Genomic DNA, 57,671 nt, shown 5'->3' with positions numbered 1-57,671 from the left:
GCCGGTCCGCGCTCATCCGCGGGTCGCTGAGCACCTGCTTGACGTCGGCGTACCGGGACACCACCCAGGCCGTGTTGCCGCCGAGCATGGGCAGCCGGGCGACCGGCTGTTCGGTCCGCAGCCGGGCGTACTCGGCCGGCGGGCCGAACGGGCACCGGCGGGGCAGCGGAAACGCGTCGATCCCGGCCGCGCTCCCGGCTCCGGCCGGCCCGGCCGCCACAGCCGGCCCGGCCGCCGCCTGCTCGGACGTGACCGCCTGCTCGGACGTGACCGCCTGCTTGGGCGTGACCGGCGGCCCAGGTGGGACCGGCCGGCCGCCGTCGGGCCGGTCGTCGCGCCCGGTCACCGCAGCGCCCGCAGGCAGAGCAGGAGGCTGCGGGCCTCGATGTTGACCTGGTAGCTGAAGGCCGCCACGGCGGCCAGCTGGCGCAGGGTCAGCCAGGTGTAGTCCGGCGGTGTCGCGGTGGGGAAGTCAGTTCCCACCTCCACCACCATGTGCCGGGTCACCGCGTGGTGGAACCGCCCGCCCTCCTCCGACTGCAGCACGTCGTAGTGCACGCGCACCTCGTCGGAGAGGACCAGGTCGAGGTACTCCGGGCGGCCGTCCCGGGCCGGGCCGGCGAAGTTGTCCGGGGTGCACTGCACCGTCGGCCCCAGCTCGACGGTGTCCCGGTAGCCGGGCCGCAGGTCCGCGTGGGCGAGCACGTGCAGCACGCCGTCGATGCGTCGGACGACGAACGCCACCAGACCCGTCCCGCACGGCGCCAGCAACGGCTGGCACCACTGCGCCACCTCCCGGTTGCTGGCCCGCACCCGCCGGCCGACGATGCGGAAGAACCGGCCGGAGCGGTGGCGGATCTCGTCGTCGGTGCGGTACCAGTCCCGCACCTCGCGCAGCGGGACCTGCCGGGCGGCCAGGGTGGGACCGGCCTTGTTGGCGGTCAGCCAGTTGCGGACCTCGAGCAGCGGTCGCCACGCGCCGTCGTCGGCGAGCGAGGACTCCGCCACCGCGTGGCCGATCGTCCCGGCGTCCCCGTCCCCGTCTTCGTCGGCGACCGCGTGGCCGGGCAGGCAGGACAGCACGGTACGGGCGTCCATGTTGACCAGGTTCGGCCGGTGCAGCAGGTCGTGGATCTGGCCGAGGGTCAGCCACACGAAGTCCTCGTGCGGTGCCACCTCGTCGGCGACCTCGACGATGATGTTCCGGTTGCGCTTGCCCCGGAACCAGGAGCCCTGCTCCGACTGGAGCACGTCCACGAGGACCCGGCCGCGCCCCGGTTCCAGGAAGTACTCCACGTAGCGGGACCGGGCGCCGCGGTGCGTGCGCTGGTAGTTGCTCGGGGTGGACTGCACGGTGGGGGAGAACTGGACGCCGTTGACGTTGCCCGGCTCCATCTTGGCCTGCATGAGGAAGTGCAGCACCCCGTCGATCTCCCGGGCCAGGATGCCGAGGATCGCCCGGTCGGGCTGGTGGATGATCGGCTGCCACCACTCGCCGACCGGCCCGCGGTCGGTCCGCACGTGCAGGCCCTCGACGCTGAAGAACCGGCCGCTCTCGTGCACCAGGTCGCCGGAGCCGGGCGCGAAGTGCCAGCCGGTCAGGTCGGCGAACGGCACCCCGGTGACCTCGAACGGGTTCGCCCGCTGTCGCTGCGCGAGCCAGGCCGCCAGCCGGCCGGCCGAGCGGGGGCGGTGCCGGGCCGACCGGGCCAGCCGGCGAGCGAGGTCGTCACGGTCGACCCGCCCGGGGCCGGGTCGGGCGTCGGTGTGCGGCAGGAGCATGCTTCCTCCCTGACGGGGACGCGCTCGGCGGGACGCCGGTGGTCGGACGCCGGCCGGGTCGGGACCCGGGCGTCCGACCGGTGGGTCAGCCCCCGGCCAGCGGCGGGACGATGGCGACCGTGCTGTCGGCCCGGGCGGTCACCCGGGACCGGTCCGCCTTCTCGACGAGGTCCCCGTCGAGGTAGACGTTGTAGTAGGTCAGCGGCTCGCCCGTGTCGTCGAGCAGCCGGCGGCGGTAGACGGGGTACGTCTCGACGAACTCCCTGATGACGTCCCGCACGGTGCCCTCGCGGCACTCGAAACTCTTCTGTCCCCGGTGGGCCCAGCCGGCCGACAGCAACACCGTGACCATCGCTACCTCCCGTTGTCGTCGACGTCGGGGACCGCCGTGACGTCACGCGCACAACGGAAGCCGAGAGCGAAGTTGGACCATCCGGTCGGGTCCCCGTACAACCGTTCCGCGCACCGCACCTGGTAGCGGAAGTTCATCCAGGACCCGCCCCGGACCACCCGGAACCGCCCCATCACCAGGTGGATCGTCGGGTCGCACCGGGTGGTGGGCGAGTACAGGTGCGCCACCGTGGACGTCCACTCGTAGACGTTGCCGGTCATGTCGGCGCACCCGTCGACGCTGTCGCCGCGCGGCGAGAACGCGCCGACCGGCGTGGTCTGCGGCATCGGCCCCTGTGCGGCGTGGATGGCCCCCCACCAGGTCCGCCAGGCGTCCAGGTCGCCGAGGGCCCCGGCCGTGCGCTCCGCGGTGTTGGCGTTCCGGCTGTCCCAGGTGTCGCCCCAGGGCCAGAGCCGGTACGACGGACCGGTGGCGGCCCGCTCCCACTCCGACTCGGTGGGCAACCGCCGGCCCGCCCAGCGCGCGTACGCCTCGGCGTCGGCGAAGGAGATGTGCACGACGGGGTGGTCGTCGCGGTTGCGGACGCCGCTGCCGTACCCGGCCGGGCGGTGCCAGCAGGCGCCCTCGAGGACCTCCCAGTACTGCTCGCCGTAGACCATGCTGCCCCCGGCCCGCTCGGCGGACGTGACGTAGCCGGTGCGGGAGACGAAGGCGGCGAACTGGGCGACGGTCACCTGGTGCCGGTCGATGAGGTAGTCGGGCAGCGTGACCGGAGTCTGCGGCGTCTCGTCGGTGAACCAGTCGCGGGGGAACGCCTGGCCCTCGCTGTCCAGCCAGTCCAGCGTCCGCTCGGGCGAGCCCTGCAGGAACGTCCCGCCCGGGATGCGGACCATGTCCTCGGGGGGCGCCTCCGGCGCGGGCCGGGCGGCGTCGAGGTCGCCGATGCGCGCCATCGTGTCAGCTCCCGTCCGGCCCGGTGACCGGGGTCGGCGTGGCCTCCAGGATGCCGACGACGCTCGGCGCCGGGCAGGGCGTGACGGACTCCAGCCGGAAGCCCGCCGCCCGCAGCAGCTCGCGGAACTCCGCCACGGTGCGCTCCCGGCCGCCGTGGCAGACCATCATGTTCAGGTCGTTCATGACCACCTGCGCGACGCTCGGCGCGGTCGTGACGGTCGTCGGCATCAGCGACTCGACGAGCACCACCCGGCTGTCGGGCCGGACCGCGCGGCGGACGGTCCGCAACACCCGCACGCACTCCTCGTCGTCCCAGTCGTGCAGGATGCTCTTGAGCACGTAGGCGTCCGCGCCCGGCGGCACGGACACGAAGAAGTCACCGGCCTCCACCCCGCACCGGTCGGCGACGCCCTGCTCGGCGACGGTGCGCGCCGCGTCGGCCACGCCGTCGGGGGTGTCGAAGACCGTGCCGCGCAGGTGCGGGTGCGCCGCGAGCACCCCGGCGAGCAGGGCGCCGCTGCCGCCGCCCACGTCCACCACCGTGCGCAGGTCGCCGAAGTCGTACGCCGACAGCAGCGTGGGCACGAAGGCCCGTGAGCCCTCGGCCATGGCCGCGTTGAACGCCGCCTGCCGCTGCGGGTCCGCCATCAGGTGGTCGAAGCAGCTCCGGCCGTGCACGTGCTCCCACGCCACCTCGCCGGTGCGCACGCTGTGTTCCAGCTGCCCCCACGCGGCCCAGCTCTCCGGCCCGGACAGCAGCAGCACCAGCTCCCGCATCGACCCGGTCACGTCCGCCCGCAGCACCTCGCCCTGTTCGGTGAGGGCGAAGGTGCCCGGCGCGGGCTCGTCGAGCACCTCCAGGAAGACCAGCGCCCGCAGCAGCCGGCGCAGCGACGGGGCGTCCGCGCCGGTGGCCGCCGCGAGGTCGCCGACGTCCCGCGCGCCGTCGGCGAGCAGGTCCGGTATCCGCAGCCGGACCGCCACGTGCAGCGTCTGCGCCGTGAAGAACCCGTAGATCAGCTGTTGCATCCGGTGCCGCAGCCCGGGCCGGGCGGCGGTCGTGGTGAGTTCCATGCGTTCCTCCGGGTCGACGCGTCCGGTGGGTCAGCGGGCCGCGGCGCCGGCGACGGCTCCGTCCGGCGACGGGGCGGCGATCAGCTCGGCCAGGTGCACCGCGATCGCCGTGACGGTGGGCTGCTGCCAGAACAGCGAGGCGGGCAGCACCTGGCGGTAGGTCTTCTCCAGCCGCCGGCGCACGATGACCGTCATGACCGAGTCCATGCCCTGCTGCACCAGCGGCAGGCGCGGGTCGAGCGCTTCGGCGGCCAGCTTCATCTCGGCGGCGACCACCGCGCGCACCTCCTCGATCAGGCGCTCGCGCAGCTCCTCCGGGTCGAGGTCGGCCAGGGACTGCCGGGCCGGGCCGGTCCCGTCGGTGTCGGCGGCCGGGGCGTCGGGGACCACCGGGTAGCGCAGGCCCGTGAGTCGGGCGGCGACCGTGCCGCCCGCCCCGGAGACCGTCACGTCGACGGTGTCCTCCCGCCCACCGTCGGGGACGACGTCGACGATGGCGACGGCCGGCGGCGCGCCGGTCGTCCAGATCCGCTCGATCGCGTCGACCAGGCGCAGCCGGGGCTCGCCGGGGAACGCGGCCGGCGCGATGGACACCGCCGCGTCGATGACGGCAGCCCAGTCCTCGGCCGGCTCGGGGAAGCGGACCCGGGCCCGCAGCCCGCCGCCGCCGGTGGTGAGGCGGTCGACCCGCCACGGGAAGCCCGTCTCGGGCACGCCGACCCGGGCCAGCCGGTCCCGGACGAGCCCCGGGTCGGCGACCACTCCGCCCGGCCCCCGGGCGTCGGCGGCCCGTGCCGGCGGGGCGGCGTCGTCCCGCGTCACGCGCGCGGTGGCGTGGGTCAGCCACGGCGCGGCGTCCGCGCCGGCCGGGCGGGAGGCGAGCAGCAGCTCCCCGCCGTCGTCCACCACCTGGATCTCCTGGCGCCCGGCCGTGGCCAGCGGCACCCGCATCGACAGGTCGTGCAGGGCCACCGGCGCGCCGTCACGGGCGCCGGCGGCGAGGAAGGTGGCGGCGAGCACCGCGGCCGGCACGAGCTCCGCGCCCTGCACGGTGTGGCTGCCCGGGTACGGACGGCTGGCGTCGCTGAGCACCGTGTGCCACAGCCGCAGCTCGCTGCCGGCGACGGTGGTCGCCGTGCCGAGCAGGGTGTGCGAGCCGATGTCGTGCCCGCCGGCGGCCACCGGGGGGGTGGGCTCGCGCCACAGCTCCTGGTGCCGCCAGGCGTACCGGGGCAGGTCGGTGAGCCCGCCGCCGGGCCGCAGCGCGGCCCAGTCGACCTCGACGCCGTGGCAGTGCGCCTCCGCCACGGCGGCGAGGGCCGTACGGTGCCCGGGGGCGTGGCGGCGCAGCGTGGTCCCGACGTACCCGTCCTCGATGCCGGCGTGGTCGAGGGTCTCGCGCAGCGAGTGGGCGACGACCGGATGGGCGGAGATCTCGACGAACGTGCGGTGCCCGTCGGCCAGGGCGGCGCCGACCGCGTCGACCAGGCGGACCGGCCGGCGCAGGTTCGCCGCCCAGTACGCCCCGTCGCAGGCGGCCGTGGCGCGCGGGTCGTCGAGCACCGTCGAGTACATCGGCACGGTTCCCGCCGAGGTGCGCAGGTCGGCCGCGGCGGCCCGTAGCTCGTCGGCGAGGGCGTCCATGTGCGGGCTGTGGAAGGCCACGTCGGACTGCACCCGGCGGACCGCGATCCGGTCTGCCGGCCACTGCTCGATCACGGCGTCCACGGCGGCGATGTCGCCGGAGACCACGGTGGACGCGGGGGCGGAGGCGATCGCCGCGACCAGGTCGGCGCGGCCGGCGAGCCGCTCGGCGACGTCGGCGAACGGCAGGGTGACCATGGCCATCGCGCCCCGGCCGGCGGCCCGCCGCAGCAGGGCGGACCGGCGGCAGATCAGCCGGGCCCCGTCGGCCGGGGTCAGGATGCCCGCGGTCACGGCGGCGGCGACCTCGCCGACCGAGTGCCCGATGACGGCGGCCGGGCGGACCCCGTACGCCCGCCAGACCGCGGCCAGGCCGACGTGCATGGCGAAGGTCAGCGTCTGGATGCGGTCCACCCCGGCCAGTTCGGGGTCGGCGAGCGCCTGGCGCAGCGAGAAGCCGGCCTCCTCGGCGACGACCGGCTCGATCTCGTCGATCGCGGCGGCGAAGGCCGGTTCGTGGGCCAGCAGGTCGCGGCCCATGCCGGCCCAGTGCGAGCCGTGCCCGGAGAAGACCCAGACGGGCCGGGCGGGCCGGCCGGCCGGCGCCACTCCCGAGACCGTGTCGGGGTCCGGTTGGCCGGCGGCGAGCCGGCGCAGGGCGGCGACCACCTCGTCGCGGTCCTGCCCGGTGACCACCGCCCGGTGGGTCAGGTGGGCCCGGCGGCGCGCGAGCGTGTGGCCGACGTCGGCCAGGCCCGGCCGGTCGTCCCCGTCGAGCCGGTCGGCGAGCCGGGCGGCCTGCTGGCGCAGGGCGGCGTCGGCCCGGGCCGACACCGGGAACAGCGGCCGGGCGGCGTCGTCGGCCGCCAGCGCGTCGGTGCCGGCGGGAACGGGCGGCGCCTCCTCCAGGACGATGTGGGCGATGGTGCCGCCGTAGCCGAACCCGGAGACCGCGGCGCGGCGCGGACCGTCCCGCTCGGGCCAGGGCAGCGTGCCGGTCACCAGGCGCAGCCCGGTGCCGTCGCCGACGGCGTCGATCGGCTCGCCGCGCAGCGGGGTGCCCGGGATCTGGCCGTGGTGCAGCGCGAGGACAGCCTTCATCAGCCCGGCGACACCGGCGGCGCCCTCCAGGTGGCCGACGTTGGACTTGATCGAGCCGATGAGGCAGGGCCGGTCGCCGGGGCGGCCGGCGCCGTAGACGGCGGCCAGCGCGGTCGCCTCGACGGGGTCGCCGAGCTGGGTGCCGGTGCCGTGCGCCTCCACGTAGTCCACGCTGGCCGGGGCGACGCCCGCCCGGTCGCAGGCGCGGCGGACGACGTGCTGCTGCGCGGGGCCGGACGGGGCCATGATGCCGTCGGTGTGACCGTCCTGGTTGACCGCGCTGCCGCAGATCACCGCCAGGATCCGGTCGCCGTCTCGTTCGGCCTCGTCGAGCCGCTTGAGCACCAGCACGCCGCACCCCTCGCCGCGGCCGTACCCGTCGGCGTCGCGGTCGAAAGACTTGCTCACGCCGTCGGGGGCGAGGGTGCCGGCGGCCTGGAGGGAGGCGTTCTGCCCGGGGGCGAGCACCAGGTTCACGCCGCCGGCCAGGGCCACCGTGCTCTCCCGCAGCAGCAGGCTCTGGCAGGCCAGGTGCACCGCGACCAGCGACGCCGAGCAGGCCGTGTCGACGGCGACGCTCGGGCCGCGCAGGTCCAGCGCGTAGGAGATGCGGTTGGCCAGGGCGCAGGTGGCCGCGCCGATCCCGGTGTACGCCTCGACGGTCGGCAGGTCCTCCAGCAGCCGGTCGCCGTAGTCGGTGGTGCTGACTCCGACGAAGACGCCCGTGTCGGTGCCGGCCAGCCGGGTGGGTGGCAGGCCGGCGTGCTCCAGGGCCTCCCAGCCGACCTCGAGCAGGATCCGCTGCTGCGGGTCCATCTCGGCCGCCTCCCGGGGCGAGAGGCCGAAGAACTCCGGGTCGAAGCCCGCGACGTCGCGCAGGTAGCTGCCGGCGGTGACGGTGTCGCGCAGCACCGCCTCGTACTCGGGGCCGCGCTCCCGGTAGGCGCGCCAGCGCTGCGCCGGGATCTCCCCGGCCGTCTGGCCGCCCTTGAGCAGCAGCTCCCAGAGGGCGTCCGGGGTGTCGACGTCGCCGGGCAGCCGGCAACCGATGCCGATGACGGCCACCTGGTACGGGTTGTCGGCGGGATCGTCCCGGGTCATCGTCGTACCTCCGTTGGTCGGTTCGCGGCGCGGGCGGGGGGTCGGTCAGCGGTCGCCGTAGGGGTTGTCCAGCACGCGCAGGACGGCGGTGGTGAACTCCACGCCGGGGCCCATCGCGAGCCAGAGCACGTGGTCGCCGGCGGTGACCTCGCCGGCCCGCAGCGAGTGGTGCAGGGCGAGCAGGTGGTCGCTGGCCCCGCAGTGCCCGATCATGCGCCCGAAGTCGAAGGTGGACTTCTCCATCCCCAGCCCCAGGGGCGCCATGCAGCGCTGCTCGACCACCTCGCGGGAGTAGTTCATGAAGGAGACCTTGGCCAGGTCGGTGGTGCCGATGCCGGCCTCGGCGAGCGCCTGCTCGGCGACGGTGGTCATCGTCTCCTGCGCCTCGCCGAGCACGGCGAGCACGGGGGTCTGCTCGGTGATGTGGTAGAAGAGCCGGGCGCCGAAGTCGAGCTCCCGGCCGACGGTCATGCCGGGCGGGAACATCGGCTCGCCGCCGCGGTGCACCTCCTCGGCCTCCGGCACGGTGATGGAGCAGACCGACAGCAGCTCGGCGAAGCCGCTCTCGGTGCTCAGCACCACCGCCGAGGCGGCGTCGCCGAGGATGAAGCCGAGGTTGGTGCGCCAGCGGTCCAGCAGCGGGGTGCCGTAGTTGTCGGCGGCGACGAGCATCGCGGCCTTGCGTTCCGGCGCGGCCTTGAGGTAGCTGGCCGCGATCTCGAGCATGGTGAACATGCCGTTGCAGCCCTGCCGGATCTCGGTCGCCCGGGGCACCCCGCCGAGGAGGTAGTGCTGGAGGTAGGCGTGCGGCAGCCAGCCCTCGGGGCCCTGGTGCCAGGTGGCCGCGTAGAGCAGCAGGTCGATGTCGCCGCGGCCCAGCTCGCTCTCCTTGAGGGCGTCCTGGGCGGCGCGCAGCGCCATGTCCGGCGCGGGCAGCTCGCCGGCGATCGCGGCGCCGCCCAGCCCGTGCGTCTCGATGTCCTCCTGCGGGTACAGGCCCTGGGCGACGGCGTCCTCGACGGTGACGGTCTCAGGAAGGTAGGCCCCGATCCCACGGATGTACGTTCCGGCGGTGCGCATCGGCTTCTCTCCTCGGCGTTGGATGTAATCGAGGCAATTCGCTTTAAGATTATATAGCGCCTGACGGCCGGTCAATGGCCGTCCGTGGGGCGATGTCGAGCGTCTCGTCGCCCCGCGCCAGCCCGGACAGCAGGGAGACGAACGAGATCTTCGGGGGCATCAGCCGGTCCGGGTCCACGATGGTCTGGGCGCGCAGGTGCAGCTCGTCGCGGCCGTGCGCGCCGTCGTAGAAGAACCGGATCAGGTCGATCAGGGCGGCGAGGAAGTCCCGGTAGCGGTCCTCGTACACCTGCATGAGGTGGCGCTCCTTCTCCGGCGCGGCCAGCGCCTCGTGCACCGCCCGGGACAGGCTGAGCGCGCCGCGCATCGCCAGCGTCACGCCGGAGGACAGCAGGGGGTCGATGAAGGCGGCCGCGTCACCGACCAGCACCCAGCCCGGCCCGGAGAACTGGGTGCACGCGTACGACCAGTCCCGCGCGGTGCGGTAGACGTCGACCCGCCGCGCGCCGGCGGTGAGCCAGGAGACCTCGTTCGACTCCGCGATCTGTTTCTCCAGCAACTGCTCCGGGGGCAGGCCGGACTCGACGAACCGGTCCGACGGGGTGACGTACCCGATTCCGGTCAGGGTGGGGCTCAGCGGCGCGTACCAGAGCCAGCCGTGGGAGCTGCTCTCGACGAGCAGGTCGCCCTCGTGGTCGTCGGGGTAGCGCAGCGCCCCGGCGTAGTAGCTCCACGTCGCCATGTTGCGCAGGTCGTCGTGCCAGGAGACCAGCCCGAAGTGCCGGCCGAGCCAGCGCTGCTGCCCCGACGCGTCGACCACGATCGCGGCGCGGGCGTCGATCGGGTCGGCCTCTCCCCGGAACTGGTAGCTGACGCCGGCGATCCGGTCGCCGTCGGTCAGCGGCCCCCGGACGGTGGCTCCCTCGACCACCACCACGCCCAGTTCCCGCGCCCGGTCCAGCAGCATCGCGTCGAACTCGGCGCGCCGGACCTGCCACGAGTAGTCGAACCGGGCGTCGCGGATCTCCCGGAACCGGAACGACCACGGGGCGGTCTGGTCGGCCCCCCACAGCAGGCTGCCGCCGTGCTTGATCTGGAAGCGCAGCTCCGCCATCCGCTCGCGCACCCCGAGCGCGTCCAGGGTGAGGGTGACGCCGCTGATCAGGGACTCGCCGATGTGGTAGCGGGGGAACTTCTCGCGCTCCAGCAGCAGGACCCGGTGGCCCTCCTGGGCGAGCAGACCGGCCGTGCTCGATCCGGCCGGGCCCCCGCCCACGACGATCACGTCGTACTCGGGTTCGGGATGGCTCATGGTCGACAATTCCTCCTGCTCGGACAGGGACGACGCGGCGCTCAACCGCCCGGCGTGAACGCGATCGGCAGGCTGGCCAGGCCCCGGAACATGGTGCGCGGCTGATAGGTCAGGCCGCCCGCGGCGCAGCCCAGCCGCAGGCCCGGCAGCCGGGTCAGGGCGCCGACCGCGGCGCGCAGCTGCGTACGGGCGAGGTAGGACCCGAGGCAGTAGCGCATCCCCGCGCCGAAGGACAGCGACGGGACCGGGTCCCGCCGGATGTCGAACTCGTCGGGCCGGTCGTACCGCCGCGGGTCCCGGTTCGCCGCGCCGGCCAGGACGACCACGACGTCGTCGCGGCGCAACTGCCGGCCGTGCAGCTCCACGTCGACGTCGAGCTGCCGGGTGTTGGACTGCACCGACGGGTCGTACCGCAGGCATTCCTCGACGGCCTGGGCCAGCAGGTCCGGCCGACGCCGGAGCAGGTCGAGCTGGTCGGGGTGGGCCAGCAGGCTCAGCACGGCGTTGCCCACCTGGCTGGCCACCGTCTCGTGGCCGGTGAAGATGAACGTGACCACCGTGCTGACGATCTCGTTGCGGCTCATCAGGCCCCGGTCGTGGGCGTCGAGCATCAGCGCCAGCAGGTCCTCGCCGCCCTCGCGCCGCCGCCTCGCGAGGGCCCGCTCCACGTAGTCGGCGAACTCGGCGATCGCCGCGTGGCCGCGATGCATGTCCTCGGCGCTGGCGCCCCGGTCCAGGGTCCGCCCCACGTCGCGCGACCACCGCCCGACCGGCTCCCAGTCGGCGGCGGGCAGGCCGAGCAGGCCGAGGACCGCACGCAGCGCCAGCGGGTACGCCAGCTCGTCGACCACGTCCATCGCGCCCCGGGCCAGGGCGGGCCGCAGCAGGTCGTCGACGGTACCGGCGATGACCGGTTCCAGCCGGCGCAGCGCGGACGGCGAGAAGGCCGGGCCGACCACCCCGCGCAGCCGGCCGTGGTCGGGCTCGTCCTGGAACAGGATGATGTCGCCGACGATCTCGGCGAGCAGCCCGGGCCCGACGAGGTCGGTCCAGAACCGGCGGATGCCGGTCCGGGCGAAGCGCTCGTCGCCGAGCACGCCGCGCACGTCGGCGAAGCGGGAGACGTACCAGACCCGGTGGGCGCCGAGGTGCACCGGGTCGTGCCGCAGCAGCCAGTGGTAGGACGGGTACGGGTCACGCCGGACGTCGGCGTCGGTGGGATCGAACGCGGTCACGGCATCGACCAGCACGAGGTGCCCCTTCCAGTGGCTCCCTCGCGCCGCCCGCCGCTGACGATGGCGGCGGGCGGCGCGACCGGCTCAACCCGAGACGCGCTCGACGATGCGCCGCACCGTCTCCGCGGGCGTGGGCAGCGCGACCATCTCCTCGCGTACCTCCCGGGCCGCGGTGCGCAGCGACTCGTCCCCGATGAGCCGGCGCAGCAGGTCCGCGTCGACCTTGTCCGACGTGCTGACCAGGCCGAGGCCGCGCCGGCTGACGGCCTCCCGGGCGGTGTGCTGGAACTGGTCGCGCGGGTCCGGGGCGAGCAGCTGCGGGATGCCGGCGTCGATGGCGGTCATCACCGTGCCGCCGCCGCCGTGGTGGACCACCGCGGTGCACGTACGCAGCAGGGTGTGCAGCGGTGTCCAGCCGACCGATCGGACGTTGCGCGGCAGCGTGCCCAGCGGGCTGATGTCGAGGTCGCCGAGGGCGAGCACGAAGTCGGCGTCCACCTCGCCGGCGGCGGCGATGATGGGCTCCACGGCGCCGATGCCGAACGCCTGGAGTTCGATGGTGCCCATGGTGATCGCCACCTCGGGCCGGGCGGGCACCGGCGGCAGCCGGTCGCCGAGGACGGCGCCGCCGCCGTACGGCACCCAGCGCATGAACCAGCCCTCGGGCTCCGCCTCCAGCAGCAGGCTCGGCGGGAACGACTCGATCGTCGCCACCGGCTCGGGAAGGCTGACCTGGTGCTTGTCCATGAGGTCGGTCAGGAAGGAGGCGATCGAGCGGTGCATGCCGCGGGTCCGCCAGGCGCTCTGGTTGCGCTGCACGGCCGGCACGCCGGCGCGGTCGGCGGCCAGCAGCCCGACGGTGGCCCCCTGCTCGTAGACCACCAGGTCGGGCCGGAAGTCGTCGGTCAGGGCGATGGTCCCGTCGACCAACGGGCGGTTCACCGCCGCGATCTGCACCCCCCACTCCTCCAGGTCGATCGCGGGACGCGTGGCGACGGTCTCGGCGAAGCGCGGGTTGTCCTTCGCCACCTGCTCGAAGACCTTGACCGCGCTGAAGTCGGGCGCCACGTCGACCACCTCCAGGCCGGCGGCGGCGGCCCGGTCGGCGTGCTCGGCGACCGCGATCAGCACGTCGTGGCCGGCCGTGCGGAAGCCCCAGGCGAGCTGGATCAGCGGGAAGAGGTGGCCGATACCGGGGGAGGAGACGAACAGCACGCGCATGTCGGAGCCCTTCTGTTCGGGGTTGCGGCGGGGGTCACCAGCCGGACTTGATCGTTTCGACGACGTGGGACCGGTCGTCCTCGGTGAGCCACCAGCCCACCGGGATGTGGACCACGCGGCCCGCCACCCGGTCCAGCCCGGGCAGGGTGGTACGGGCCGACGCGACGCAGCTGTGGGCGTCGTTGCGGCGCGACACGACGCTGGTGGCGATGCCGGCGTCGCGCAGTCGGCGCATGAAGGCGGGACGGTCGCGGACCTTCAGCGGGTACATCCAGAAGGCGGGCTCCCGGTCGTCGGCGCGCTCGGTCTGCTCGACGCCGTCGATGCCGGCCAGTTCCTTGTCGTAGAACGCGGCGTTCTCCCGGTGCCGGCGCAGCAACTCGTCGACCCGTTCCAAGTTGGACAGGCCGATCGCCCCGCCGATCTCGTTGAGGATGAACCGGTAGCCCCACTCGGCGACGTCGTAGTCGCCGGTGATCCGGTCCGACGCCCGCTCGATGCCGAGCCAGCGGCGCAGCCGGAGCCGGTCGTACAGGTCGTCGTCGGGCAGCACGACGAAGCCGCCACTGCCGGTCGTCAGGATCTTGATCGCGCCGGTGCTGTACACGCAGACGTTGCCGTGCGTGCCCAGTGGCGTGCCCCGGTAGGTGGCGCCCCACGCCTGCGCGCAGTCCTCGACGACCAGCGGGCGGCGGTCGTACCCCGCCGTGGCCCGGTCCACGACGGAGCGCAGCCGGTTGAGGTCCACCGGGTAGCCGAGCCAGTGGACCACCACGATGGCCCGGGTGGCGGGCGAGATCTTCGCGGCCAGGTCGTCGAGGTCCATGTTGAGGGTGGCCGGGTCGACGTCCACCCACCGGATGCGCAGCCCGTTGGCGAGGATGGGCCAGTTCGTGCCCTCGAAGGTCAGCGGCGTGGTGAGCACCTCCCCCGGGCCGTCGTGCTCCGGCTCGCCGGCCCCCGGCCGCGCGGCGAGGCTCAGGGCCAGGTGGAGCCCGGCCGTCCCGCAGTTGACCGAGACCACCCGGGGGTTGCCGATGCGGCTGCCCACGGCCGCCTCGTACTCGGCGACGGTCGGCCCGTGCTCCAGCCGGCCACTGCTCAGGACGGCGGAGACGCGGGTGCCGACGTCCGGAGACATGGCGACCTTGGACAGCGGGATCATGACGCCCCTCTCGCTAGTTGCCACATGATTCTCAAGTCCTCTCGGAGGGTCGTCAAGGGAGCCCTGTCGATATCGCCCGACAGGCGTTCTTCCTGATTGCGGAACTTGCAACCGGCGAGGTGAAGGGGTTGAGAAATGTATATCTTCAACGGGTCGCCGGACGTCGCGTCCGGCACCGGGTGCACGGGAGGTCCGGGGTGTCGTCGCTGCATGTCCGGCTCGGGCGGACCGGCCTGCGGGTGAGCCGGGTCGCGATCGGGACCGTCAACTTCGGCGGCCGGGTCGACGAGACCGACGCCCACCGGCTGCTCGACCACGCCGTCGCGCAGGGGATCAACCTGGTCGACACCGCCGACATCTACGGCTGGCGGGTGCACCGGGGCTGGACCGAGGAGATGATCGGGCGCTGGCTCGCCAAGGACCCGGCCCGCCGGGACGAGGTGGTCCTCGCGACCAAGGTCGGCAACCCGATGGGGGACGGCCCCAACGCCCGGGGCCTGTCGGCCCGACACGTCGTCGCGGCCTGCGAGGCGTCGCTGCGCCGGCTCCAGACCGACGCCATCGACCTCTACCAGATGCACCACGTCGACCGGGAGGTCGGCTGGGACGAGATCTGGCAGGCCATGGAGCAGCTCGTCCGGCAGGGCAAGGTCCGCTACGTCGGCTCCTCGAACTTCGCCGGCTGGGACCTGGTGAGCGCCCAGGAGGCCGCGCGCCGGCACCGGCTGCTCGGGCTGGCCAGCGAGCAGTGCGTCTACAACCTGGTCAGCCGGTACGTCGAGCTGGAGGTGCTCCCGGCCGCCGCCGCCGAGGGCATCGGGGTGCTCGTCTGGTCACCGCTGCACGGCGGGCTGCTCGCGGGCGTGCTGCGGAAGCTGGCCGACGGCACCGCGGTCAAGTCCGCGCAGGGACGGGCCGCCGAGGCGGTCGAGCGCCACCGCGCGACCCTCGCCGCGTACGAGACGTTCTGCGCCGAGGCCGGCCGGGACCCGGCGGAGGTCGGCATGGCCTGGGTGCTGCACCGGCCGGCGGTGACCGCCGCGGTCGTCGGGCCGCGTACCCCCGAACACCTGGACGGCGCCCTGCGGGCCCTGCACCGGCCGCTGTCCGCGGCCGAGCTCGCCCGGCTCGACGAGCTGTTCCCACCGCTCGGCCGGGGCGGCGCCGCCCCGGACGCCTGGATGTCCTGACCCGACCCACGCCGGCGCGCCCGGGACCCCGACCACGGACGGAGTCGACGATGGCCCACCTCCTGATCGTCAACGTCGCCAGCCACGGCCTGATCCTGCCCACCCTCACCGTGGTCACCGAGCTGGTCCGGCGCGGGCACCGGGTCAGCTACGTCACCGCCGGCGGGTTCGCCGAGCCGGTCCGCGCCGCCGGCGCGACGGTCGTCCCCTACCAGTCGGAGATCATCGACGCGGACGCCGCCGAGGTGTTCGGTTCGGACGACCTCGGCGTCCGTCCCCACCTGATGTACCTGCGCGAGAACGTCTCGGTGCTCCGGGCCACCGCCGCGGCGCTCGACGGCGACGTGCCGGACCTGGTCCTCTACGACGACTTCCCGTTCATCGCCGGGCAGTTGCTGGCCGCCCGCTGGCGACGGCCGGCCGTCCGGCTCAGCGCGGCGTTCGCGTCGAACGAGCACTACTCGTTCTCCCAGGACATGGTCACCCTGGCCGGCACGATCGACCCGCTCGACCTGCCGGTGTTCCGCGACACCCTGCGGGACCTGCTGGCCGAGCACGGTCTCTCCCGGTCGGTCGTGGAGTGCTGGAACCACGTGGAGGAGCTCAACCTGGTCTTCGTCCCGAAGGCGTTCCAGATCGCCGGCGACACCTTCGACGACCGCTTCGTCTTCGTCGGGCCGTGCTTCGACGACCGGCGGTTCCTCGGCGAGTGGAGCCGCCCGGCCGACGACCTGCCGGTGGTGCTGGTGTCGCTCGGCACCACCTTCAACGACCGGCCCGGCTTCTTCCGCGACTGCGCGCGGGCGTTCGACGGCCAGCCGTGGCACGTGGTGATGACGCTGGGCGGCCAGGTCGACCCCGCGGCTCTCGGCGACCTGCCGCCCAACGTCGAGGCGCACCGCTGGGTTCCGCACGTCAAGGTGCTCGAACAGGCGACGGTCTGCGTGACGCACGGCGGCATGGGCACCCTCATGGAGGCGCTGTACTGGGGGCGCCCGCTGGTGGTCGTGCCGCAGTCCTTCGACGTGCAGCCGATGGCCCGGCGCGTCGACCAGCTTGGCCTCGGCGCGGTGCTGCCCGGGGAGAAGGCCGACGGCGACACGCTGCTCGCCGCCGTCGGGGCCGTCGCGACCGACCCCGCACTGATCGCCCGGGTCGAGGCCATGCGGGGGCACGTCCGCCGGGCCGGCGGCGCGGCCCGGGCCGCCGACGCGGTGGAGGCGCACCTGGCCCGCGCCCGCTGACGACCGGACCCCGCGGCGCGATCCGCCACGTGGGCCCGGTCGGGGCGGGCGCTCAGCCGGCGGCGGGCACCGGACGCGCGCCCGCGGGCACGGTGCCGTCGCGGAGCTGCGCGGGACGTAGCTGCTCGGTCAGCAGGGTGCGGTACCGCGCGACGAGCGGCTCGCCGGCCGGCCGGGCGGCGAGCCACCCGCCGACCAGCCGGGCCCCCTCGATGTACGTCACCGAGTAGGCCCGCCACAGCGGGTCGGTCAGGAAGGTGGCGATCTGCTCGGCCCGGTCGCGCGGCAGCAGCAGCCACCGGTGCAGGTGCTCCACCGCGTCGTCGATCGACGCCCCCCGGTCGTGCAGCAGGATCGCCGCGTCCTGCCGGGCCGGCATCAGCTCGTTGACGAGCCCCACCATCCGCTCGACGAGTTCGCCCTCGACGGGCACCCCCTCGTCGGCCAGCACCTCGGTGGTCCACCGTCCCCAGCCGGGCCCGAGCAGCGCCGCCGCCGCGTGTTCGGCCGTGCCCTCCGCCACCAGGCACTGCGGGGTGTTGACCAGGGCGATCCGGTGCTCGTCCCAGCCCCGGGCGAGCACCAGGCCGGCCTCCTTGAGGCAGTGCTCGGTGTGGTGGCCCGGGTACGCCTCGTGGGTGGCCATCAGCGGCAGCACGGCGATGGTCCGCCCCGCCGTCTCGTTCAGCGTCACCGTGGAGCGGAAGCCGCCGTGGTACCGGTTGAACGCGTTCCACGGCCGGTCGCGTACCACCTCGATGTCGACCCGCTCGGCGTCGGGCAGGCCGAGCAGCGGCCGGGCGCGGGCGCGCAGCGCGTCGGCGACGGCCCGCACGGCGTGGCCCAGCCGCTCCGGCGGCACCACGTTGCGGGCGTAGAACGCCTCGACCTTGTCCATCAGCGGGCCGGTGCCCGGCAGCAACGCGTCGATGGCGTCGTGGGCGGCGGCGTACCGGTCCGGGTCGCCCAGCCCCACCTCGACGTCGAAGTAGGTCTCCACCTCGGCCAGGAAGCCGATCTGCTCGCCCGCCGCCCGCCGGGCCGCGCACTCCACCGCGGTCAGTTGCGCGGCGAGGAACCGCCGCCGCTCCGCGTCGAGGTCCGCGTCGCTCAGGCGGCGCAGCAGGTCGCGGGCCTGCCCGGCCAGCTCCGCCGGGTCCGGCGCCGGCTCCGCGGCGACCCGCTCGGCGAGGGCCGGGTCGCCGAACCAGCAGTCGACGTAGCCCTCGACGAGCCGGCCCATCCGCAGCCCGAGCGCGAGGTAGTCGGCGACCACCGCGTCGGCGGCGGCACCGGTCACCGGTCCACCCCGAGCCGCACGTCGGCGAGGTCGGGCAGGCCGGCGAGCGCCGGCAGGGCGGTCGCGCGCCGGACCCGGGGCCCACGCGGCGCGGCGTCCGTGGCCCGCCGGAACAGCAGGGGTACGACCGCGGCGTCGGCGAGCAGCAGCCGTTCCACCTCCTGCCACCGCGCGATGGCCTCGCGCGGGTCGGCGGCGTCCAGCGCGCGCTCGACCAGCCTGCCGACCCGGGCGTCGCGGTAGCCGCCGGGATTGCCGGGCCCCTCGCCGACCAGCGGTTGCAGGAACACCCGGGCGTTGCCGTAGGCCCAGGGCGCGGTGAACACGGCCACCGCCAGGTCCCACCGGAGGGCGGGCGCGTCGCCCGTGCCGGCGAGCAGGGCCCGGTGGTTGGCGTCGTCGAGCGCGACCAGGCGTACGTCGATACCGGCGGCGCCGAGGTCGGCCGCCCACGAGCGGGCCAGCGCCAGGTCCTCGGCCGTGTCGGGATGCACCGCGGTCAGGGTGAGCCCGTCCGGGTGCCCCGCGGCGGCGAGCCGCTCGCGCGGGTCCGCGTCGGCGTCGGGGGTCGGGTCGGCGAGCGGGTCGGGCTGCCGGTGTCCGTCGTTGCCGGGGGGCACGACGGTGTGCGCGGCGCGGACCTCGGACCACGGGTCGGCGGCCCGGGCGATGCGCACCAACGCCGCCCGGTCGACCGCCCCGGCGACGACCCGGCGCACCACGGCGTCGGCGACGGCCGGGTTGGCGGGGTCGCGCAGGTTGAACACCAGGCAGGGGTCGAGCCGGTGACCGGGCACCGGGCCGCTCGGCACGCCCCACGGCAGGTCGGCGTCGTCGGCGGCGAGCCGGTCGGTCAGTTCGCGCGGTCCGCCCGTGGCGACGCGGAACTCGACGGCGTCGAACCGCTGCCCGCGGATCGGGTCGGTCTCCGCACGCCACGCCGGGTTCGGCTCCAGCCGGATCGTGCCCCCCGGGCGCCACGACACGACGCGGTACGGGCCGTTGGCGACCAGGTGCTCGTGCAGGTCAACGCTGCCCGGCAGGTGGGCGTCGTACTCCGCCGGCGCCGGGGAGGCACCGCTCAGCGCCAGCATGTCGACGAAGTCCAACGCCGGGCGGTCCAGCTCGAAGACCACCGTCTCGTCGTCGACGGCGAAGACCCCCGGGATGTCGTGGGCGTCCTGGAAGCCGGCGAGCAGCGCGGCGGTGACCGGGCGGCCGGCGACCGCCACGGCGTACTCGTCGCAGTACCGGTCCATGCCCCGCAGGGTGCCCCGGAAGTACGCCAGCGCGGGGTGCCGGGTGAGCGGGTTGGCCAGCCGCTTGAAGCCGCGTACGACGTCGTGCGCGGTCACCGGCCGGGGGGTCGGCGTGTCCCAGAGCACCCCGGGGCGCAGGTGCACCACGTAGCTGCGGTGGCTGGCGCCCAGGCCGGCGTTGTAGGTCGACGGGACGTCGGCGGCCAGGTCGGCGACCGGCGCGAGGGCGCGCCAGTCGCCCGGGTCGGGCTCCGGACGGTAGCTGATCAGCTGCCGGGTGCACAGCCGCAGCAACTGGCGTTCGGCCGGCGACCAGGCGGCCGCCGGGTCCGCCTGGTGGACGGCGGCCGGCCCGAGCAGCCGCAGGGTGCCCCACCGCCGGGTGTCGTTCGTCGTCGTTGCACTGCGCGCCTGCGTCACGACATCTCCTCGGCGAGGCGGACCATCGTCCGTACGGTGTGGTCGATCTCTTCCCGGTTGTTGAACAGGTGGGTGGTGATGCGCGCCGCGTAGTGCTGGTGCGGTGAGCCGGGCACGTCGAACTCCGTCCAGCGGGTCCAGATCCGGTGCTCGGTCTCCAGACGCTTGACGAAGCCGATGAACTTCTTGATGTTCCAGGCGTCCTCCGGCCGCCGGAACGGGTTGAACGCGAGCAGCGGCGAGCGCAGCCGCGGGTCGGCGCCGGGGGAGTACATGGCCTCGGCGCCGAACGCGTCGATGAGCCGGCCGCGGGCGTACTCGGCGAGGTCCATGATGTACGCCTCGATGCGGTCGCGGCCGATGTCGTCCCACAGCTCGAAGGCCCGGGCCAGGGCGGCGCCCCGTGCCAGGTTGGCGCTGCCGGCGCTCTGCAGGAAGTCGCCCATGTTGTAGCTCTCCACGGCGGTGTTGGTCCGCGGCGGCGGGCTGCCCATCATCGGGTACCAGGTCGAGATGAGCGGCCAGAACGTGGGCAGCGGCAGCGGGTTGTGCTCGGGGACCACCTTGTTGCGGACGTAGATCAGGCCGGTGCCCAGCGGGCCGCACTGGAACTTCGACCCGGAGCAGGTGATGAAGTCCGCCCCGGTCGCGCGCAGGTCGATGTCGAGCATGCCGGGGATCAGCGCGCCGTCGATGACGGTGGTCAGGCCGTGCCGGTGCGCCAGCTCGCACAGCTGCCGGATCGGGAACATCGTCCCGGTGAACAGGGTGATCGCGGCGAACGAGAGCACCTTCGTCCGGGGCGTGATCGCGGCCTCGACCAGCTCGACGATCTCCTCCGCGCGCACCTCGTGACCGGAGGGTGGGGTGACGGTCCTGAGCACCACCCCGAACCGGTTGCGCAGCAGGTTGAAGTTGGACAGCACGGAGTAGCACTCGTGCGTGGTCGTCACCACCTCGTCGCCCTCGCGCAGGTCGAGGCCGTGGATGACCCGGGCGACCCCCTCGGTGGCGTTGTGGCAGATCACGATCTCGTCCCCGTCCACGCCGAACGTCTTGGCGATGGCGTCCCGATACTCGGTGAACATCGCCGGGCGGTAGACGTCGAGCAGGCCGCCGGTCCACTGCCGGGTCACCCGGTCCACGGTGTCCAGCACCTCGTACGGCATCGCGCCGACCGTCCCCGTGTTGAGGTGCACGGTCGTCGGGTCCAGGGCGAACAGCTCGCGGATGCGGGCCCAGGACGCGGTGCGCAGCGGACTCTGCGCCGGTGACGCCGACACGGTGGCCGGGCCAGGGGACTCCACGGTACGGCTCACGGTGATCCCTTCGTAGCCGACGGCAGGCCCGGAGCTCGGCGGCGTCCCGGGCCGGGAACTGCAATCACTTTCTCAAGTGGACATGGTCAGGACTATCGCGCAAGTTGCGCTCCTGGCCTCCGCTGCACCTGACAGGCACTTGACTCAGGTATAGCATTCGACACAGTGCAGCGGCAGAGTCCGCCATCACGGGCCGGAGGGGACATGGACAGGTTGCAGTCGGCGCTGGCCCTCTACGAGGAGGCGATGGGCTACACCTACGCGGCAGCCCTGCGGGCCGCCGCCACCATCGGCGTCGCCGACCACCTGGTCGACGGGCCCCGTACGCCCGCCGAGCTGGCCGCCGCGACGGGCACCGACGCGGACGCGCTCCGGCGGGTGCTGCGCCTGCTGGCGGTCCGCGACGTGGTCCGCGAGTCCGACGGCCGGTTCGCGCTCACCGACAAGGGCGCGGCGCTGCGGTCGGACTCTCCGGTGCCCGCGCGGGCCGGCATCCTCATGTTCACCGACACAATGTTCTGGACGATGAGCCACCGGGTGGCGAGCGCGCTGGGGCCGGAACGGCCCGCCTTCGCCGACATCTTCGGCAGCTCGCTGGACGCCTACTTCGACGGCGACGCCGAGGTCGAGGCGCTCTACTACGAGGGCATGGAGACGGTCAGCGCGGCGGAACACCTCATCCTCGCCCGCGCCGGCGACTTCCCCGCCACCGGCACCGTGGCGGACGTCGGCGGCGGCCGGGGCGGCTTCCTGCTCACCGTCCTGCGCGAGCACCCCGGCCTGCAGGGCGTGCTGCTGGACCGCGCGGAGGTGGTCGCCCGGCACCGGCTGGACGCCCCGGACGTGGCGGGGCGCTGGAAGGTGGTCGAGGGCGACTTCCTCCGCGAGGTGCCCCACGCCGACGTGCACGTGCTCAAGCGCATCCTGCACAACTGGGGCGACGAGGACAGCGTCCGGATCCTGACGAACTGCCGGCGGGTCATGCCCGCGCACGGCCGGGTGCTCGTGATCGACGCGGTCGTCCCCGAGGGCAACGACGCGCACCAGAGCAAGGAGATGGACTTCATGATGCTCGCCGCGCGCACCGGCCAGGAACGCACCGCCGCCGAGCTGGAGCCGCTGTTCACCGCGGCCGGGCTGCGCCTGGACCGGGTCGTCGGCACCTCGTCGGTCATGTCCGTCGCGGTCGGCGTGCCGGCCTGACCCAGGGAAGGGGCCGCAGACCCGTGCCGGACCACGACCAGCAGCCTCGCCACGGCGGGACGCTGCGCTACTACGGGCCCGGTGGCCTCGACCACCTGGACCCCGCCGCCGCCTACTACGCCTTCTCCCACCAGGTCATCCGGCTCTTCGCCCGGCAGCTGTTCAGCTACCCGACCACCGAGGACGCCGCCGCGCTGGTGCCGGTGCCCGACGTGGCCGCCGAACTGCCCACGGTGGACAACGGCGGGCTCAGCGAGGACGGCCGCACGTACACGATCCGCCTGCGCGACGGGGTCCGGTGGGACACCACGCCGCCGCGGCCGGTGACCGCCGGGGACTTCGTGCGCGGCTTCAAGCGGATGGCCAATCCGGTCGCCGGGGCCGGTGCCATCGCCTACTACACGAGCACCATCGCCGGCATGGCGGAGTTCGCCGAGGGCTACCGCGCCCGCTTCGCCGGTCGTACGCCCACCGCCGCCGAGCTGGCCGACTACCAGAACAGCCACGAGATCCGTGGCCTGTGGGCCAAGGACGACCGGACCCTGGTGATCGAGCTGCTGCGCCCCGCCAACGACATGCTCAACCTGCTGGCGATGCCGTTCGCCTCCGCCGCCCCGCGCGAGTTCGACGACCTCGTCCCGGACGGTCCGGACTTCGCGCGGCTGGTCCGCTCCAACGGGCCGTACCGCATCACCAGCTATGCCCGGGGCAGCCACCTGACCATGGACCACAACCCCGCCTGGCGGGCCGAGGCCGACCCGATCCGCCGCCGCTACGTGGACCGCATCGAGGTCCGGATGGCGAGGGTGAGCGACGAGCGGGTCCGCGCCGAGATCGAGTGCGGGGCGGCCGACCTGTCGTGGGGCGCCGCCGTGGGCAGCCCCCGCCGGCGCGCCACCGACGCCGACCGGAACCTCGGCTGGGCGTTGAACCCCTACCTGGCGTTCAACCTGCACAGCCCGCACGAGCGGGGGGCGCTGCGCAAGCGGGGTGTCCGGCTGGCGATCGCGTACGCCGTGGACAAGGCGCGGCTGGTCCGGTTCTTCGACGACATGGACATCGGCACGGTGACCCGGCCCGCGCACACGGCCATCCCGCCGGGCAACTTCGGCCACCGCGAGTACGACCCGTACCCGACGCCGGGGGACCGGGGCGACCGGGCGCGCTGCCGGGAGCTGCTCGGCGAGGCCGGGTACCCCGACGGGCTGCGGCTCACCATGATCTACCGGATCGACGCGGTGCACGGCCAGGTGGCCAAGGCGATCGCCGAGGACCTGGGCGCGGGCGGCGTCGACGTCCGGCTGGTGGAGATCGACCAGACCGACGAGTACTACCGCATCCTCCAGGACCCGGCCCGCGCGGCGGCGGGGGAGTGGGACATCACCCCGGCCGCCTGGATGCCGGACTGGTTCGGCAACAACGGGCGGTCGTACGTCCAGCCCATGTTCCAGTCCAACACCGCCGCCGGGACGGCCAACTACGGCGGCTACCACAACCCGGTCGTCGACGACCTGATCGACCGCGCGCTGTCCGCCCGGACGGAGGCCGAGGCGGAGGAGCTGTGGCACCGGGTCGACCGGCAGGTGCTCCAGGACGTGGCGATCGTGCCGATCCTGGCCTGCGAGCCGACCATCGCGCACCTGACCAGTTCCCGGGTGCGGGGCGCGATCCCGCTGCCGCACGTGGACCGCTGGTACGACGCGGCGAACCTCTGGCTGGACCCGCCCGACTGAATTCGGCCCGCGACTAATAGCAGCCTTGACTGATATAAGCGGCTCTTGTAGTTTGGCCCCGACGGAACCTCGTGATCCAGCTGCCCGAGTTCGCCTGTGACGCGACAGGAGTGAGCATGACAACCAATCCGGCCTTGGCCATCGAGACCCGCGAGCTGGTGAAGGTCTTCGGCCAGACGCGCGCGGTCGACGGACTGGACCTGGCGGTGCGGGCCGGGACGATCCACGGGGTGCTGGGCCCGAACGGGGCCGGCAAGACGACGGCCATCAAGATGCTCGCCACGCTGATGCGACCCACCTCCGGCACCGCGTCCGTGCTCGGGCACGACGTGGTCCGCGAGGCCGCCGAGGTCCGGCGCCGCATCGGCCTCACCGGCCAGACCATGTCCCTCGACGAGGACATGACCGGCATGCAGAACCTGATCCTCGCCGGCCGCCTGCAGGGTCTCAAGCACGCGTCCGCGGTCGCGCGGGCGGAGCAGCTGATGGAGGCGTTCGACCTCACCGAGGTCGGCAACAGGCTGGTGAAGACCTTCTCCGGCGGGCAGCGGCGGCGCATCGACGTGGCCGCGAGCATGGTGGTCACCCCCGAGCTGCTGTTCCTCGACGAGCCGACCACCGGCCTCGACCCGCGCAGCCGCACCGAGGTCTGGGAGATGATCCGGGCGCTGGTCCGGGACGGGGGCACCGTCCTGCTGACCACGCAGTACCTCGACGAGGCGGATCACCTCGCCGACGAGCTGACGCTCATCGACCACGGCCGCATCGTGGCCCAGGGCACCCCGCCGGAGCTGAAGGCGAGCCGCGCCGCCGGCGTGCTCGACGTCCGGCTGCGCGACCCCGAGCGCCGGGCCGACGCGGGCACCCTGCTCGCCCGGGCCGTCGGCGCCGCCGCCGACCTCGACTCGGATCCGGCGCGGCTGTCGGTGCGGGTGACCGACCCCGACCGGGCGGCGCTGGCCCTGGGCGAGCTGGCGCGGGCCGGCATCCACGTCGACGACTTCACGCTCGGCCAGCCCTCGCTCGACACGGTGTTCCTCGCCCTCACCGGTCACTCGACGCTCGACGCCAGCGAAGAAGAGGAAGCAGAGGTACGGGCATGACGACACCCAGCACCGAGGCACGGCCGCTGCCGGCCGAGATCTTCAGCCGGTCGGTGGCCGGCGCGGAACGGCCGCCCCGCCCCGGTCCGCTGTTCGCCGTCCGCACCTTCGCCTGGCGGAACCTGATCAAGCTTCGGTACGTGCAGGACCACCTGGGCACGGCGGTGGTCTTCCCGATCATCCTGACGCTGGTCTTCACCTACCTGCTCGGCGGCGCGATCGCCGGCTCGCCCCGGGAGTACCTGCAGTTCTTCCTTCCCGGCGTGATCGTCCTCTCGCTGGTGTCGTCGAGCATGATGAGCGCCCTGACGCTCAACCGGGACATCGCCACCGGCATGTTCGACCGGGTCCGCAGCACGCCCATCTGGCAGCCCGCGGTGCTGGTCGGGGCGATGACCGGCGACGCCGTCCGGTACGCCCTGACCTCGATCGTGCCGCTGTCGCTGGGCCTGCTGCTCGGCTTCCGGCCGGACGGCGGCCTGTCCGGGGTGGTGCTGGCCCTGCTCTACCTGCAACTGTTCACGTTCAGCATCGCCTGGCTGTGGATGCTGTTCGCGGTGCTGATCCCGCAGCCGACCGCCGCCGCCGGCGTGGTCAACCTCCTGCAGTTCGTGCTGCTTTTTGGCAGCAACATCCTGGCGCCGTCGCAGACGATGCCGGGCTGGCTGGAGGCGGTGGTCAAGCTGAACCCGGTCACCCACGCCGCGACCGCCACCCGCGGGCTGATGCATGGCACGGTGACCTCGGGGGAGATGGGCGCCGGCCTGCTGACCTGTGCCGTGCTCGTCGTGCTGCTCGCCCCGCCCACGATCTGGCTCTACAGCCGCAAGCAGCGCTGACACCCCTCCCCGACGGCCCCGGTGCCCCCTGCTTCCCCCGGCAGGCGCCCGGGGCCGTCGCGGCGCACCCCGGTGTTGTCCTGCTGACGCGCCTACCGGCCGACGGGGCGCGCATCCTCCCGGCGTGGGGGCGGTGCGGTCCGGGGAGCCGTCGTCACGGCCGACGGACAGACGACGGCCCCGGACGGACTCACGTCCGTCCGGGGCCGCGTCGTGGTCGGTCGAGCAGCTCCCGCCCCGGCTACGAACCGGAGTGGACCAGCGCGGCCCAGGCCTCGCCGCGCTCCTGCGAGATGCGCATCATCTCGGGGCTCGGCTCGAACTCCTCGGCCGCGTCCTCCGGGACCGGGCCGCCCGGCAGGTCGCCCCGGACGAACATGCCGAGGAAATCGAGGGCCATCTCCCAGCCGATGCCGACCTCCACGAGCATCTGCTCCGAGGTCGTCGCGTGCTCGAGCTCCAGCAGGGTGCCGTCGCCCTCCTCGCTGAGTCGCAGCTCCACCTCGCTGTCCGGCTTGCCCTCGTACACCCAGCTGATGGTGAGCCGCCGCGGCGGCTCGCAGCGCAGGATGTCGCCGCTGGCGTTGCCCTGCAGGGCGAAGTTGCCGCCCTCGCGGAGGTCGCCCTTGGGCTCGATGAACCAGCGGTTGATGCGGTTCGGGTCGGTGCAGGCGCTCCACACCTCGTCGACGGGCGCGTCGTACCGCTGCCGGATGATGATGCTGCGGGCCTCGCCGGCCGGGATGGTGCGTCGGCCGAGGGCCCGCTCCGTCGCCTGACCTGATGCCACCGGGCCGTTCACTTCTTCGCCCCTTCTTCGTCGATCTTGTTCTGGAACGACTGGAGGATCGTCGGCCAGCCCTTGTCCATGCCGTTGCGGACCCGCTTGGCGTGCTTGGTGCCCATCCGGTCGAAGTGGGTGTGCTCGACGTCCACGCGGGTCTTCTTCTGGCCGTCGGCCACGAAGGTCACGGTGAACTCGCTGGCGTTGTCCGGGTCGATCCGGCCGAAGCCGTTGAGCCGCCAGCCGATGACCAGCGTGTCCGGCGAGTCCACCTTCCGGATCAGGCCGAAGGTGTGCTCCTCGCCCTGCTCGTCGATCTCGTACCAGCGGCCGCCCTTCTTGTCGACGCCCAGTGGGGCTCCGACCTTGGTGGTGCGGAAGTTGTTCGGCCACCACTCGGGGAAGCCCTCGAGGAACATCGTGAAGGCGGTCTTGCGGTCGGCCTTGACAGTGACGCTGTGCCGGACGAACGGGTCGTAGTTCGGGGGCTTCGGCTTCTTCGCGGCGGTGCTCTTGGTGGTCGTGCTCTTCGCGGCCGGTGCGGTCTTCTCCTGAGTCATGTCTCGTCCTCACTGTCGCTGCGCGGAGGATGGGCGGGTCAGACGGGGTCCGCCCATCCGCCTCCATAAGTCGGCACGAACGTAAGTTATAGTTTATACGTAGTCCGGTCAATCGCGCGCGAGCGCCGCGGTTCCCGCCGGGCGTCGCCGTCCCGGGCCCGCGGTAGGTGTCGCCGGTCAGTCGCCCCACCGCAGGTACGCCGGCGCCGGGCGGCCCGGCAGCAGGCGCAGCGGGGCGTGGTCCAGCCCGAGCACCTCCCGCATCGCGATGTTCTCGCCGGGCCACTTCGGATTGTCGAGCTCGTCGAAGGCGACGATGCTGCCCTTGGTGAGGTAGGGCCGGATCGCCTCCAGCACGGCCTTCGTCGGCTCGTAGAGGTCGAGGTCGAAGTACGCCAGCGCGATGACGGTCTGCGGGTTCGCCGCGAGGTAGCGCGGCACCGTCTCCCGGACGTCGCCCTCGACGAGCACGCTACGCTGCGTCACGTGCCCGAAGAAGTCGCTGCACTCGTGCGCGTCCAGCACCTCTTTCAGGTACGCCGGGTAGCCCCCTGGCACGGCGAAACGGCCCTCGTACGCCGTCGGGCCGACGCGGTCGACGTCGTTGACGTCGGGGAAGCCGGTGAAGGTGTCGAAGCCGACGATGCGCCGCAGCGGGTTGTAGGGCTCGTAGACGCCACGCAGGGCGGCGAAGGTGGCGAGGTGACGGCCGAACCGGACGCCGAACTCCATGATCACGCCGGGCACGTCGAGGACCTCGCGGTAGAGCGCGTCCATGGAGAGCAGGTCGGTCATCTGGTGGCGGCGCAGGAACAGGGGGAGGTTGTTGACCAGTTCCTCCGTCGGGATGGGGGAGTTGGTCAAGAGCTTCGTCAGGCGCTGGGTGGTCTCCGTCTCCTCCGGTGAGTCGTGTACGAACGCACGCAGGTCCTGACCGTCGCCGCTGTCCATCCGCAGCCTCCATAGCGTAGATCACTTGATACTTTCAAGCGTAGTGGAGGGGTGGGGTCGGCACAATACGGTCGCACCGGCCGTGATCCTCAGGTCGTTACCCGTGTATGGGACTTGCGCAAGATGAGCCACTGTAGATCGACTTGCCGGTGTGCTAGATATGATTCAAGTAGACGGGTCGCCCTGCCAACTCCTGGAAAGGCAAGTGATCACCGTGCGTGTGCTGTTCGCCAGTCTCGGAACCCATGGCCACACCTACCCCCTGCTGCCACTGGCCACGGCCGCCCGTGCGGCGGGCCACGAGGTCACCTTCGCCACCGGCGAGGGCTTCGCGGGCACCCTGCGGAAGCTGGGCTTCGAGCCGGTCGCGACCGGGATGCCGGTCTTCGACGGGTTCCTGGCGGCGCTGCGGATCCGCTTCGACACCGACAGCCCCGAGGGGCTGACCCCCGAGCAGCTCAGCGAGCTGCCGCAGATCGTGTTCGGGCGGGTCATCCCGCAGCGCGTCTTCGACGAGCTCCAGCCGGTGATCGAGCGGCTGCGGCCCGACCTCGTGGTGCAGGAGATCAGCAACTACGGCGCCGGGCTGGCCGCCCTCAGGGCCGGCATCCCGGCCATCTGCCACGGGGTCGGCCGGGACACGCCGGACGACCTGACCCGGTCCATCGAGGAGGAGGTGCGGGGGCTGGCCCAGCGGCTCGGCCTCGACCTGCCGCCCGGGCGCATCGACGGCTTCGGCAATCCCTTCATCGACATCTTCCCGCCGTCGCTGCAGGAGCCGGAGTTCCGGGCCCGCCCGCGGCGCCACGAGCTGCGCCCGGTGCCCTTCGCCGAGCAGGGCGACCTCCCGGCCTGGGTGTCCTCGCGCGACACCGCCCGCCCGCTGGTCTACCTGACGCTGGGCACGTCCAGCGGCGGCACCGTCGAGGTGCTGCGGGCGGCGATCGACGGGCTCGCCGGCCTCGACGTCGACGTCCTGGTCGCCAGCGGCCCGTCCCTCGACGTCAGCGGCCTCGGGGAGGTGCCGGCCAACGTGCGGCTGGAGTCGTGGGTCCCGCAGGCGGCCCTGCTGCCCCACGTCGACCTGGTGGTGCACCACGGCGGCAGCGGCACGACCCTCGGCGCCCTGGGCGCCGGCGTGCCGCAGCTGTCCTTCCCGTGGGCGGGGGACTCCTTCGCCAACGCGCACGCGGTGGCGCAGGCCGGCGCCGGCGACCATCTGCTGCCCGACAACATCAGCCCCGACTCGGTGGCGGGTGCCGCGAAGCGCCTGCTGACCGACGAGAGCTACCGGACCGGGGCGCGGGCCGTGGCGGCCGAGATCGCCGCCATGCCGGGCCCCGACGAGGTCGTCCGCCTGCTGCCGGACTTCGCCTCCCGGAGCGCGGGCTGACCGGCGGTACGCCGCCGGGGCCGGCCCGTGTCGGCCCCGGCCGGCGCCCGTCCACCGGACGGGCCGACTGCCCGTGCCGCCTGGTCGCGGCTGTCCGTGGTTGCCCGTGCCGCCTGGTCGCGGCTGTCCGTGGTTGCCCGTGCCGCCTGGTCGCGGCTGTCCGTGGTTGCCCGTGCCGCCTGCCCGTACCACCTAGTCCTGGCCGTCGGCGGGCGCCCGGCGGCGCGGCCGGCGTCCCTCGGACCCGCCGGTGCGGCCCTCGCCCTGGCGGGCGCGACCGCGCGCGATCTCGGTGCCCAGGGCATCGAGGCGCTGGTTCCAGAAGCGTCGGTAGCGCTCCAGCCACCGGTCGAGCTCCTGCAGGGGGGCGGGGTCGACCGCGTAGAGCCGCCGGGTGCCCTGCGGGCGGACGGTGGCGAAGCCGTTCTCGCGCAGCACCCGCAGGTGCTGGGAGACGCCGGGCTGGGAGATGCCGAACTCGCGCTGCACGACCGCACCGACCTCACCGGCCGACAGCTCACCGTCCGCCAGCAGCTCGATGATGCGCCGGCGGACGGGATCGCCCAGGATGTCGAACGCGTGCACGGGTACGACAATATCAGACCGGGGTTATAGAAGCCGCAGGTTCGGCCGGTCGGGCCGTCGGTACCGCCGGGGCGGCTGACGGACCGGGCGGCCGCGCCGCGAGGGGGAGAGATGTTCGGACCGGAGCACGCCGAGGTGTACGAGGCCGCCTACCGCGGCCGCGGCAAGAGCTGGCACGACGAGGCGTCGGACGTGGCCGACCGGATCCTGGCCGCTCGACCCGACGCCGTCCGACTGCTCGACGTCGGGTGCGGCACGGGCGCGCACCTCGAGACCTTCGCGACCCGCTTCCGCCACGTGGAGGGTCTCGAACTGGCCCCGGCGATGCTGGCGCTAGCCCGACACCGGCTGCCCGGGGTGCGCCTGCACGCCGAGGACATGCGGGCGTTCGACCTCGGCGTCACGTTCGACGCGGTGACCTGCCTGTTCACCGCGGTCAACTTCCTCGGCACGGTGGCCGAGATGCGGGCCGCCGTGGCCACGATGTCGGCCCACCTGGCGCCGGGCGGCGTGCTGGTGCTCGAGCCGTGGTGGTTCCCAGAGCGGTTCATCGACGGGTACGTCGGCGGCGACCTGGTGCGCGAGGAGGGCCGCACGGTGGCGCGGGTGTCGCGGTCTACCCGGCAGGGGCGGGTGACGCGGATGGAGGAGCGCTGGCTCGTCGGCGACGCCGCCGGGATCCGGGAGTTCAGCCAGGTCGGCCTGCTCACCATGTTCACCCGCGAGGAGTACGACTCGGCGTTCGCGGCGGCCGGCTGCGAGTCCACGTACGTCGAGGGCTGGTTGACCGGCCGGGGCCTTTTCGTGGCGACGCGCACCGGCTCCGCCACGCCGTCAAAGGGCTGACCGCCCGGGGTCGAGCGGCTCGGAGGTCGATCTTTCCCGGCCCTTCATATAGCCGACAGGACGCTAGCTGCGGCAGCACGGCCGTGGCAGTCTGCTGTTCGCAGCGATCTATTTGTCAGTTTGTCGGAAAATGCTGGAACCGGACAGTCGTCGGCGATCTCGTGAACTGTTCACGGATTCGTCGGAATGTGTCCCGGTTCATTTTCCGTGCCTGACCGGATCGAACACGACGGCGTGCTGCGCCCGGCCGAGGACGGCGGGGGACGCCGTGCGGTCCGGCCGGCCACGGCGGACAGGCACGGCACCCCGAACCCCCGTCGCCCGCCGCCGTGGACGTGGCTCGAGACCTCTCGAGGAGCGACGTGACCGACACCGACGGACGACCGCACCGACTGCCGGCTCTCACCGGATACCGCTTCTTCCTCGCACTCACCGTGGCGCTGGTGCACGTCTTCTCGGCGTCCCAGCTCTTCGCCGACGACGCACTGCAACTCGGGCTCGGGCTGACCACGCCCCTGGCCTCCGCGGCGCTGGCCTCGTTCTTCACCCTCAGCGGCTTCGTCCTGACCTGGTCGGCGCCGCCGGGCGACACCGCCGCCCGGTTCTGGTCCCGCCGGTTCTGGAAGATCGTGCCCCTGCACATGCTCGGCTGGGCCGTCGCCGTCGGGTTCCTCGTGGCGACGACGGCGCCCTCGCCGGCCACCGGCGTCTCCGCCGACCTGGAACCCGGGCCGGCGGTGGCGAGCCTGCTGCTGGTGCAGGGCTGGGTGCCCTTCTGGGAATACCTGTCCTATCTGAACGCGCCGGCCTGGTCGATCTCCACCGAGGCGTTCTTCTACCTGCTCTTCCCGCTGCTGCTGCCGCTGGTCCAGCGGATCCCGGCGCACCGGCTGTGGCGGTGGTGCCTCACGTTCGCCGGCGCGATCCTGCTGGTGTCGGCGGTGAGCCCGCTGCTGCCGGGGGCGCCGCAGCTGAGCTTCCTGCCGTTCAACCTCAACGAGTACTGGTTCGTCTACACCTTCCCGCCGGTGCGGCTGCTGAACTTCCTGCTCGGCATGGTGCTGGCCCGGATCCTGCTGACCGGCCGGTGGCGCCGGGTGGCCCGCTGGAAGCTCGTCCTCGGCACGGTCCTCGCGTTCCTGGTCACGCCGATGCTGCCGTTCACCTTCATCTTCAGCGCCGCGCTGTTCGTGCCGCTGTTCGCCCTGATCCCCAACCTGGCGCAGGCGGACCTGGAGGACCGCGGGCGGGTGCTGCGCAGCCGGGCACTGGTCGCCCTCGGCGACGCCTCCTACGCGCTCTACATCATCCACTTCCCGATCATGTTGATCGTGCGTCATCTGGTCGGCGCGGAGCGACGCTTCGGGGCCGGTACGGGAGCCCTCATCGCGGTGGGCATCCTGCTCGTCTCGACGCTCGTCGCACTGGGCCTGCACAGGTGGTTCGAGGAGCCGCTGCGGCGCCGCTTCGCCGCCCCGCGGGCCGCCGGCCGACCTGACCTGGGCGCCGGGGCGGGGCCGGCCACGGTCCTGCCCCAGCAGGTCTGACCACCGCGCGTGTTCCTCGGCCCGGGCCCACCCCGGGCCGGGGAGCCAGCCCGGCGCCGGAACCGGCCGCCCGGGCCGTTGACGTGACGGTGTGGCCGCGGTCGCCCCCGGTGGGACGGCCGTCTCCGGACGGATCCGCCGGCCACCCGCCGGCGGCGGGCCGACGCACCGGCCCGACCTACCTGACGACCAGTCCGTCGTCGGCCTGGGCGGTCCACCACGGGTTGCGGCGGGCCCACTCGACGGTCCGGCGCAGGCCGGTCACCAGCGGTACGCGGGCCCGCCAGTCCAGCAGCGCGGCGGCCTTGCCACAGTCCGGTACGCGGCGGGGGATGTCCTGGTAGCGGGAGCCGAGCCCGGCTCCGGTGTCCGCGGTCTGGGCCGCCACCGGCACCCCGGTCACCGTGCCGGCCAGCCGGATCGCCTCGGCGACGGTGGTCTCGACGCTGCTGCCGATGTTGAAACACTCGCCGACGGCGCGCGGGTGGGCGGCGGCCAGCAGGGTCGCCTCGGCCGCCTCGTCGATCCAGGTGAAGCACCGCGTCTGGCGGCCGTCGTCGTACACCACGGGCGGAACGCCCCGCAGCAGGCGGGCGACGGTGCGGCTCAGGACGTAGGCCGGGCGCTGGCGCGGGCCGTAGACGTTGAAGTAGCGCAGGACCGTCACCGGCAGGCCCTCCTGCCGGTGGAACGCGAACGCCAGGTGCTCGGCCGCCGCCTTGCTCGTCGAGTACGACCACCGGTCCGTCGCCGTGCTGCCGAGCACCCGGTCGTCGTCCTCCCGCCACGGCACCCGCGGGTTGCGCCCGTACACCTCGCTCGTGCTGGACACCACGACCCGGGCGCCGGCGCGCAGCGCGGCCCGCAACGCGTTCCGGGTGCCGTCCACGTTGATCTCGACCACGTCCAGCGGCCGACTGAGGTACCGGTCGACGCCGACGACCGCCGCGAGGTGGTAGACCTCGTCCACCCCGGCGGCGGCAGCCGCCAGCCCGTCGGCGTCCCGGACGTCGCCGCGAACGTGCCGGATCGCGCCCGGCGGGTGCTCCAGGTCGGGCGGCGGGTCGGCGAGGTCGAAGACGACGACCTCGTCACCCCGGCGGACCAGCCGTTCGACGACGTGACTGCCGACGAAGCCGAACCCGCCGGTGACCAGGGATCTGGGCACTTTTCCTCACCTTCCAATGCCGCGGTAGGCGAAGCCGAACCGGTGCAGCTCGCGGATGCGCGCCGGCGAGAGGTGCATGCGGCCGTCGAAGACCAGGCAGGGCTCGTCCACCCGCTCGGCCAGGGCGCCGAAGTCGAGCTCGTGGAACTGGCGGTGCCCGGCGAGGAAGGCCAGGCAGCCCGCCCCGCTCACCGCCTCGTCCAGGCTCGCCGCCGGTGCGGTGCCGAACCGGGCGACGATCTCGGCGGGGTCGGCCAGCGGGTCGAAGATCCGGACCCGGAAGCCGCTGTCGCGCAGCGCCGCCACGACCCCGCGCACCGGGGTGTTGCGGACGTCCCCGGTGTCGTTCTTGAACGCCGCACCGAGCACGGCGATCGTCGTGTCGGACCGGTCCCGCCCCAGCTTGACCAACTCGTCGGCGATGACGGCGGCGGTGTGCCGGGGCATGTCGTCGTTGACCGCGCGTGCGGTCTCGACCGTGCGCAGGGGCACGCCCCGGTCCCGCCCGTCCCGCCACGCCATCCACGGGTCCTTCGTCAGGCAGGAGCCGCCGACACCCACCCCCGGCAGCAGCAGGTTCACCATGCTGCTGCCCTTGGGCAGGGTGTTCGCCGCGCCGATCACGTCGAGGACGTCCACCCCCAGCACCGCGCAGTACCGGGCGAGCTCGTTGGCGATCGCCACGTTCGCGTCGATCCACCAGTTGGTCGCGAGCTTGACCACCTCGGCGGCCTCGGCCGACGGCACCTGCCGGACGTCCACGCCGAGCGCGGACCGCCAGAACCGTTCGGCCGCGGCGGCGCTGCGCGGGCCGCACCCGCCCACCACCACCGGCAGCGTCCGCACCTGCGCCAGCGCCACCCCCTCGGCGAGTCGCTCCGGGCAGAAGGCCAGCCCGAAGTCGCGCTCGTGCACCAGCCCGCCGCTCTCGAGCAGGGGCGCGACGAGGGTCCGGGTGGTGCCGGGGGAGACCGTCGACTTGAGGATCACCAGTTGCCCGGCGCGCAGCCGCAGGGCGATCTGCTCGCACGCCGCCACGAGCTGGTCGGTGACCATCTCGTGGCCGGCGTCGGTCGGGGTGCCGACCGTCACGACCACCACGTCCGCCGCGCCGACCGGGTCGTACGACGTGCTGGCCGTCAGCCGTCCGGTGGCGGCGAGGTCCCGGACGGCGCCGGCCAGGCCGGGTTCGGGCAGCCGGCAGCGGCCGGCCCGCAGGTCCGCGACGGTGCCCGGTTCGCTGTCGACCGCGACCACCTCGGCGCCGCGGCCGGCGAGGGTGACGGCGAGACAGGTGCCGACGTAGCCGGCACCGGCGATGACCACCCTCAGCGGGGACGGTCCGCCCGGGTCGGGAAGGAACGGCATGATGGCCCGGCACCGCCTTCCTGGTCACGACCTCGTGGTCCTGTCGCCGACACGCGCGCGTGCCCGTGCCGCCGGGTCACGCGATGGCCGCCGCGGCCAGCGCGGTGCGGCCGGCCGGCCAGGCCGGGCCCGACCGACCCACCGGGCCGGACAGCCGCGTGAACGTCTCGACGAGCCGGCACACCGGGCCGATGGCCAGCGCCGGCGGGTCGGTCGGCCGCGGCGGCGCGGTGGTGACCGGGGCGGCCGCGCAGCCGTCCTGGGGCAGCACCAGCTCGGCGGTGCCGACCAGGTGGCTGGTGGGCTCCTCGTCCACCAGGGCCCGGGTCAGCGTGCTGTCGCCCCGGACCAGCACGACCCGGGCCTGGTACGTGCCCGGGCGCGCCACCACCGGGACCTGCGCGCCGTCGGGCGCCACCGCCCACGCGGTCGACGCGTCCGCCGCCTCCCCGTCGGCCCGCAGGCCGACCAGCACCAGGTCGCCGGGCTCGCTGTCGGGCACGTGCAGCACCATCCGGGGCCGGGTGACCTCCGTGACGGCGTTGCGCAGCCAGCCCGCCAGGACGTGGCAGGGCCGGCCGGCCAGCAGCCGGGACATCTGCCGGAAGTGCCCCGGCGACGTGCCGACCAGCCGGGAGAACTGGGTGGTGAAGGTCCCCGCGCTCGTGTAGCCGACGTGGCCGCTGATGGCGGTCACCGTCAGGCCGGAGTGCAGCAGCATCCGGCGGGCCTCCGCCATCCGCAGCGCGGCGAGGAAGCGGGCCGGGGTCATCGTGGTCACGTCACGGAACAGCCGGTGGAAGTGGAACGGGCTGAAGGGAACCACCCGGGCCAGGTCGGCCAGCTGCAGCGGCTCCGACAGATGCCGGCGCATGTAGTCGATGGCCCGCGCCGCAGCCGCCTCCCGGGACTGCTCCATCGTGCTCCGGGCAACGCCAGACGTCGATTTCACATCAGCTCCCTGTGGCAGTGGGATCGGGCACCGCAGAGGAGTCTGCGTAGTCCTCCTTGACGATTTCTTGAACGCCCCGGCAACCGGCTGGGGAGCCATTGGCGGGCCAGCCGAGCAAGTTGGGAGAAGTGGATCCGATGAACGCCGTGAAACATGGGTCCGTAGCGGTACGGCGATCCGGTGCTCCCGTCGGAGCTGGATTTCGACGAACCATTTCGTCAACTGTCGTCTGATTTAACCGCGTCCCACCTGCGGGAGGAGTGCGCCATGCCCGCCAATTGGCGAACCATTCGTCAATACGTCCTGACGCCGGGGATGGCCCAGACCACCTTCGCGACCCGGGGCTTCCGCGCCCGGGACGAGCCGACCCGTGAGCGGCTTGAGTCGGTCGGCGCCCACTTCCTCACCGGCTACGGGCACGCCGTCGGCGCCCGCGGCCCGGACGAGGCGGCCGTGGCGCTGGAGACCGTCGAGCCGGACCTGCGCGGGTTCGCGTACGAGGGCGCGGCGATGGGCCTCGCCGTCCTGGACGGGCTGACCGGTGGCCGCCGGGTCGCCCGGTTCCTGGCCGGGCCGGCCGCTCGGCACGTCTACATGGTCCATGTCGGGGTGGGCTGGGCGATGGCCCGCCTGCCCCGCTGGCGTCGGCACGCCATCCAACCCGCCGACCGGTTGCTGGGCTGGCTCGCCCTGGACGGCTACGGATTCCACCAGGCGTACTTCCACACCCGGCGGTACGTGCGGTCGCACCGGCGCGACGAGGTGCTGCCCTGGCCCGGCGACCCGATCGGGCGGTGGACCGGGCGCGTCGTGGACCAGGGCATCGGCCGCGCGCTGTGGTTCGTCGAGGGCGGCGACACCGACCGGATCGCCGACACGGTCGACGGTTTTCCGCCGGACCGGCACGAGGACCTGTACAGCGGGGTGGCGCTGGCCGCCACGTACGCCGGCGGGACACCGCCCGAGGACCTGCGGCGGCTGCGCGAGCGCAGCGGCGCGTACGCCCCGGCGATGGCCCAGGGCAGCGCCTTCGCGGCGGAGGCCCGGGAGCGCGCCGGACTGACCACCGCGCACACCGCGGCCGCCACCGACGTCTTCTGCGGCGCGCCACCGGCCGAGGCGGCGGCGGTCACCCAGGCCGCGTTGGCCGACCTCGACCGGGACGGGCCGGAGCCGGCCTACCTGGTGTGGCGGCAGCGGATCGCCAAGCAGTTCGTGACGCTGGGGAGGTGCTGACCCTTGTCGGCAATCATCACTATGTTCCGCCGGCAGATCGCCGGGCTGGTCGCGCTGGTGCTGCTCACCGGCATGTACGTGCTGGTCCGGCAGCCGGAGGCGAACGCCGACGAGCGGCGCGCCATGGCCCAGCCGTACCGGTTCACGCCGATGTCGCTGCCGATGCCGGGCGGGCTGCCGCAGCAGTCGATCCGCCGGGTCAACGGCGCGTACCAGCACCTGGCGGCGTGGATCTCCTCCGTCGGCGCCGGCGTCGCGATGAACGACCTGGACGGCGACGGGCTGGCCAACGACATGTGCGTCACCGACCCGCGCGTCGACCGCGTCGTGGTGACCCCGGCCCCGACCGCCGGCGCCGGGCGTTACCAGCCGTTCGTGCTGGACCCCGCACCGCTGCCGACGAACCCGTACATCGCCCCGATGGGCTGCCTGCCCGGCGACCTCAACGCCGACGGCCGCACCGACCTGCTCGTGTACTGGTGGGGCCGGACCCCGGTGGTCTTCCTGGCCCGGGCGGACGCGACCGGACTGTCCCGGGACGCCTACCACCCGGTCGAGCTGGTGCCGGGCGCGTCGACCGGCGGGAGCCGGTACGACGGGCCGAAGTGGAACACCAACGCCGCCACGCTGGCCGACTTCGACGGGGACGGGCAGCTCGACGTCTACATCGGCAACTACTTCCCCGACAGCGCCGTCCTCGACGACACCGTGCACGGCGGGATGGCGATGAACCGGTCCATGTCCAACGGCCTCAACGGCGGCGAGGACCACGTGTTCCGGTGGACCGGCGCCACCGCCGGCGCCACGCCGAGCGTCTCCTTCGCCGAGGTCCCGGACGTCTTCGACACCAAGGTCTCCCGGGGCTGGACCCTGGCCGTCGCCGCCAACGACCTCGACGGCGACCAGTTGCCCGAGCTGTACGTGGCCAACGACTTCGGGCCGGACCGGCTGCTGCACAACCGGTCGGAGCGGGGGCGGATCGCCTTCGCGCTGGTCGAGAGCCCCGGGCTGCCCGGCCTGACCCCCAAGTCCAAGCGGCTCGGCCACGACTCGTTCAAGGGCATGGGCGTGGACTTCGGTGACATCGACGGCGACGGCATGTTCGACCTGTACGTCGGCAACATCACCACCTCGTTCGGCATCCAGGAGAGCAACTTCGCGTTCGTCAACACCGCCGCCGACACCGGTGCGCTGCGCGCCGCGCTGCGGGCCGGCGAGGCGCCGTGGCACGACCGGAGCGCCGAGCTGGGCCTGGCCTGGAGCGGGTGGAGCTGGGACGTCAAGTTCGGCGACTTCACCAACCGGGGCGAACCGGCCATCGTGCAGACCGCCGGCTTCGTCAAGGGCGAGGTCAACCGCTGGGCGCAGTTGCAGGAGGCGGCCACCGCCAACGACGACCTGCTGTCCAACCCCCGCTGGTGGCCGAGGGTCGAGCAGGGCGACGACATCGCCGGCGGCCAGCACCTCGCCTTCCACGTCCGGGGCGCCGACGGCCGCTACGAGGACCTCAGCCATGAACTGGGCCTGGCCGACCGGGTGCCCAGCCGGGGCATCGCCACCGGCGACGCCGACGGCGACGGGCGGCTCGACTTCGCCGTCGCCCGGCAGTGGGACGCGCCGGTCTTCTACCGCAACGACAGCCCGGACACCGGGTCCTTCCTCACCCTGCGGCTGCTGCACGAGCAGGCGCCGGCCGCCGGCCCCCTCGCCGGGGCGGGGTCGCCGGTCGTCGGCGCGCACGTCCGGGTCACCACGCCGGACGGTCGGGTGCTCATCGACCGGGTCGACGGCGGCAGCGGCCACTCGGGCCGGCGCAGCAACGAGGTGTCGCTCGGTCTGGGCGACGCGACCGGCCCGGTGTCGGTCCACCTCACCTGGCGGGACCGGTCCGGCGCCCCGCACGAGCAGGAGCTGTCGCTCACCGCCGGTCGACACACCCTCACCCTCGGTTCGCAGGCTCGGGAGGTCTCGCGATGACGCAGAAGCCGGCGAAGGACCCGCGGATCACCGCGCTGCGCAGGTTCGCCATCTCCATCACCATCCTCAACGTCGCCGGCTACACCGTGCTCGGCTTCGAGCAGGCCTGGGCGTGGCCGCTGTTCGCGATCGCCACGGGCTACGCCGTGGAGCTCGTGCTGGAGACGATCGGCGCGCGGGCCGAGCACCGCCCGCCCCGCTACCGGGGCGGCGGCCTGCGGGGACTGGTCGAGTTCCTCTACCCCGCGCACATCACCGCCCTCGCGGTGAACATGCTGCTGTACGTCAACGACCGCCTGCCGGTGATGCTCTTCGCGGTGGCCGTGGCCATCAGCGGGAAGTGGCTGTTCCGGGTGCCGGTCAACGGCCGGCTGCGGCACTTCATGAACCCGTCGAACTTCGGCATCGCGGTGGTGCTGCTGCTGTTCCCGTGGATCTCCATCGCCCCGCCGTACCAGTTCACCGAATACCTCGAAGGCCCCGCCGACTGGATCGTCCCGGCGGTCATCGTCGTCTTCGGCACCATGCTCAACGCGAAGCTCACCGGCCGGATGTGGCTGATCGCCGGCTGGCTGGGCGTCTTCGTGCTCCAGTCGGTGGTGCGGGGGCTCGTGCTGGACACCGCCATCCTGCCGGCGCTGGCCACCATGACCGGGGTGGCGTTCGTCCTGTTCACCAACTACATGATCACCGACCCGGGGACGACCCCGTCACGGCCGCTGTCCCAGTTCGCCTTCGGTGGCGGAGTGGCCCTGGTGTACGGCGTCCTCACCGGCGCGTCCATCGTCTACGGCCTCTTCTTCGCCACCGCCATCGTCTGCCTGATCCGGGGCGGCTTCCTCTGGTCGCTGCACGCGGTGCGCGTCGCCGCCCGCGACGGCAGGGGCACGCCGCCCGCCGCCCCGGGGACCGTCGACGGCACAGTGCCACCCGTGGCCCGCGAGATGGTGCGGGCATGAGCAGGATCGCCGTCGTCGGCCTGGCCTGCCGCTTCCCGGACGCCGCCGGCCCCGGGCAGCTGTGGGAGAACGCCCTCGCCGGGCGGCGCGCGTTCCGCCGCCTGCCCGACGAGCGGATGCGGGCCGCCGACTACTGGTCCCCGGACCCGGCCGCCCCCGACCGCTACTACGCCGGCAACGCGGCCGTCATCGAGGGCTACGAGTTCGACCGGGTCGGGTTCAAGGTCAGTGGAAGCACGTACCGGTCCACCGACCTCACCCACTGGCTGGCCCTCGACATGGCCGCGCAGGCACTCGCCGACGCCGGGTACCCCGAGGGCGACGGGCTGCCGCGGGAGCGGACGGCGGTGGTCGTCGGCAACACCCTCACCGGCGAATTCACCCGGGCCGGCATGATGCGCCTGCGCTGGCCGTACGTCCGGCGCGTGGTGGGCGCCGCCCTCGGCGAGCAGGGTTGGGACGACGACCGGGTGGCGGCCTTCCTCGCCGACCTGGAGCGCTCCTACAAGGCGCCGTTCGCCGAGATCACCGAGGACAGCCTCGCGGGTGGCCTGTCCAACACCATCGCCGGGCGGATCTGCAACCACTTCGACCTGCACGGCGGCGGGTACACCGTGGACGGGGCCTGCGCCTCGTCGCTGCTGTCGGTGGTCACGGCCTGCCGCAGCCTGACCGACCTCGACGTCGACGTGGCGGTGGCCGGCGGCGTGGACCTGTCCATCGACCCCTTCGAGATGGTCGGCTTCGCCAAGACCGGCGCGCTCGCCGGCGACGAGATGCGCGTCTACGACCGCCGGTCCAACGGGTTCTGGCCCGGCGAGGGCTGCGGCATGGTGGTGCTCATGCGGGAGCGGGACGCGCTCGCGCAGGGCCGGCGCATCTACGCCTCGGTGGCCGGGTGGGGCGTCTCCTCGGACGGCCGGGGCGGCATCACCCGGCCGGAGGCGGCCGGCTACCGGCTGGCCCTGCGGCGCGCGTACCAGCGGGCCGGTTTCGGGGTGGACACCGTGCCGCTGTTCGAGGGGCACGGCACCGGCACGGCCGTCGGCGACGGCACCGAGCTGCGGGCCCTGAGCGAGGAACGCCGGGCGGCCGACCCGGACGCCGACGCCGCCGCGATCGGATCCATCAAGGGGATGATCGGTCACACCAAGGCCGCAGCCGGGGTGGCCGGCCTGATCAAGGCCGTGCTGGCCGTGCACCACCAGGTCGTTCCGCCGACCGTCGGGTGCGTCGAGCCGCACCCGGAACTCACCGCGGACCGTCCCGCGCTGCGCGCCGTACGGCGGGCCGAGCCGTGGCCGGCCGGCGCCGCGCAGCGGGCCGGCGTCACCGCGATGGGCTTCGGCGGCATCAACACCCACCTCGTCGTCGACGGCCCCACCCGCCCCCGCCGCCGGTCCCTGGACCGGCGGACGCAGCAGCTCGCCCGGTCCGTGCAGGACGCCGAGCTGCTCCTGGTCGACGCGGACACCCGCGACGAGCTGCACGACCGGCTGGACGACCTGCGGACGGTCGTGGCCGGGCTGGCCTTCGCCGAGCTGGGCGACCTCGCCACGACCCTGCACCGGGGCCAGCGCGGCCGCGCGTACCGGGCGGCGGTCGTGGCCCGGTCGCCGGAGGAGGCCGACCATGGCCTCGGACTGGCGGCCCGGGCCCTGGCGCCCGACGGCGCCGGGACACTGGTCGACCCGGCGCGGGGCGTCTTCGTCGGCCGGGTCACCCGGCCGGTCCGGGTCGGCTTCCTGTTCCCCGGCCAGGGCTCCGGCCGGGGCTGGGGCGGCGGGGCGCTGCGCCGGCGGTTCACCGAGGTGGACGAGGTCTACCGCGCGGCCGGGGAACCGCCCAGGGACGAGGCGGCCGGATCGACCGCGTTCGCCCAACCCCGGATCGTCACGGGCTCGCTGGCCGGGCTGCGCGCCCTCGCCGCGCTCGACATCGACGCGACCGTCGTCGTCGGCCACAGCCTCGGCGAGCTCACCACGCTGCACTGGGCGGGCTGCCTCGACGAGGACGAGCTGCGGGAACTCGTCACGCTCCGGGGCGAGGCCATGGCCAGGCACGCCGCGCCGGGGGCGATGCTCGGCGTCACCGCCGGGCCGGAGGAGACCGTCGCCCTGCTGGCCGGCACCAGCGCGGTGGTCGCGGGCTACAACGGGCCCCGGCAGACGGTCGTCGCCGGCGGCGACGACGTCGTGGCCGAGGTGGCCCGGCGGGCCGCGACGGCGGGGGTGAGCTGCACCCGGCTGCCCGTCCCGCACGCCTTCCACTCGCCGCTGATGACACCGGCGGCCACCGCCTTCGCCGAGCGCCTGCGGTCCCGCCGGTTCGGGCCGCTGCTGCGCCGGGTGGCCTCGACGGTGACCGGCGCCGTCCTCCCGTCGGACACCGACCTGCCGCAGCACCTGCACCGGCAGATCGAGGCTCCGGTGCGCTTCGCCGCCGCGCTGGCACGCGCCGCCGCCGAGGTCGACCTGTTCCTCGAGGTCGGTCCCGGCAAGGTACTCACCGGGCTGGCCCGCGAGCAGGCGCCGGACGTGCCGGCGCTGGCGGTCGACACCGACGCCGAGTCGCTGTCTGGCCTGCTCGGCGCGGTCGGCGCGGTGTACGCGCTCGGCGGCCCGGCCGCGTACCCGGCCCTGTTCGAGGACCGGCTGACCCGACCGTTCGATCCGCACCGCGCCCGCACCTTCTTCGCGAGCCCGTGCGAGGCGGCACCCGAGCTGGCCGGGCCGGCGCCGGCCGCGGTCGAACCGGTCCCGGCTCCGGCCCGGGCCGACGAAACCCCGATGCCGGCCGCCACCGGCGCGCTGGAGCTGGTGCGGCACCTCGTGGCGCAGCGCGCTGAGTTGCCGGTGGAGGTGCTCCGGGACGACAGCCGGTTCCTCGACGACCTGCACATGAGCTCGATCACCGTCGGCCAGCTCGTCAACGAGGCCGCCCGCGCCATGGGGCTCTCCGCGGTGGCGATACCGACCAACTTCGCCACCGCCACCGTCCGCGAGATGGCCGAGGCGCTGGAGGCCCGGGAGCGCGAGGCCCCGCACGAGCGCGCGGACCTCGTCGCCGGCGTCGCGCCGTGGGTGCGGACCTTCGTCGTCGACCTGGTCGACGAGCCGCTGTCGGTGACGGACCCGACGGAGCCGTGCGGTCGCTGGCAGGTGTTCGCCGACCCCGACCACCCGCTCGCGGACGCGCTGCGCCGGGCGCTGGAGGCGGGTGGCGTCGGCGACGGCGTGCTGGTCTGCCTGCCGGACGAACCCGACGAGGAGCACCTGGCCGTCGCGGTGCGCGGGGCCCAGGCGGCGCTGCGCCAACCGCCCGGCGGGCGGCTCGTGGTCGTGCAACCGGCGGCGCGGGCGGGGGCGGTGGCCAAGACCGCCCGGCTGGAGGGCGACCGGCTGCGGACCACCGTCGTGACCACCCCCCTCGACCCGGCCGCGGTCGACCGGGTGGTCGCCGACGTGGCCGCCACGGAGGACTTCACCGAGGTGGTGTACGACCCGGGCGGCGCCCGCCGGGTGCCCGTGCTGCGCCCGCTGCCCACGTCCGGCACCGGGCCGGACGCGCTGCCGCTGGGTCCGGCCGACGTGCTGCTGGTGACCGGCGGCGGCAAGGGCATCACCGCCGAGTCCGCGCTGATGCTGGCCCGGGAGAGCGGCGCCCGGTTGGCCGTCCTCGGCCGGTCCGACCCCGCCGCCGACGAGGCCCTGGCCGGCAATCTGGCGCGGCTCGCGGACGCCGCGTCCGACCTGCGCTACCTGCGCGTCGACGTCACCGACGCCGCCGCGGTGGCCGCCGCGGTCGCCGCGGTCACCGCCGACTGGGGCCCGGTGACCGCCGTGCTGCACGGCGCCGGGCAGAACACCCCGGCCGCGCTCGTCGACCTGGACGAGGCGGCCCTGCGGGGCGTGTTCGCCGCCAAGGTCGACGGCCTGCGGGCGGTCCTCGCCGCGGTCGACCCCGCACGACTGCGCCTGCTGGTCACGTTCGGCAGCATCATCGGGCGGGCCGGACTGCACGGCGAGGCGCACTACGCCGCGGCGAACGAGGCGCTGGCCGAGCTGACCCGGGAGGTGGCCGCGACGCGGCCGGGGTGCCGCGCCGTCTGCCTGGAGTGGTCGGTGTGGTCCGGGGTCGGCATGGGGGAGCGGCTGTCGGTGGTCGAGTCGTTGAGCGGCTCCGGCGTCACCCCGATCAGCCCCGACGACGGCCTGCGGGTCCTGCGCGAGGTGGTCGCCGACGACACGCTGCCTCCGGTGGTGGTGGTCACCGGGCGCACCGGCGGCGTGGAGACCCTCCGCTACCACCGCTCCGAGTTGCCGCTGCTGCGCTTCACCGAACGGCCGCTGGTGCGTTACGACTGCATCGAGCTGGTCTGCGAGGTCGACCTGGCCCGCACCACGGATCCGTACCTGGAGGACCACCGGCTCGACGGCGACCTGCTGTTCCCGGCGGTGCTCGGGTTGGAGGCCATGGCCCAGGTGGCCACCGCCCTGGCCCGGCACCCGGGAGTGCCCGTGATCGAGGAGGTCCGGTTCGACCGCCCGGTGGTCGTCGACCCGGACACCGGCACGACCGTACGCATCGCCGCGCTGGTCCGGTCGGAGCAGGTCATCGACGTCGTCCTGCGCAGCGCGGCGACCGGTTTCGCGGCCGACCACTTCCGCGCCCGGCTCCGGTTCGCGCCGGACGAGACCTACCCGGCGTACACCGCGGCGCCGGCGCCGGCGGAGCTGCCGGCCGTACCGCTCGACCCGGCCCGCGACCTCTACGGCGACGTCTTGTTCCAGGCCGGTCGGTTCCGCCGGATCAAGGGCTACCGGCAGGTCGCGGCGCGCGTCGCCGAGGCCGAGGTCGTCACCAGCGACGCCGCCTCCTGGTTCAGCGCCTTCCTGCCGGGCCGGCTGGTGCTCGGCGACCCGGGCGCCCGGGACGCGTTCATGCACGGGATCCAGGTGTGCGTGCCGGACGCGACGCTGCTGCCGGAGGGCATCGACCGGATCTGGTCGGCGGGCCCCAAGTTGTCGGCCACCGAGGCCGTGACGATGACCGCGCGGGAACGCGAGCAGCACGGCACCGCCTACGTGTACGACGTCGTCGTCCGGGACGCCACCGGCGCGGTGATCGAGCACTGGATGGGCCTGCGACTGCGCGCCGTGCGTCCGCACGCGCCGCGCGGGTCCTGGCCGCCCGCGCTGCTGGGGCCGCTGCTGCAAAGACGGCTCGCCGAGGTGTTCCCCGGCGACATCGCCGTCGCCGCCGCGCCCGGCGGCGGGCCCCGCGACTCCGGCGCGCTGCTCTCCCGCGCGCTGGGCCAGCCCGTGGTGGTGCGGCACCGGCCCGACGGACGGCCGGAGGTCGACCTGCCGTACACCGTCTCCGTGGCGCACTCGGCGCCGCTCGACCTCGCCGTCGCCGGGGACGGGACGCTCGCCTGCGACGCCGAGCCGGTGGCCGCCCGCCCGGCGGACGTGCGGCACGACCTGGTGGGTCGGCACGGCGCCGTGGCGGCGCTGCTCGTCGCGGAGGTGGGCGACCCGCCGGACGTGGCGGCCACCCGGGTCTGGTGCGCGGAGGAGTGCCTGCAGAAGGCCGGCCGCCCCGAGGGCCGGCTCACCCTGCTGCCCGGGGCGCTCCCGGACGGCTGGGTGGTGCTGGACGCCGGCGACGTCCGGATCGCCACCCGGGTCGTCGCGGTGGCGGGAGCGGCGGCGCCGACCGTGGTCGCCGTGCTCGGCGGGGCGGGGCGGTGAGCATGCCGCGCTACTACGAGTACCGGCACGTCGTCGGCTTCGAGGAGACGAACCTCGTCGGCAACGTGTACTACGTGAACTACCTGCGCTGGCAGGGCCGGTGCCGGGAGATGTTCCTGCACGAGCACGCGCCGGAGATCCTCGACGAGCTGCGCGCCGACCTGAAGCTGTTCACTCTCAGGGCCGAGTGCGAGTTCTTCGCCGAGCTGGCGCCGTTCGACCGCCTCGCGGTCCGGATGCGGCTGGTCGAGCTCAGCCAGACCCAGATGGAGCTGGGCTTCGACTACCTGCGGCTCGGCGGCGACGACCTGCTGGTCGCCCGGGGGCGCCAGCGGATCGCGTGCATGCGCGGGCCGAACGGGCGCACCGAGCCGGTCCGGGTGCCGGCCGGCCTGGTCCGGGCGTTCGCCCCGTTCCGGGCCGCCACGGTGGGGCAGGGGTGAGCGGCATGCGCTTCGACACCCGGCTGGTGCACGGCGGTCGCCGGCCGTCGGCGGGCACCGGGGACGTCGTCCCCCCGATCCACGTCTCCACCACGTACGAGCGCCGGGCGCAGGACGAGCCCCGCTACTTCTACGGCCGGGGCGAGAACCCCACCCGGGAGGAGCTGGAGGAGTGCCTGGCCGGGCTGGAGCGGGCCCCGTTCGCCACCGTCTTCTCCTCCGGCCAGGCCGCCGCCGCGACCCTGCTGTCGCTGGTGCGGCCCGGGCAGTGCGTGGTGAGCACCGACGACGTGTACGCCGGCACCGACGGGCTGTTCGACCTGGCCGCGCGGCAGGGCGTGCGGGTGCGGTACGCCGACCTGACCACCCAGGAGGGGATCACGGCGGCCCTGGCGGAACCGGACCTCGCCCTGGTCTGGATCGAGACACCGACCAATCCGTTGCTCACCGTGGTGGACGTCGCCGAGGTCAGCCGGCGGGCGCACGAGCGGGGGGCCCGCGTGGTGGTCGACAACACCTTCGCCAGCCCGGTGCTCCAGCAGCCGCTGGCGCTCGGCGCCGACGTCTCGCTGTACAGCACCACGAAGTCCATCGCCGGCCACGCGGACGTGCTGGGCGGCGCCCTCGTCTACCGCGACGCGGACCTGCACGCCGCGGTCCGGGCGTACCGGACGACGGCCGGGAACGTGCCGGGGGCGCTGGACTGCTTCCTGGTCCGCCGGGGGTTGCACACCCTGTCGCTGCGGGTGCACCGGCAGGTCGCCACCGCGCGCGTCCTGGTGGAACGGCTGCGGGCGAGCCCCGCGGTCGGCGCCGTCCACTATCCGGGGCTGCCCGAGCACCCGCAGCAGGCGGTCGTCAAGGCCCAGATGAGCGCCCCCGGCGCGATCGTCTCCTTCGACTACCTCGGCGGCCCGGCCGAGCAACTGCTGGACCGGTTCACGCTCTTCACCTGCGGCGTCAGCCTCGGGGGCGTGCACTCCCTCGTGGAGTGCCCGGCCCTGATGACGCACCGTCCGCTGTCGGCCGAGGCCCGCTCGCGGCGGGGCATCGGTGACTCGCTGATCCGCTTGTCGGTCGGCATCGAGGATCCGCACGACCTCGCCGAGGACCTGTCCCGGGCGCTGGCGGGCGGGCCCTGAGCCGGCCGTCCGCCCGCGTCCCGCCGTCCACCCGCCTGCCACGAAAGGGGCCGTCCATGGCCATCCGCGAGATCGACACGACGTTGCCGGTCGTCCGGTCGCTGCCCGCCCCGGGGCGCTACCTGTGCGGCCTCACCTTCGACGGCGAGTTCTTCTGGCACTCCGACCAGGAGGCCGGCGAGATCTACGCCCTCGCCCCGGACACCGGCGCCGTCGTGCGGACCCTGTCCTGTCCCCGGGCGCGGGCCGACCTCACCGTGGGCGGCGGCGCGCTCTGCCAGGTCGGGGGCCGCCCGAAGCGGATCCTGCTGATCGACCCGCTCACCGGCGAGGCGCTCGGCGAGAAGGAGGTGGCCCCGCCCAGCGGCCGGCTCTGCGGGGTGGAGACCACCGGCGTGGCGATGTGGATGGGGCTGCGCGGGCCGTCGGTGGTGCAGCTCCGCGACGTCGCCACGATGACCGTCCAGCGTGAGTTCCCGGTGCCCGGCGTGCCGTCCGGGCTGACGGTGGCCGGTGACCTCGTGGTCTACGCCGACTTCGAGGGGGCGATGCTGCGGGCGGTCGACGCCCGGCACGGCACGCTGCGCGGACAGGCGCCGGTGGCCGGCCGTCCGGTCGGCCTGACCTGGGACGGCGCGCTGCTCTGGTACGCCGACTTCGCCGGCCGCCGGCTGGCGGCGGTGCGGCTGCCCGACCTGCTCGCCACCGGGTCGTGACCCGGCGGTGAGCGCCCGCCGCCGGGCGGGGCCGGGACGGTGTCGTGCCGGCCCGGGCAGGCCGCCGGGCCGGACGCGCGATCGTGCCGGCCCGGGGACGCCGCGGGCCCGGTCCGAGGGCGGGCCGTCAGGCCGGGGCGGGGGACGTCGCCGGGCCGGGGACGTAGTCGTTGCCGGCGTACCAGTCGCCGCGGCCCTGAGGCAGCAGGTCGAGGACGTTCCAGACCGGGCTGAGCAGGTCGATGCCGCGCTCGCCGCCGTCGGGGAAGCTCGCGGGGGCGGAGTAGAGGTGCCGTACCCGGTCGCCCTCGGCGCGCAGCACGCTGGCCATCGGTCGTTGCGTGCCGTCCGGGTGCTCGGCGCGCAGGTCGGCATTGAAGGACGTGCCGTGGCTGGACAGGATCCGCAGGCCGGTCCAGCCCCGCCGCCGGGCCCAGGCCCGCAGCCGGGGCAGCGGCGCCTTCGCCACCACCGCCACGGCGGTGTGCCGGCGCAGGTGCGGAAGCACCCCGTGGAAGCCGTCCACCCACAGCGAGCACATGGGACAGGCCTCGGCGGCGTCCGGTGCGAACATCAGGTGGTAGACGAAGAGGGTCTCGTGCTCCTCGAACAGGTCGCGCAGCCGGACGCTCCGGGCCGGCCCGGGCCGGGCCAGGTCGGCCGGCCCCTCGGCGAGCCGGTAATCGCCCAGCAGCGGGCCGGGTGGCAGCCGTCGCCGTGCCGCGGCCACACGTTCGAGCTGGTCCCGCAGGTCCTGCTCGGCCGCCGCGAGCGCCCGCCGCGCGGCCACGTACGCGCCGTCGGCGCCGGCGGGCCAGCTCGGCAGCCCGGTCTCCTGGTCGACGTCGGTCATGTGCGGCTCCCTCCACGACGGTCGGGCCATCCCCGGGCAGGCTACCCGCCCGGCACCCGACGTGATGTTTCCACCACGCGCAGGCGCCATGCGCTACGCTTTAAAAATGCGTGGTGTTTTGCTCGCTGGTGGCACCGGATCCCGGATGTGGCCGGTGACCCGGGCGGTCTCCAAGCAACTGATGCCGGTCTACGACAAGCCAATGATCTTCTATCCGCTGAGCACCCTCGTGACGGCCGGTGTGCGGGAGATCCTCATCATCACGCGCCCCGACGAGCAGCCGCTGTTCCGGCGCCTGCTCGGTGACGGCGGCCAGTGGGGGCTCGACCTGCGGTACGCCGTGCAGGGGCGCCCGGACGGCATCGCCCACGCGCTCCTGCTCGCCGCGGAATTCCTCGCCGGCGGCCCGGCCATGCTCATCCTCGGCGACAACATCATCCACTCCGCCGAGCTGGACCGGCAGCTCGCCGAGCTGACCGGGGTGGACGGTGGGCTGGTGTTCGGGCTCCCGGTGGCGGACCCGCGGCCGTACGGGGTGCTCGACCTCGACGAGTGCGGCGCGGTGCGCGACATCGTGGAGAAGCCCTTGGTCCCGCCGTCCCGGTACGCCGTGCCCGGCCTCTACGTGTACGGCGCGGACGTCGTCGCCATCGCCGCGGAGCTGACGCCGAGCGCCCGGGGCGAGTTGGAGATCACCGACGTCAACCGGGAGTACCTGCGCCAGGGCCGGCTGGAGGTGCGGCTGCTCGGGCGGCGCACCGCGTGGCTGGACACCGGCCGGTTCGGCGACCTGATGAAGGCGGCCGAGTACGTGCGCGTGATCGAGGAGCGGCACGGCGTCAAGGTCGGCTGCGTCGAGGAGGCGGCCTGGCGGGCCGGGCTGCTCGACGACGCGGCGATGCGCCGCCTGGCGGTGCCGCTGCGTGCCAGCGGGTACGGCGACTACCTGCTGCAACTGCTCGACGGCGAGCGTCCGGCGCGCCCGGCCGCCGTCCGGTGAGGGCTCGGGTGTCGGCGGCGGGCAGGTGATGGCAAGCGCACGCCGTTGCCCGACCAACTTGTCAATCATATAGTGATGTGAGGCCGAGTTCGCCTGCGAGGAGAGCGACATGACCGCCGTCCGGTTCGACTCCGTGGCCTTCAAGGCCGAGCAACGTGACACCTGGAACGCGGTCAGCGCCGGGTGGGACTTCTGGCAGGACCGCTACGAGCGGGCCGCGGCGCCGGTGACCGACTGGCTGCTGCGCGCCGCCGGGCTCCGCCCCGGTCACCGGGTGCTCGACGTCGGCTGCGGCACCGGCGAGCCGTCGGTCAGCGCCGGCCGGCTGGTCGCCCCCACGGGCCGGGTGCTCGGCATCGACCTCGCACCGGAGATGGTCGACCGGGCCCGCCGCTGCGCCGCCGGCCTCGGCCACCCGATCGAGTTCGCCGAGTCCGACGTGGAGGCCCTCGACCTGCCGGCGCACTCCTTCGACGCGGTGCTCAGCCGATGGGGGCTGATGTTCGCGGTGGACCGGCAGCGCACCCTCGGGGGTCTGCACCGCCTCCTGGCTCCCGGCGGCGTGCTGGCCGCCGCCGTCTGGGGGCCGCCGGAGGCGAACCCGATGACCTCGCTGGGCTTCCGGACGCTGGCCGCGGGCCTGCCGGTCCCCCCACCTGGCCGCCCCGGCCCGTTCAGCATGTCCGACGCCGAACGCACCCGCGCCGACCTGCTCGCCGCGGGCTTCACGGACGTCGGCACCGAGTCCGTCGGGATCGCGATGCGCTTCGCCTCCATCGACGAGTACCTCGCGTACACCCGCGACGTGACGCCGCCCGGTGTGCTCGCCACGGTGCGGCGGCAGCTCGGCGCCGACGCGGAGCGGGCGGGTTGGGAGCGGCTCGCCGAGGCCGCCGCCGCCTTCGCCGACGCGGACGGCGTGCTCACCCTGCCCGGCTCGGCGCTCTGCCTGCGCGCGCGCCGCCCCGCCGACGCCGCCGACGTGCCCGCCGACGCCGCCAACGTGCCGGCCGACGCCGGCCGGCCCGAGGCGGCCGGATCCGGCCCGCCGGGGGCCGGGCCGGGGAGGGCCGGATGACCGCGGCCTGCCCGAGCGCGCCACGCCCCGCCCGTCCGCCGGCCGGCCACCCCGGCCTGCTCGCGCTGGCCCAGTCGTACGTCGACGACGCCGCCGCCCGCGGTGAGCTGCCGCGCCGGGACCTGGGTGGGTTGCCCGGCACCCGGGTGCGCGTCGACCCGGAGTTCTGCCGTACGGTGGCCCTGCACTTCGACCGGGCGCCCCGGCGGGACCTCGGGCCGGACCTGGCGGCCCGCTACCGCCGGTTCACGGAGGAGAACCTGCGCCACTTCGCCCTGCTGGCCCGGGCGGGGATCCGCGTCGAGCCGTGGCGGGGCCCCGGGCAGCCGTACCGGGGCGCGGCGGACCTGGTCGACCGCCTCGCCCGCACCGGCGTGCTGCACGTCTACCTGACCCGGGACGGCCACGGCCCGGACGGGCCCGCCCCGGACCATCCGCTGTGCGCCCCGTCGGGTGTCACGGTCGGCGGCGTACCGCTGCTGCACAACGACATCTTCCGGGCCGTGCACGACGTCTTCGGTCACGTCATGCTCGGCGCCTCGATGGGGGTGGCGGGCGAGTTCCTGGCCGCGTACGGGCACATGGCGATGTACTCGCCCGAGGTGCATCCCGTCGTCTTCACCGAGCAGGTCAGCCAGATCTGCTGGTTCTTCCACGGCCCGCACCTGGCGGACCGGGCCGGGCGGTGGCCCCGGCGCGGCGAGCCGGGGTGGATCCCCCCGTCCGAGCGGCCCTACCCGGAGCAGAAGCTCTTCCCCTGCCCGCCGGGTTTCCTCGACCGCTTCACCGCAAGCTTCACGGAGGAAGCAGGATGACCGACACGGCTGCCCATCCCCTGTCCGCGGTGCGGGCCGAGTTCCCGTTCCTCGACGCGGCCGGGCACGGCCCGCCGCTGGCCTACCTCGACAACGCCGCGACGACGCAGAAGCCCCGGTCGGTCCTCGACGCGGTGGTCGACTTCTACACCACGGCGAACAGCAACATCGGGCGCGGCTTCTACGAGCTCAGCCGCCGGGCCACCGGCCGCTACGAGGACGCCCGGGAGGTGGTCCGGCGGTTCGTGAACGCCGCCCACGCCGACGAGATCGTCTTCACCCGGGGCACGACGGACGCGGTGAACCTGCTCGCCGACACCTTCGCCGAGCGGATCGTCGGCGCCGGCGACGACGTCGTGGTCACCGGCATGGAGCACAACTCCAACCTGCTGCCGTGGCGCCGGCTCTGCGAGCGGCGCGGGGCGAGGCTGCGGATCGTGCCGTCACCGGCCGGCGGGCCGGTCCGGCCGGAGGACCTGGCCGCCGTCCTGGGCCGCCGGACCCGCCTCGTCGCGGTCAGCCACGTCTCCAACGTGCTCGGCACCGTCAACCCCGTGCGGGAGCTGGTCCGGGTGGCGCACGACCGGGGCGTGCCCGTGATCGTCGACGGCGCGCAGGCGGTCGCGCACCTGCCGGTCGACGTGCGGGAGATCGGCGCGGACTTCTACTGCTTCTCCGGCCACAAGGTGTACGCCCCGATGGGCTCCGGGGTGCTCTACGGCCGGCGCGAGCTGCTCGCCGACCTGCCGCCGTACCAGGTGGGCGGCGGGACGGTCAAGGGGGTCTCGCACGACGCCCCGGTGTCCTACGTGCCGGTTCCGGCGCGGCTGGAGGCCGGCACCCCGGACATCGGCGCCGCGGTCGGGCTCGCCACCGCGTTGACCTGGCTGGACGGGCTCGACCGGGACGCGGTGCGGGCACACGACGCGGACCTGGTCCGGTACGCCGTCGCGGTCCTGCGCGACGTCGACCGGGTGCGGGTCGTCGGCGACCCGGCCGCGGACCCGGCCGGCATCGTCTCCATCGCCGTGGACGGCCTGCACCCGTACGACGTGGGCGGGCACCTCGACGCGCACGGCATCGCCGTGCGGTCCGGCGTGCACTGCGCCAGCGCGTTCCTCGACGACCTGGGGCTGCTCGGCACGGTGCGGCTCTCCTTCGCGGTCTACAGCACCCGCGACGAGGTCGACCGGGTCGCCGAGGCGCTGCGTACCGTGCGGGCGGGGGAGTGGACCACCCAGTACCCCGACATCCGGTTCCGGTGACCGCCGGGCCCGCCCCGGCCGCCGCCACGGAACCGGGATTCGACACGCTGCCGGCCGGGGAGTTGGCCCTGGCCGCGCTGGAACGGGCCCGCCGGCTCGGCGCCTCGTACGCCGACGTGCGGCTGCGGCGGGTGCGGGCGCTGCGCGAGCGGGTCCGCGACGGGCAGCCGGAGGGCACCCAGGAGAGCGTCGAGACCGGGGCCGGCGTGCGGGTCCTCGTCGACGGCACCTGGGGTTTCGCCTCGGGGGTGGACCTCTCCCCGCCGGGCGTCGCCGAGCTGGCCGCCCGGGCCTGCGAGCTGGCCCGGATGCTGCGCCCGCTGCGCGGCGCGCCGCCCCGGCTGGCGCCCGAGCCGGTCCACGGGCCGGTGGTGTGGGAGTCGCCGTGCGAGGTGGACCCCTTCGCGGTGCCCGCCGCCGAGCGCACCGCCCTGCTGGCCCGCTGGTGCGCGATCCTGCGCGACGGCGGCGCCGACCTGGCGGAGGCGTACCTGCAGGTGTTCCGCGAGTCCACCGTGTACCACGACAGCGAGGGCCGGCGCGTCCGGCAGCGGCGGACGTGGCTGCACCCGATGGTGGTCGGGTTCCGGATCGACGCGGACAACGGCACCTTCGAGACCATGCGCACCCTCGGGCCGCCGGCCGCCCGCGGCTGGGAGTACCTGACCGGGACCGGCTGGGACTGGGCGGGCGAGCTGGCCCGCCTGCCGGGGCTGCTGGCCGAGAAGCTCGCCGCCCCGTCCGTCGAGCCGGGGGAGTACGACCTCGTCATCGACCCGACCAACCTCTGGCTGACGATCCACGAGACCGTCGGGCACGCCACCGAGCTGGACCGGATCCTCGGCCGGGAGGCGGCCTTCGCCGGCACCTCGTTCGTCACCCCCGACGACATCGGGTCGCTCCGCTACGGCTCGCCCGCGATGAACGTGGTCGCCGACCGCACCACCCCGCACGGGCTCGCCACGATCGGCTACGACGACGACGGCGTGGCCGCCCGGTCGTGGCCGCTCGTCCGCGACGGCGTGCTGGTCGGCACGCAACACGACCGGCAGACCGCCGGCGCGGCCGGGCTGGACGGCTCCACCGGCTGCGCGTACGCCGAGTCGTACCGGCACCTGCCCGTGCAGCGGATGCCGAACGTCTCGCTCCGCCCGGCGCCGGACGGGCCGGACACCCGCGAGTTGATCGGCCGGGTGCGGGACGGGCTGTACGTCGTCGGCGACAACAGCTTCTCGATCGACATGGCGCGGGTGAACTTCCAGTTCACCGGGCAGCGCTTCTACCGGATCCGGGACGGCCGCCTGGCCGGCCAGGTGCGGGACGCCGCGTACACGGGGACGACGCTGGAGTTCTGGCGGTCGCTGGAGGCGGTGGGCGGCCCGCAGACCTGGCTGCTGTCCGGTGCGGGGCAGTGCGGCAAGGCGCAGCCGCTGCAACTCGCCGCCGCCGGGCACGGGTGCCCCTCGGCGCTGTTCCGAGGCGTACGCGTGACCAGCACCCGGACGGAGGCGCCCGCGTGAGGACCCCGAGCCCGCAGGAGACGGTGGAGATCGCCCTCGGCGCGGCGGGCGGCGACGACTGCGTGGCGATCGTGGAACAGGGCGCCGACGTGCACCTGCGGTGGGCGGACAACGCGCTGACCGGCAACGGGAGCGGCGACGAGCGCCGGGTGTCGGTGGTGGCCGTCGCGGGCGGCCGGGTGGGTGCGGTGTCGCTGTGCGGGCCGGCCGACCGGGCCGAGGTGGTCGCGCTGGTCGAGGCGGCTCGGGCGGCCGCCCGCCAGGCGCCGCCGGCGCCGGACGCGCGGCCCCTGCCGGCCTCCGGCGCCGGGTCGCCGCACTGGGAGGACCCGGTCCCGGCGGCGCCGCCGACGGTGTTGACCGGGCTGGTCGACCAGTTGGCCGCCGGGTTCGGCCGGGCGCGGCGCGGCGGCCGGGTGCTGCACGGGTACGCCGAGCACCGGATGCGCAGCACGTTCCTCGGCACCTCCACGGGTGTGCGGCTGCGCCACGACGAGCCCGCCGGGCACCTGGAGCTGACCGCGCGTGACCGGGACGGCTTCCCGGTCTGGACGAACGCCGTGACCACCGACTTCGGCGACGTCTCGGTGGCCGCGCTGCAGGACGAGCTGGACCGGCGCCTGCACTGGGGCCGGCGACGGTTCGAGGTGCCGCCCGGCCGGTACGAGTGCCTGCTGCCGCCGACCTCCGTCGCCGACCTGATGAACTACGCCTACACCACGGCGGGAGCCCGGGCGGCGGCGCAGGGGCGGACGGTCTACAGCGGACCGGGGGGCCGGACCCGGATCGGGGAGCAACTCGCCGGCGTGCCGCTGACCCTGCGCAGCGACCCGGCGGCCGACGGGCTGCGCTGCGCCCCGTTCCTGGTGGCGCCCGCGTCGACGCCGACGAGGTCGGTGTTCGACAACGGCCTCCCGCTGGGCGCGACCCGCTGGTGGGACCAGGGTCGGCTGCGGTCGCTGGTACACACCCGCGACAGCGCGGACGAGTTGGGCATGCCGCTCACGCCCGCGGTGGACAACCTCATCCTGCAGGGGCCGGGCGGTGCGTCGCCCGCCGACCTGATCGCGACGACCCGGCGTGGCCTGCTGGTGACGAGCCTCTGGTACATCCGTGAGGTGGACCTCGCCACCATGGCCCTCACCGGGCTGACCCGGGACGGCGTCTACCTGGTGCGCGACGGCGAGGTCGTCGGGGCGGTCAACAACTTCCGCTTCAACGACAGCCCCCTGGCGATGGCCGCCCGGGTCACCGAGGTGGGCCGGACCGTGCCGACCCGGGCCCGCGACTGGGGCGACGCGGTGGCGCGTACGGCCATGCCGATGCTGCGCGTCCAGGACTTCCGGCTCACCGCGGCGACCCACGCGGTCTGACCGCCCGATCCGACCGGCGCAACTCTGGCAGCGGCTGCCCTCCGGCACGCCGCGGCTTGACGCCGGCGGCCCGTCGCGGATGGGCGCGGCCTCACCCGAGCATGCGGGGGCACTCCTACCAGACGGCCCGAAGCGGTATACGAACGAATAGCGTCGGTGGGATATGCGCCTACGGGGATTCAACCCTCCGTATTGGATGATCCCCTTGAACCATCAGTGAAACCGGACATTATTTCGCAAACGATCACTGTAGCCCCGTTGACAGTCACTTTAGAAAACAATAGCGTTCGGGTCAGTGGTCCTCCCGGGTTGAGCAGAGCGTCACAGAGGGCGTCAGGGCATCCGGGGCAAACAGGGAGGTGGAGCCGTGACTGACACGGCGAGAGAGACCTACGAGTCGCTCAACATCGAGCCGAAGCCGCTGCGGCCGCACATCCTGGCTGCGGCGACGGTCGTCTTCGGTGACGACTACTACGGCGGCCGTCGGGAGACGATCAACCTGTCGGGCTTCGTGCAGATGAACAAGTGGCCGATGCCGGGGTTCAAGCACACCGTCGACGAGGACGGCACGGCGAGCTTCAACCTGGAGCTCATCAGCGCCCCCGAGGTCGGCATCAAGGGGTTCAGCTACACGCTGAACGACCGGATCCAGATCCTGTCGAACCCGTACCTGCCGAACACCGGTCACATCAAGCAGATCGTGCCCGGCAAGAACTTCCCCGCGGAGTTCTACATCCGGCGGTTCGGCATCCTGGAGACCAGCACCATGCGGCTGGCCCACCGGGGTGTCATCGACGTCAAGGGGATCGTGGACGGCCTTCCGCCGTACAAGACCCCGCTCACCTCGCCGTTCCTCGGCCGCCCGTACGGCGACCAGGGTGAGGTCATGCCGGCGCACAACGTGGTCCGGGGCACCAACCTCCCGGCCGCGTGGTACCCGTCGAACGACGAGAACGAGGCCGTCGGCAACACGCCGAGCGCCTTCTTCGCGTCGAGCATCGGCCCGTGCGTCTCGATGCTGGTCGACCCGTCGATCATCATCCAGGCCTCGACCGAGGCGAAGATCAAGGTCGAGGTCAACGGCCGCACCGAGGAGATCGAGCTCGCCGGCGACTACCCGCTCGCCGCGGGCGCCGAGATCCTCCTCTTCGGGCCGGAGAAGCACGACCAGGGCTCCGGGGTGCTGGCCCAGCTCGCCCGCGTGGCGCTGGTGGGCAACAGCCCGGCTCTCGGCGGCAAGGTCATGCTGCGGGCCAGCTTCTTCACCGTCTCGGGCGGCCAGCTCGGCGACGGCAACGAGGAGAGCCTGAGCCGGCTGCGCTACCCGGGTGAGCTGCACTTCGACGCTCACTTCGAGCTGGTGACCCCGTCCGCCACGCTCTACGCGGCGGCCCCGGTGCACCTGAGCGGCCAGCTCAAGGACATCGAGCCGACCGGCACGCTGCTGACCGCCGAGCACGCCGACGCCGCGCTGCGGACGAAGGACGGCGAGTCCCGGGCGCGCCTGACCGGTGTGTCGATGAAGCTGGGTGACGCGCTGGTGGGCTCGGAAGCCTACGTCAGCGCGTGACGACCAACCGCCGTTGGTAGTCCCGAAAGACGTCGTCCCGGGTGGCCTCCTGTCACCCGGGACGGCGTCACTCTCCAGGGGTGGCAGACATGTTCGAGCGGTTCACCGACCGAGCGCGACGGGTTGTCGTCCTGGCCCAGGAAGAGGCCCGGATGCTCAACCACAACTACATCGGTACGGAGC

Annotated in this window: 44 protein-coding genes and 1 pseudogene (1 of these 45 running past the window's edge); 23 read left to right on the top strand and 22 right to left on the bottom strand. The window is 74.0% G+C overall.

The genetic code is table 11. The features are described from left to right. From AB0G14_RS20500 to AB0G14_RS20450, 11 genes are all read right to left on the bottom strand, one after another. Nucleotides 1-220, bottom strand: the beginning of a protein-coding gene (locus tag AB0G14_RS20500; RefSeq protein WP_357699620.1) for a cytochrome P450. 1,019 nt of this gene lie to the left of the window's left edge; 220 of the gene's 1,239 nt are visible here — the first part of the coding sequence; its start codon is at nt 218-220; its stop codon lies off the left edge, out of view. Nucleotides 221-342: 122 nt separating this feature from the next. Then, nucleotides 343-1,782 (bottom strand): NDP-hexose 2,3-dehydratase family protein, encoded by a 1,440-nt coding sequence (locus AB0G14_RS20495; protein ID WP_357699594.1) that lies wholly within the window; start codon nt 1,780-1,782, stop codon nt 343-345. An 85-nt stretch (nt 1,783-1,867) separates the two neighbouring features. After that, nucleotides 1,868-2,134: a MoaD/ThiS family protein gene (locus tag AB0G14_RS20490; RefSeq protein WP_350677252.1), complete on the bottom strand. Its 267-nt coding sequence runs from the start codon at nt 2,132-2,134 to the stop codon at nt 1,868-1,870. A 2-nt stretch (nt 2,135-2,136) separates the two neighbouring features. Then, nucleotides 2,137-3,087 (bottom strand): formylglycine-generating enzyme family protein, encoded by a 951-nt coding sequence (locus AB0G14_RS20485; RefSeq protein WP_357699592.1) that lies wholly within the window; start codon nt 3,085-3,087, stop codon nt 2,137-2,139. A gap of 4 nt (nt 3,088-3,091) precedes the next feature. Then, complete coding sequence (locus tag AB0G14_RS20480) at nt 3,092-4,162, bottom strand: methyltransferase (RefSeq protein WP_357699590.1); 1,071 nt, start codon at nt 4,160-4,162, stop codon at nt 3,092-3,094. A 30-nt stretch (nt 4,163-4,192) separates the two neighbouring features. Continuing rightward, nucleotides 4,193-8,008: a beta-ketoacyl synthase N-terminal-like domain-containing protein gene (locus AB0G14_RS20475; RefSeq protein WP_357699588.1), complete on the bottom strand. Its 3,816-nt coding sequence runs from the start codon at nt 8,006-8,008 to the stop codon at nt 4,193-4,195. Between the two features lie 45 nt (nt 8,009-8,053). Next, nucleotides 8,054-9,088, bottom strand: coding sequence for a ketoacyl-ACP synthase III family protein (locus AB0G14_RS20470; RefSeq protein ID WP_357699586.1), 1,035 nt, complete (start codon nt 9,086-9,088; stop codon nt 8,054-8,056). A gap of 49 nt (nt 9,089-9,137) precedes the next feature. Then, entirely contained in the window at nt 9,138-10,400 is a 1,263-nt protein-coding gene (locus tag AB0G14_RS20465) for an NAD(P)/FAD-dependent oxidoreductase (RefSeq protein WP_357699584.1), read from the bottom strand. A 41-nt stretch (nt 10,401-10,441) separates the two neighbouring features. Continuing rightward, the gene (locus AB0G14_RS20460; protein WP_357699582.1) at nt 10,442-11,650 is read right to left on the bottom strand and encodes a cytochrome P450; all 1,209 of its coding nucleotides are present in this window, start codon (nt 11,648-11,650) and stop codon (nt 10,442-10,444) included. A 69-nt stretch (nt 11,651-11,719) separates the two neighbouring features. Beyond that, the gene (locus AB0G14_RS20455) at nt 11,720-12,856 is read right to left on the bottom strand and encodes a nucleotide disphospho-sugar-binding domain-containing protein (protein WP_357699580.1); all 1,137 of its coding nucleotides are present in this window, start codon (nt 12,854-12,856) and stop codon (nt 11,720-11,722) included. 34 nt (nt 12,857-12,890) lie between these two features. Beyond that, the gene (locus AB0G14_RS20450) at nt 12,891-14,021 is read right to left on the bottom strand and encodes a DegT/DnrJ/EryC1/StrS family aminotransferase (RefSeq protein ID WP_357699578.1); all 1,131 of its coding nucleotides are present in this window, start codon (nt 14,019-14,021) and stop codon (nt 12,891-12,893) included. A gap of 197 nt (nt 14,022-14,218) precedes the next feature. On the opposite strand from AB0G14_RS20450, the gene AB0G14_RS20445 reads away from it, so the two are divergent. Beyond that, nucleotides 14,219-15,211 (top strand): aldo/keto reductase, encoded by a 993-nt coding sequence (locus AB0G14_RS20445; protein WP_357699576.1) that lies wholly within the window; start codon nt 14,219-14,221, stop codon nt 15,209-15,211. A gap of 50 nt (nt 15,212-15,261) precedes the next feature. After that, the gene (locus AB0G14_RS20440; RefSeq protein ID WP_357699574.1) at nt 15,262-16,455 is read left to right on the top strand and encodes a macrolide family glycosyltransferase; all 1,194 of its coding nucleotides are present in this window, start codon (nt 15,262-15,264) and stop codon (nt 16,453-16,455) included. 52 nt (nt 16,456-16,507) lie between these two features. On the opposite strand, the gene AB0G14_RS20435 is transcribed toward AB0G14_RS20440, so the two are convergent. The 3 genes from AB0G14_RS20435 to AB0G14_RS20425 are packed head-to-tail and all read right to left on the bottom strand — an operon-like array spanning nt 16,508 to nt 20,753. Then, a complete protein-coding gene (locus AB0G14_RS20435) occupies nt 16,508-17,698 on the bottom strand; it encodes a DUF885 domain-containing protein (RefSeq protein WP_357699618.1) in 1,191 nt (396 codons plus the stop codon). A 53-nt stretch (nt 17,699-17,751) separates the two neighbouring features. Beyond that, entirely contained in the window at nt 17,752-19,434 is a 1,683-nt protein-coding gene (locus tag AB0G14_RS20430; protein WP_357699572.1) for an ABC transporter substrate-binding protein, read from the bottom strand. Beyond that, nucleotides 19,431-20,753 carry an aminotransferase class V-fold PLP-dependent enzyme gene (locus tag AB0G14_RS20425; protein ID WP_357699570.1) on the bottom strand — a complete coding sequence of 441 codons (1,323 nt, stop codon included), beginning with the start codon at nt 20,751-20,753 and terminating at the stop codon, nt 19,431-19,433. Before AB0G14_RS20425 ends, AB0G14_RS20430 begins: the two co-directional genes overlap by 4 nt. Before the next feature lie 204 nt (nt 20,754-20,957). On the opposite strand from AB0G14_RS20425, the gene AB0G14_RS20420 reads away from it, so the two are divergent. From AB0G14_RS20420 to AB0G14_RS20405, 4 genes are all read left to right on the top strand, one after another. After that, nucleotides 20,958-21,956 carry a methyltransferase gene (locus AB0G14_RS20420; RefSeq protein WP_357699568.1) on the top strand — a complete coding sequence of 333 codons (999 nt, stop codon included), beginning with the start codon at nt 20,958-20,960 and terminating at the stop codon, nt 21,954-21,956. Nucleotides 21,957-21,979: 23 nt separating this feature from the next. Beyond that, nucleotides 21,980-23,689, top strand: a complete 1,710-nt coding sequence (locus tag AB0G14_RS20415) for an ABC transporter substrate-binding protein (RefSeq protein WP_357699566.1) — start codon at nt 21,980-21,982, stop codon at nt 23,687-23,689. Between the two features lie 116 nt (nt 23,690-23,805). Next, the gene (locus tag AB0G14_RS20410; protein ID WP_357699564.1) at nt 23,806-24,792 is read left to right on the top strand and encodes an ATP-binding cassette domain-containing protein; all 987 of its coding nucleotides are present in this window, start codon (nt 23,806-23,808) and stop codon (nt 24,790-24,792) included. Beyond that, nucleotides 24,789-25,631: an ABC transporter permease gene (locus tag AB0G14_RS20405; RefSeq protein ID WP_357699562.1), complete on the top strand. Its 843-nt coding sequence runs from the start codon at nt 24,789-24,791 to the stop codon at nt 25,629-25,631. Before AB0G14_RS20410 ends, AB0G14_RS20405 begins: the two co-directional genes overlap by 4 nt. 241 nt (nt 25,632-25,872) lie before the next feature. Here AB0G14_RS20405 and AB0G14_RS20400 read toward each other — a convergent pair whose 3' ends face one another. The 3 genes from AB0G14_RS20400 to AB0G14_RS20390 all read right to left on the bottom strand — a co-directional run bounded on the left by AB0G14_RS20400 (nt 25,873) and on the right by AB0G14_RS20390 (nt 27,926). After that, the gene (locus AB0G14_RS20400) at nt 25,873-26,421 is read right to left on the bottom strand and encodes an SRPBCC family protein (RefSeq protein ID WP_357699560.1); all 549 of its coding nucleotides are present in this window, start codon (nt 26,419-26,421) and stop codon (nt 25,873-25,875) included. A gap of 8 nt (nt 26,422-26,429) precedes the next feature. Then, the gene (locus tag AB0G14_RS20395; RefSeq protein WP_357699558.1) at nt 26,430-26,975 is read right to left on the bottom strand and encodes an SRPBCC family protein; all 546 of its coding nucleotides are present in this window, start codon (nt 26,973-26,975) and stop codon (nt 26,430-26,432) included. A 177-nt stretch (nt 26,976-27,152) separates the two neighbouring features. Continuing rightward, the gene (locus AB0G14_RS20390; RefSeq protein ID WP_357699556.1) at nt 27,153-27,926 is read right to left on the bottom strand and encodes a class I SAM-dependent methyltransferase; all 774 of its coding nucleotides are present in this window, start codon (nt 27,924-27,926) and stop codon (nt 27,153-27,155) included. Nucleotides 27,927-28,131: 205 nt separating this feature from the next. On the opposite strand from AB0G14_RS20390, the gene AB0G14_RS20385 reads away from it, so the two are divergent. Next, nucleotides 28,132-29,319: a glycosyltransferase gene (locus AB0G14_RS20385; protein WP_357699554.1), complete on the top strand. Its 1,188-nt coding sequence runs from the start codon at nt 28,132-28,134 to the stop codon at nt 29,317-29,319. 192 nt (nt 29,320-29,511) lie between these two features. Here AB0G14_RS20385 and AB0G14_RS20380 read toward each other — a convergent pair whose 3' ends face one another. Then, nucleotides 29,512-29,904, bottom strand: a complete 393-nt coding sequence (locus AB0G14_RS20380) for a metalloregulator ArsR/SmtB family transcription factor (protein ID WP_357699552.1) — start codon at nt 29,902-29,904, stop codon at nt 29,512-29,514. A gap of 111 nt (nt 29,905-30,015) precedes the next feature. Between AB0G14_RS20380 and AB0G14_RS20375 the strand changes: the two genes are divergently transcribed. Next, nucleotides 30,016-30,750, top strand: a complete 735-nt coding sequence (locus tag AB0G14_RS20375) for a class I SAM-dependent methyltransferase (protein ID WP_357699550.1) — start codon at nt 30,016-30,018, stop codon at nt 30,748-30,750. Between the two features lie 362 nt (nt 30,751-31,112). Continuing rightward, nucleotides 31,113-32,297, top strand: coding sequence for an acyltransferase (locus AB0G14_RS20370; RefSeq protein WP_357699548.1), 1,185 nt, complete (start codon nt 31,113-31,115; stop codon nt 32,295-32,297). 178 nt (nt 32,298-32,475) lie between these two features. Here AB0G14_RS20370 and AB0G14_RS20365 read toward each other — a convergent pair whose 3' ends face one another. From AB0G14_RS20365 to AB0G14_RS20355, 3 genes are all read right to left on the bottom strand, one after another. Then, nucleotides 32,476-33,465: an NAD-dependent epimerase/dehydratase family protein gene (locus AB0G14_RS20365; protein WP_357699546.1), complete on the bottom strand. Its 990-nt coding sequence runs from the start codon at nt 33,463-33,465 to the stop codon at nt 32,476-32,478. A 6-nt stretch (nt 33,466-33,471) separates the two neighbouring features. After that, a complete protein-coding gene (locus AB0G14_RS20360; RefSeq protein WP_357699616.1) occupies nt 33,472-34,791 on the bottom strand; it encodes a nucleotide sugar dehydrogenase in 1,320 nt (439 codons plus the stop codon). Between the two features lie 118 nt (nt 34,792-34,909). Beyond that, entirely contained in the window at nt 34,910-35,752 is an 843-nt protein-coding gene (locus AB0G14_RS20355; RefSeq protein WP_357699544.1) for an AraC family transcriptional regulator, read from the bottom strand. A 300-nt stretch (nt 35,753-36,052) separates the two neighbouring features. On the opposite strand from AB0G14_RS20355, the gene AB0G14_RS20350 reads away from it, so the two are divergent. Genes AB0G14_RS20350 through AB0G14_RS20320 form a run of 7 tightly spaced genes read left to right on the top strand, consistent with a single transcriptional unit; the run spans nt 36,053 to nt 48,014 of the window. After that, the gene (locus AB0G14_RS20350; RefSeq protein WP_357699542.1) at nt 36,053-37,021 is read left to right on the top strand and encodes a DUF1702 family protein; all 969 of its coding nucleotides are present in this window, start codon (nt 36,053-36,055) and stop codon (nt 37,019-37,021) included. 3 nt (nt 37,022-37,024) lie between these two features. Then, on the top strand, nt 37,025-38,998 hold the full coding sequence (locus tag AB0G14_RS20345; RefSeq protein WP_357699540.1) for a CRTAC1 family protein: 1,974 nt from the start codon (nt 37,025-37,027) through the stop codon (nt 38,996-38,998). Then, on the top strand, nt 38,995-39,957 hold the full coding sequence (locus AB0G14_RS20340; RefSeq protein ID WP_357699538.1) for an enediyne biosynthesis protein: 963 nt from the start codon (nt 38,995-38,997) through the stop codon (nt 39,955-39,957). Before AB0G14_RS20345 ends, AB0G14_RS20340 begins: the two co-directional genes overlap by 4 nt. Beyond that, nucleotides 39,954-45,713, top strand: coding sequence for an SDR family NAD(P)-dependent oxidoreductase (locus tag AB0G14_RS20335; RefSeq protein ID WP_357699536.1), 5,760 nt, complete (start codon nt 39,954-39,956; stop codon nt 45,711-45,713). The genes AB0G14_RS20340 and AB0G14_RS20335 overlap by 4 nt, the downstream gene beginning before the upstream one ends. A gap of 2 nt (nt 45,714-45,715) precedes the next feature. Further along, a complete protein-coding gene (locus tag AB0G14_RS20330; protein ID WP_357699614.1) occupies nt 45,716-46,156 on the top strand; it encodes an acyl-CoA thioesterase in 441 nt (146 codons plus the stop codon). A 5-nt stretch (nt 46,157-46,161) separates the two neighbouring features. Continuing rightward, a complete protein-coding gene (locus AB0G14_RS20325; protein WP_357699535.1) occupies nt 46,162-47,298 on the top strand; it encodes a PLP-dependent aspartate aminotransferase family protein in 1,137 nt (378 codons plus the stop codon). A gap of 56 nt (nt 47,299-47,354) precedes the next feature. Then, the gene (locus AB0G14_RS20320) at nt 47,355-48,014 is read left to right on the top strand and encodes a hypothetical protein (protein ID WP_357699533.1); all 660 of its coding nucleotides are present in this window, start codon (nt 47,355-47,357) and stop codon (nt 48,012-48,014) included. A gap of 127 nt (nt 48,015-48,141) precedes the next feature. Here AB0G14_RS20320 and AB0G14_RS20315 read toward each other — a convergent pair whose 3' ends face one another. Then, nucleotides 48,142-48,867 carry a DUF899 family protein gene (locus AB0G14_RS20315; RefSeq protein ID WP_357699531.1) on the bottom strand — a complete coding sequence of 242 codons (726 nt, stop codon included), beginning with the start codon at nt 48,865-48,867 and terminating at the stop codon, nt 48,142-48,144. Between the two features lie 106 nt (nt 48,868-48,973). On the opposite strand from AB0G14_RS20315, the gene rfbA reads away from it, so the two are divergent. From rfbA to AB0G14_RS20280, 7 genes and pseudogenes are all read left to right on the top strand, one after another. Continuing rightward, nucleotides 48,974-49,867 carry a glucose-1-phosphate thymidylyltransferase RfbA gene (gene rfbA, locus AB0G14_RS20310; RefSeq protein WP_357699529.1) on the top strand — a complete coding sequence of 298 codons (894 nt, stop codon included), beginning with the start codon at nt 48,974-48,976 and terminating at the stop codon, nt 49,865-49,867. A 109-nt stretch (nt 49,868-49,976) separates the two neighbouring features. Further along, nucleotides 49,977-50,828 (top strand): annotated as a pseudogene (locus AB0G14_RS20305) (class I SAM-dependent methyltransferase); the annotation flags it as partial. Nucleotides 50,829-50,941: 113 nt separating this feature from the next. Next, nucleotides 50,942-51,760, top strand: coding sequence for a crotonobetainyl-CoA--carnitine CoA-transferase (locus tag AB0G14_RS20300; protein ID WP_357699527.1), 819 nt, complete (start codon nt 50,942-50,944; stop codon nt 51,758-51,760). Next, entirely contained in the window at nt 51,757-53,025 is a 1,269-nt protein-coding gene (locus AB0G14_RS20295) for a cysteine desulfurase (protein ID WP_357699525.1), read from the top strand. The genes AB0G14_RS20300 and AB0G14_RS20295 overlap by 4 nt, the downstream gene beginning before the upstream one ends. Beyond that, nucleotides 52,989-54,545 carry a TldD/PmbA family protein gene (locus AB0G14_RS20290; RefSeq protein ID WP_357699523.1) on the top strand — a complete coding sequence of 519 codons (1,557 nt, stop codon included), beginning with the start codon at nt 52,989-52,991 and terminating at the stop codon, nt 54,543-54,545. Before AB0G14_RS20295 ends, AB0G14_RS20290 begins: the two co-directional genes overlap by 37 nt. 23 nt (nt 54,546-54,568) lie before the next feature. Beyond that, the gene (locus AB0G14_RS20285; RefSeq protein ID WP_357699612.1) at nt 54,569-55,918 is read left to right on the top strand and encodes a metallopeptidase TldD-related protein; all 1,350 of its coding nucleotides are present in this window, start codon (nt 54,569-54,571) and stop codon (nt 55,916-55,918) included. A gap of 367 nt (nt 55,919-56,285) precedes the next feature. Next, the gene (locus AB0G14_RS20280) at nt 56,286-57,488 is read left to right on the top strand and encodes a DUF6004 family protein (RefSeq protein WP_350687465.1); all 1,203 of its coding nucleotides are present in this window, start codon (nt 56,286-56,288) and stop codon (nt 57,486-57,488) included. The last annotated feature ends 183 nt before the right edge of the window (nt 57,489-57,671 follow it).

The organism is Micromonospora sp. NPDC023814 (genome assembly GCF_040639595.1).
Classification (GTDB): Bacteria; Actinomycetota; Actinomycetes; order Mycobacteriales; family Micromonosporaceae; genus Micromonospora.
The sequence above is the reverse complement of the archived record's forward strand: the minus strand, read 5'-3'. Positions and strand labels throughout refer to the sequence as shown.

Excerpts from the sequence above, each read along its gene's own strand:
- AB0G14_RS20495 (WP_357699594.1), bottom strand. The coding sequence starts at position 1,782 with ATGCTCCTGCCGCACACCGACGCCCGACCCGGCCCCGGGCGGGTCGAC.
- AB0G14_RS20490 (WP_350677252.1), bottom strand. The coding sequence starts at position 2,134 with ATGGTCACGGTGTTGCTGTCGGCCGGCTGGGCCCACCGGGGACAGAAG.
- AB0G14_RS20485 (WP_357699592.1), bottom strand. The coding sequence starts at position 3,087 with ATGGCGCGCATCGGCGACCTCGACGCCGCCCGGCCCGCGCCGGAGGCG.
- AB0G14_RS20480 (WP_357699590.1), bottom strand. The coding sequence starts at position 4,162 with ATGGAACTCACCACGACCGCCGCCCGGCCCGGGCTGCGGCACCGGATG.
- AB0G14_RS20475 (WP_357699588.1), bottom strand. The coding sequence starts at position 8,008 with ATGACCCGGGACGATCCCGCCGACAACCCGTACCAGGTGGCCGTCATC.
- AB0G14_RS20470 (WP_357699586.1), bottom strand. The coding sequence starts at position 9,088 with ATGCGCACCGCCGGAACGTACATCCGTGGGATCGGGGCCTACCTTCCT.
- AB0G14_RS20465 (WP_357699584.1), bottom strand. The coding sequence starts at position 10,400 with ATGAGCCATCCCGAACCCGAGTACGACGTGATCGTCGTGGGCGGGGGC.
- AB0G14_RS20455 (WP_357699580.1), bottom strand. The coding sequence starts at position 12,856 with ATGCGCGTGCTGTTCGTCTCCTCCCCCGGTATCGGCCACCTCTTCCCG.
- AB0G14_RS20450 (WP_357699578.1), bottom strand. The coding sequence starts at position 14,021 with ATGATCCCGCTGTCCAAGGTCGCCATGTCTCCGGACGTCGGCACCCGC.
- AB0G14_RS20440 (WP_357699574.1), top strand. The coding sequence starts at position 15,262 with ATGGCCCACCTCCTGATCGTCAACGTCGCCAGCCACGGCCTGATCCTG.
- AB0G14_RS20435 (WP_357699618.1), bottom strand. The coding sequence starts at position 17,698 with ATGGGCCGGCTCGTCGAGGGCTACGTCGACTGCTGGTTCGGCGACCCG.
- AB0G14_RS20420 (WP_357699568.1), top strand. The coding sequence starts at position 20,958 with ATGGACAGGTTGCAGTCGGCGCTGGCCCTCTACGAGGAGGCGATGGGC.
- AB0G14_RS20410 (WP_357699564.1), top strand. The coding sequence starts at position 23,806 with ATGACAACCAATCCGGCCTTGGCCATCGAGACCCGCGAGCTGGTGAAG.
- AB0G14_RS20405 (WP_357699562.1), top strand. The coding sequence starts at position 24,789 with ATGACGACACCCAGCACCGAGGCACGGCCGCTGCCGGCCGAGATCTTC.
- AB0G14_RS20395 (WP_357699558.1), bottom strand. The coding sequence starts at position 26,975 with ATGACTCAGGAGAAGACCGCACCGGCCGCGAAGAGCACGACCACCAAG.
- AB0G14_RS20390 (WP_357699556.1), bottom strand. The coding sequence starts at position 27,926 with ATGGACAGCGGCGACGGTCAGGACCTGCGTGCGTTCGTACACGACTCA.
- AB0G14_RS20375 (WP_357699550.1), top strand. The coding sequence starts at position 30,016 with ATGTTCGGACCGGAGCACGCCGAGGTGTACGAGGCCGCCTACCGCGGC.
- AB0G14_RS20355 (WP_357699544.1), bottom strand. The coding sequence starts at position 35,752 with ATGGAGCAGTCCCGGGAGGCGGCTGCGGCGCGGGCCATCGACTACATG.
- AB0G14_RS20350 (WP_357699542.1), top strand. The coding sequence starts at position 36,053 with ATGCCCGCCAATTGGCGAACCATTCGTCAATACGTCCTGACGCCGGGG.
- AB0G14_RS20340 (WP_357699538.1), top strand. The coding sequence starts at position 38,995 with ATGACGCAGAAGCCGGCGAAGGACCCGCGGATCACCGCGCTGCGCAGG.
- AB0G14_RS20335 (WP_357699536.1), top strand. The coding sequence starts at position 39,954 with ATGAGCAGGATCGCCGTCGTCGGCCTGGCCTGCCGCTTCCCGGACGCC.
- AB0G14_RS20330 (WP_357699614.1), top strand. The coding sequence starts at position 45,716 with ATGCCGCGCTACTACGAGTACCGGCACGTCGTCGGCTTCGAGGAGACG.
- AB0G14_RS20325 (WP_357699535.1), top strand. The coding sequence starts at position 46,162 with ATGCGCTTCGACACCCGGCTGGTGCACGGCGGTCGCCGGCCGTCGGCG.
- AB0G14_RS20320 (WP_357699533.1), top strand. The coding sequence starts at position 47,355 with ATGGCCATCCGCGAGATCGACACGACGTTGCCGGTCGTCCGGTCGCTG.
- AB0G14_RS20315 (WP_357699531.1), bottom strand. The coding sequence starts at position 48,867 with ATGACCGACGTCGACCAGGAGACCGGGCTGCCGAGCTGGCCCGCCGGC.
- rfbA (WP_357699529.1), top strand. The coding sequence starts at position 48,974 with ATGCGTGGTGTTTTGCTCGCTGGTGGCACCGGATCCCGGATGTGGCCG.
- AB0G14_RS20300 (WP_357699527.1), top strand. The coding sequence starts at position 50,942 with ATGACCGCGGCCTGCCCGAGCGCGCCACGCCCCGCCCGTCCGCCGGCC.
- AB0G14_RS20295 (WP_357699525.1), top strand. The coding sequence starts at position 51,757 with ATGACCGACACGGCTGCCCATCCCCTGTCCGCGGTGCGGGCCGAGTTC.